Consider the following 57,671-nt stretch of genomic DNA (forward strand, 5'->3'; position numbering starts at 1 on the left):
ATGGTTTCGCCATAACAGCGGCGTGCTTCTTCGGCAAACCAACGAACAAAGGATGCGCCGTAGTCAATCTCACCTACAGCATCACCTAGTGTTTTTCCTTGCTCCATCACCATCAAATGAGCAAGATCTTGCTTTGATTCTAGAATCAGGTCGTGCCAACGCATGAGAATTTCAGCGCGCTCTTCTGCTTGCATTTTTCGCCATTGACGAAAGGCTTGGTCGGCTTCATCAATCGCTTGATAGAGTTGTTGCTGAGATAGCTTAGTGATGTAACCGATGACCGTGCCATCTGCTGGATTATCCACCGGATGAAATTGATCACCACTTACCCATTTGCCATTCACGTACGCTAAACCTCTCACCAAACGTACGTCTTTCATTATCGCCATCATGTCGTGCGAGGCTTTTAATTCTTCAGCGTGTAAGCTGTGCAGTGCTGTCATGAGTCCTTCTCCCAGCATCGTTGTCCATAATGAAACTGTAATGGAGAAGTGACCGAAATAATTTCTGATACCGAGGTTTAAAACGTCAGAACTTTCTTTTTAGTGCCGTTAAATATGGTGTTTTTTCTGTTCACGCCTGATACGCATTTTCCCTTTTATAACAAAGCGTTTTGGTTTACTTCGAATGTGCCCGCATCACGTTTGATTGTTTTTGTCACAATGTAAGTAAAGTAGCGCTCAATGCCCACATCTGAGTCTAACCAGTTGTCGATAAGCCGCTGATATTGGTCGATATCTTCTGACTGAATTTTAAGGATGTAATCGATACCACCGCCCGTGGCATAGCAATCAGTGACTTCTGGTGAATGTTGAACCAGTTGCTCGAAGCGTTTGAACGCTTGGGCGTTGTGTTCTTTGAGCGTAACTTCAACCATAACCGACGTTCGTTTGAACAAAATATCGGTATTTACTTTTGCTCCGTAACCTTCAATGATGCCTGCTTCTTCCAGTTTTTTGACGCGCTCCCAGCAAGGGCTCACGGATAGGTTGATGGCCTCGGCAAGGTGAGATTTGGTGATACGACCATTGTCATGAAGTATTTGTAGAATTTTTACGTCGTAGCGATCGAGGCGCATTATGAGTCTCCCTGTTGAATACTAATCATTTCATAAAGGCTGATGACTGGTCGCTGTTATAAGGTGCTTTCCAGTTTGCTTCTGGTATGCCATTTGTTTTGATTTCTTTAGTTGGCTTTTCAATCAGCCTATCTCGCCGCAGTCTTCGGCTATAACTGCGATAGTGTCACCGATATTCACCATAGCAGGAAAACGACGTGCCGCGAAAATACCATTGCGCTGTGACTTGTACTCAACGGGGGCGGTACCTGTGCGCTCGGTCGAGAAGATTCTCACTAATACATCTCCCTTTTTGACGGTATCGCCAAGATCAAATAAGTATTCTGTGATGCCGTGGTGCTGGCTTTGCACATAACAACTTGCATCAGGCATATCTAATAACTTAGTTGGTTGGGTTGGTTGTTCGTAGTCACCGGGCAAGTTGCCTGAGAAGCGTAAGAAGTTGCGAATGCCACGGTCGGAATAAGCGATGGTTTCTGGAGTGCTGGTTCCGCCGCCTCTTAGTTCGGTGGTAACAAAGATTTTTCCCTGAGACTCCACGGCAGTGTCATACAGGCTGGTGGCGTCCATTTCGAGCAAGATCATGGTGTAAGGTGCGCCAAACAGTTTTGCACCTAATATGCAGGCTTCTTCTTGATCGAGATTGTCGAGACGATGGGCAGCGGCGAACGGCACGATATCTAACGTTTTACCACCTGAGTGAATGTCTAACGCAAAATCGCACTTAGGAACTAGGTAACGAGTAAAATAATCCGCAATTTTCTCGGTCACTGTGCCTATGGGGTTGCCGGGAAAGCTGCGATTTAAATTCCCTTTATCGATAAACGACGTACGTGAGGTATTTTGTACCGCAGGTAAGTTCATCATGGGTACAATAATGACACGACCTTGGATTTGATCTGCCTGAAGCGAGTTCGTCAATTTTAGCAGGCTGGTGATGCCTTCGTATTCGTCTCCGTGATTACCGCCAGTAAGCAGTGCGGTTGGTCCGTGACCATTTTTGATCACGGTGATAGGTATCATAATACTGCCCCAAGCGGAGTCGTCATGTGAATAGGGCAGCGTTAAAAAGCCGTGCTGTATACCTTCTCGGTCAAAGTCTATGGTGGCTGTGATCGAGCTTTTTTGCATATCAAGTCCTTTTAGTTCTCAGACCTAGCTCAACAGAGCTTGAGGTTTGAAAAATTAGTGTTTAACAAATAAGTGGCGTGGAAAGTCACACAGCGTTTTTGCTCCATCATGGGTAATGACGATACTTTCCGTTGTTTCTAATCCCCAATCTTTGAACCACAACCCCGGCATAAAATGGAATGTCATGCCTTCTCTCAAGATGGTTTTATCGGTGTCTCGCAAACTCATGGTTCGTTCCCCCCAATCTGGCGGGTAGCTCAAACCTATTGGATAGCCACAACGGGCGCCTTCGCGTGAGAATCCCGCTTTATCGAGAACCTGGTTTAGTGCATTGGCGATGTCGGCGCAGGTATTTCCGGGCTTTGCCACTTTCAAGCCTGCTTCAAGCCCTAAAGTTAGGGCTTCGTCGGCTCGTTTAAACTTGTCGTCAGGCTCGCCAAGAAAAATAGTGCGAGAGAGTGGACAATGGTAACGGCGGTGCGCCCCTGCAATTTCAAAAAACGTCCCTTCGCCTTTCTTGAACGGTCTGTCATCCCAAGTCAGGTGAGGTGCGGAAGCATCAGAACCTGATGGCAAAAGCGGCACAATCGCGGTGTAATCGCCAAAGTGGTCTTCATGCCCGAGCACGGCTTGGCGGTTAATCTCGGCAACAAGGTGGTGTTTCGGTAATCCAGGTTCAATCATGTCGAACGCGACGCGGTGCATATTTTCAACAATGCGAGCGGCACGGTACATGTACGCCAGTTCTTGATCGGATTTAACGGCGCGGCACCAGTTGACTAGTCCAGTTGCATCGAGAAGTTGAGCATTCGGTAGGTGCGTAGTGAGTGATTCGTAAGCGGTGGCGCTAAAGTAATAGTTATCTTTTTCTACGCCGATGCGACCACGATCCCAAAGGCGCGGAGCCAGTACGGCTTCGACTAGGAAATCCATCGGGTGTAACGGCGGGTTCATTACATAATGGTCTGGATAGTAGGTAATGTTTTCTGCCGACATATACGCAGTCCTGTATGCTCCGTTGGCATCTTGGCAGCGTCCAAACCAAACAGGTTCATCAGATGGACCAACAACGACACATTGTGGCACGTAAAAAGACCACCCATCATAGCCTGTCAGCCACGCCATGTTAGAAGGGTCATGAATGATAAGGACATCCAATTCTCTTTCTTCCATCGATTGCCGAACTTTCGTTAACCGATCCTGGAACTCATCCAGTGTAAAATGCAAAGCAACGCCTCTCATATTTTCTCCTTGTTAGAAATCCGACGCCTTATGGGCCTTCGGAGACGCTGAGGTATTTCTACCTTCTACCAGCTAGCCAGATCTGCGTTAAAAATGATTGCAATTTACCTCTGGGGTTGTATTTGGATTGAACGATGCTGTTTAACATGTTTGTTTAACCCATACATTTCATGTCAATCATTACAATTGTGGTTTATTTTTGTGCATTTCACCTCATTTTGTGAGTTAAAGTTCGCTGTTTGTTAAATGGAAGTTACAATGAGCGTTAAAAATGAATCAATTAAAATATTGTGTCATGACAATTTCTTTGAACCCGATCATTCGGCCAGGCACCGCTAAATACATCTCCATTGGTAACTATCTTGTCGAATGTGTCCGCAGTGGTTATCTAAAACCGGGGACTCGATTACCCACACATCGTGAGTTTGCAGAGCAAATTGGCGTCAGCGTACAAACGGTGAGCCATGCATATGGTTATGCAGAGAAAAAAGGGGCGATCGAGTCTTGGGTTGGGAATGGTACTTTTGTCAAATCAGGTTTTGTGGATGAAAGTACGGACACGGAGTTCATGCTGACACAAGAGATGAAAGAAACGCCGGATGAAATTGATATGTCGATTGCACATCCAGTGGTGACCGATCGCCACATTACGCTTTTTAATCAGGCGTTAATGGAGATTGCTGGGCAAACAAACAATCGTGGTTTGATCAGTAAAGCAAAGCCGGTAACAGGTCAGCCTCATCATATTGAGTCAGGGGCACGATTTCTAAGTAGCCAAGGGCTGGATGTGGGTGCCGATCAGATATTACTCACAAATGGTGCATGCCATGGTTTAACGTTGGCTTTAAGCACAGTTGTTGAACACGGTGATTTAGTTGCTTGTGGTCACTTGGTTGATCATGGCTTGATCTCTCGCTCGAGAATGCTTGGATTTAAGTTGCAACCACTTGAAATGGATGAGTTTGGTATAACGCCGGATGCATTTGAATGGGCATGTAAACACAAACCAATCAAGGTATTGTGTTGCACACCTAGCATGGCTAACCCGACTAGTGCGCATATGGATCTTGCACGCCGAGAGGCGATAGCGAATATTGCGCAGCAATACGACATCTATGTCATTGAAGATGACGTGTATGGAGCACTAGAACCTAACCGTGTCCCACCCCTTGCCACATTGTTACCCGAACAAGCTTTCTATGTAACCAGTTTAACCAAAGTTGTAGCGCCAGGCATGCGCACTGGCTATCTGACGGTCCCACGTCATTTTTTGCAGCACGCGATTGGTCGTTTAGCCGCAACGAGTTGGTCTGCGACTCCATTACCATTTGAAGTTGCTCATTTGTGGATCGAGAACGGTACGTTAAATCGACTTATTCGCTTTCAAGTCAATGAGTTTGCTAAGCGACAACGAATAGCAAAAGCCGCTTTAGAAGGGCATGTTTATAGCTCGCACCCGAATGGACAGCACATTTGGTTGAGACTACCCGAGCAGTGGAATAGCGATGACCTGGTTGCTTCGGCAAAGCGTTCAGGGGTGCAGATTACGGGATATAAACCGTTTGTTCTCGATACAAATCAGCCAATGCCTTACGTGCGAATCAGTTTGGGAGCAGAAACAAACCGAGGCTACATCAAACACGGGTTATCTGTGATTGCTGAAATTCTCGATACCAACCCTCCCACCTCACACTTTTTGGTCTGAGCGATAGGTTATTTATGCTTTTATCTGATGGGCTTAAACGTTTGTAACTGAGTTTTTTCTTGTCGCCATTGTCTCGGCGATTTCCCCGTCCAACGGCGAAAGTGGCGGCTGAAGACCGCAGTTTCTGCATAGCCCAGTTGCAACGCGATATCGGTAATACTCTGAATATTCTCATGCAATCGCTGTTCGGCGAAATCCTGACGCACTTGTTGTAAAAGCTGCCGATAATTTGTGCCCTGTTGTTTCAGCTTGTTTTGCAGCATTCTCGGATGCAGGTCCAATGCTCTTGCAACGCGCTCAACGCTGCATTCTCCGGTTGAGAGCAGACGGCCAATCATGTTTGCCGCTTGGTCACTGAGATTGTTTGGGTAACGGGTTTGCAGCTCTTTGAGGTGCTGTTGAAAGTGGCGCTCTAGTGCGTCTTCATCTTGGTGGTTCTTAGCGTTAAGTAGACTCGCTTTAAGTAGGATACCGTCAAACTTATCACCAAAACGCAGTTTGTTCTGCTGGGCAAATTCGCTCTGTTCTGCCTCGAAGCTTGCGTGTTGGGTCAGGTGTAAAGAGAAATGGCTCGCTTCAATATCAAGCAGACTGGCAATAAACATCGCCAGATGCGACACACTCAACTGCATCAACTGCGCGATACCTCGTTCGCTGTGCACATCAATATTGAGCGACAACCGTACCCAATCATCTTGTGGCGTCATGTTGAGAGTTACCCCTGACGAATGTAGATAGAGAAAATCATTCACCCGCGCCAAGGCATCACCAACCGTTTCCGCGCGAGAAACCAGCATTGGTAAGTCCCCCAAGCTTTGTAGGTTTTGACGCTCAGCGAGTAACGCACCAAACAACGGTTGCTGACAACGAGCAGCCGCTTCCTCCAGCAATTCAGCCAGCCTAGGGTAGGCGAGATACGTATCGGGATTGCGAAACTGCGCCGCAGACAGCCCGACGGCAGCCATAATCTCAACCGGATTCTGCCCCAGTTCGGAAACCAAGCTATCAAATTTATCGGCAGCGCCACTTCGTACGATATACATGTCTCGATTTTTAAATGTTAACAGGTTGTAAATCGCAATGTATCAAATTTACTTCGCAAAAGGTCAAGTGAGTGTCAGTGAGTTGATCTAGGTTACATTTTGATAACAAAAACGCATGAATGAGAAGGTGTATGGAACTTATCAATAAAACGGCCATCGTGACTGGCGCTGCGGGTGGAATTGGGCAAGCTATTATTGCAAAGCTAAGAGAGCAAGGAGCCAAAGTGCTTGCTGTCGATATTTCAGAGCAATCACTGCAAATGTACGCAAGTTTTGGCCCTAAGCCGTTGGAAACCTTTGTTGCGGACGTCACCGATTACCAACAAGTCGAAGCCATGGTGAAGTACGCGGTCGAACTATTTGGCTCACTTGACATCATGGCCAACAACGCGGGCATCGGTGCACCGAAACCTCTGCTTGACCACGACCCAATTGCTGATTTTGAGCCGATCTCAAAGGTCAACCAAAATGGTGTCTACTACGGAATTCTCGCCGCTGGGCGACAATTCCAAGCGCAAGGCACGCCGGGCGTGATCCTCAATACTTCTTCTGTTTACGCACGAATGGCGTCTGAGATGACCTTTACCTACAACGTCAGTAAAGCCGCAGTCGATATGATGACCAAATGCGCCGCATTAGAACTCGCACCATTGGGTATTCGTGTTTGCGCTGTCGCTCCGGGACGCGTTGATACTCCGATGTTAAGGCAATACGAAGAGATTGGCCTGTGGGACCACATCCGCAAAGAACAGATGCGTCAAAACTTCACACAACCAGAAGAGATTGCTGATGTGGTGGCGTTTCTGGTCAGCGAGAAAGCCAACTGTATCAACGGTTGTACCATCAGCGCATCTGACGGTTTCGAGAATTTTAAGTACCCACTTATGGGATAGGCGAGTACGCCACATTACAGCAATAGCGAGGATGTAAGTTATGTCATTACCAGAAGTTATTCAGCACCAAGATTTCTTATTAACTCTTAATACCAATGAAGAGTCGATCATCAAAGACGCATTACCGGGTGTGGATGTTTATCCCCTGTTTCTTGATCCAGAAAACGGTACTTGGGTGATTCGTGCTAAATTCAAACCGGGTATCACTCTGCCTAAGCACTTCCACACTGGCGTGGTGCATTTCTATACGCTGAGTGGCGCTTGGCACTACATTGAGTACCCAGATCAAGTCCAAACTTCTGGTAGCTACTTATATGAGCCGGGCGGTTCGATTCATACCTTTCACTGCCCTGAAAGCTCAGGCGGTGCCGACGGTTTTATGGTGATCACTGGTGCAAACATTAACTTTGACGAAGAAGGTAACTTCATCAATATCATGGATGCGGGTTGGATTGAGCAGGTTGTTATTGCAACAGCGAAAGCACAAGGCTTCACCGCGCGCTACATCAAACCGGGTGCGATTGCTGGCCTGAGTGATGATCTTGCGGAGTAACCCCATGCAACAGATGAACAGTATCGTAATGCAGGATGGTAGTGTCCGCCTGAAGCAAGTCGAAATCCCCAAACCCGCTTCGGGACAAGTGTTGGTTCGCAGTCTCGCCTGTGGCATTTGTGGCTCCGACCTTCACATTACTCGACACGCGGATGAGGTATTTGATGTATTCCACCAGCTCGGGTTGATGCCTGATGAAGCCGGTGAGCACGCTCAAGTGATGTTGGGGCATGAGTTCTGCGCGGAAATTATCGAATACGGTGCCGATACGCAGCAAACGTTGTCCGTTGGTAGCCGAGTCACCTCAGTGCCGATGTTGCTCAGCCAAAATGGCGCGGGCGTTGGTGTTACTCCGGGTACTTATGGCGCTTACTCTGAGTACTTCCTGCTTGATGAAGCGTTATTGCTACCTGTCCCAGACGGAATGCCATCTGAGGCGGCGGCACTGACTGAACCACTGGCGGTCGGTTTGCACGCGGTCAATCGCAGTGAAATCGAGACGGAAGAAACAGCGCTGGTTGTCGGTTGCGGTCCTATAGGGCTGGCTGTGATTGCTGCACTGAAACAACGTGGCGTCAGCAATATTCTTGCGGTCGATCTTCAGGAAGAAAAGCTGCAACTTGCCAGCGAGTTTGGCGCAAATCGATTGATCAACCCGACCAAGGAAGACGAGATCGCCGTTGGTGAGCAGTACGCGATGAACTCACGTCTGGTCATTTATGAATGTGTGGGCAAGCATACCTTGATTGACGATTTTATGCGCCGCGCCCCTGCCCGAGCGCGAATCGTCATCTCGGGTATCCATACGACACCCGCAATCATTAACTACGCGTACGCGACGGTAAAAGAGCTCGACTTGAGATTCTCTTACTACTACCAACCGCACGAGTTTGAGCAATGCCTACAAGCGATTGCCGAACATAAGTTGCCTTGGCAGAAAATGCTCACCGCCAAAGTGGGAATCGACGGTGTCGAAGACGCATTTACACAGTTAATGACGCCAAATGACCACATCAAAGTCGTTATTGAACCTTGGCGCTGCGGCGCGTTAGAAGTGATTTAACTCTTAGCCAGATTAAGCTAGCTAAAACCAATTTTAGTTTGGTGACAGCCCCAACCGTAGCAGCTAGGTTGGGGCTTTTTTTGTTAGGCTTGTTCTGCGCATTCCCGTTGCAGAGCAGGGTAATCGGTGTAGCCTCGTTCGTTTCCGCCAAACAACGTTGAGCCATCGAGTTCTGCCAACGGATGGTGATGTTGTAAGCGAGAGACTAAGTCTGGGTTTGCTACGAATGGCCGTCCGAATGCGACAAGATCCGCGTAGCCTTTCTCTAACACTTCGTTTGCTCGTTGAGGATCGTAGCGACCTGCGACAATGATAGCGTTGCGAAAGCGCTTTCTAAGTTCGATTCGGAACGTCTCTGGAATCGTTGGTGCATCGGCCCAATCAGCCTCGGACAAGTGCAAGTAGGCGATGTCACGATCCTGCAGTTGTTTTGATGCTTCCAAGATTGTTGGCACGATATCTGGGCAGTCCATATCTTTAAACGTAATAAATGGTGCCAATCTCACTCCAACTCGATGCGCACCAACAGCGGCGATAACTGCCTCCACTACTTCGATAAGAAAACGGATACGATTTTCTCGTGAACCGCCGTAGTTGTCTGTTCGATGGTTTGAGTTGGTTCTTAAGAACTGATCGATCAGATACCCATTCCCGCCGTGGATTTCTACACCATCAAAACCCGATTCAATGGCGCGTTTGGCTGCGTTCGCGAAATCACCGACAACTCGGTTGATATCTGCTTGTGTCATGGCGCGAGGCTCAACACAATCGACCATATTGCCGTTGCCTTGTTCATCTGCAATCCAAACTTGCGTCTCTACCGGAGCGAGCGCAGATGGCGCGATAGGCTGTTCACCATTTTGGAATGTTGGGTGAGACACTCTGCCCACATGCCATAGCTGACAAAACATCGCTGCGCCTTGTGATTTGACCGCTTGGGTCACACCTTGCCAGCCCGCCACTTGCGCATCGGTGTAAACGCCAGGGGTGAACGAATAGCCTTGAGAATCGTCCGAAATTTGCGTGGCTTCGGAAATGATCAGCCCGGCAGAAGCGCGCTGTTGATAATACGTTGCCATCATCTCATTCGGGATGTTGCCCGGCTGAGTGGTGCGTGCGCGAGTCATTGGTGCCATGACAATACGGTTTTGTAGTGACAACGATTTCAGTTGAGCTGGCTCAAACAGCTTATTTGTTCTTTGTTGCATGTTGCGCTCCTTAGATAAGTACAGGCACGTTGGTCGCTTTACGAGCGATTGCCATCCAGTGAAGTACGGCTGGATCCCATTGCACTTCGGGCGCACTGAAAAAGCCGCGTAGAATGGAAAACATAATGGCTTGATCAACCAGTGACGTTTGCTTTTCTGAACTTAGGTTGAGCAAGGGTTTGGTTTGTTCTATCAAAGCGGCGACTTCTTTCGCAATCGCAGGTGTATCGTTAATCAAAGCTTCAAAATTTAACGCTTCGGTTTCTTTTTTTGCACGCCATGCTTGTTTAGCGGTTTCTGTTGCAAATTCCGGTAACGTCATGTTTGACCAACGCGGATACCCGACTTTTTGTAGCGGTAAAAACGCTTGTTTTTGCCAGTCTAAAACCGGTTTGGAGGGTTGGCTGTTTTCGCTGGAAGATGCCAATTCAAGGAAGTAGTTGATGATGTCTAAGCTTTCCGCCATGGCTTCACCATCGTCTTTGATCAAAAGAGGAACTTGTTTTGCGCCGATGAGGTTTGTGGTGGTGCTCTCGTCGTTATAAGCAATGTTGATGACATCCAGCTTAATATTCAGCATGCCTGCAACAAAACGGACGCGGGCGCTAAAGGGGCAATGTTCATAAATGTACAGTTTCATTTTTTGTTTCCTATCTCTTGGCTGGGCAGGGCGTGTTGTTGTGCGTTGTACAGCGTTACGGCGTTTAACTTTTCCCTGTCACATAACGTTCTGGGTCTAAACAATGTCGATAGGGTCAGTATATGGATTCGACTTAATTTGATAATTGGGTAATATCTAAATTGATTATTCAGTTTTTCCAAATAATAAGAGCACGAAGATGGATAAGTTTTCGGATATGACGTTGTTTGTCAGCATCGTTAAACATCAAGGTCTGGCGGCGGCGGGAAGGGAGTTAGGTTTGTCTCCGGCGACGGTAACGGCAAGGCTGCAAGCGATAGAAGAACGCTATGGCGTAAAGCTGCTCAACCGAAGCACACGCCACGTATCACTCACGGACGCAGGGGCAATGTACCATCAAGCTTGTCTTAACATCATTGATAGCGTGAAAGAGACGGAAAACTTGCTGCAAACGGGTATTTCGCAAGTGCGCGGAACGTTGAAAATTTCAGCTCCACGAGATATTGGCAAACAAATTATTTCGCCGATGGTGTCGGCTTTTTCTGAGCAATATCCGGATGTGACGCCTTATCTTTATCTTAATGACAATTTATCGAACTTGGCTGAATCGGGGCTCGATTTGGTGATTCGTTATGGCGAGTTAGCGGACAGCAATCTCATTTCGCGCAGGCTGGCGTCGAGTCAACGCGTGCTGTGCGCATCACCTGACTATTTGTCGAAGCAAGGTGTCCCAAACTGTCCACAAGATCTCGCGGACCATCGCTGCTTAGCCATGGTGCGCAGCAATGAAGAATTAAAAACGTGGCACTTTAAAGATGAAGAGTCTCACCAATCGATCACGGTCACGCCAAAGCGATTTTCTGATGATGGTGAAGTGATTCGACAATGGGCGTTGGACGGTGCGGGGATTGCGTTGAAATCGATTTTAGATATTCAGCAAGACCTCAAAAAACAACGTTTAGTAACGGTTTTGGATGGGTATATGAAAAACTTCAGCGCCTTTTCGCAAGGCGCTGAAGCGGATCTACATGTCATTTATCAAAGCCGCCAATATCAACCGAAAAGAGTTCGCCTGTTTTTGGACTTTCTAGTTGAGCAATTTAGCGCGCTGAGTGATGCCAGCAATCAGATCTAGATGCGATTCAGAGGTTTCTCGGCGGTGGCGATAAATCCCGACGGTGCCAGGGTTTGGTTCGTTTTCCATGGTTAAGCATCGTAAGCCAAAGGATTCCAAATACGGTTTGAGGTGCCCGGTATAAGACATCACCGCGACGCTTTCTTTCAGTACATCAATACTGGCGAGCAGAGAATCCACTTCGTAAGTCGGTCTGTCATCCAGTTGCTGCCTTTCGCGTTCATTTTGCTTCGGGATTGGGTTATCGATGACGTGAGCGAATTTCTTAGCATCATAAGTGACCGAAAGAGCTGGGTATTCGTGCAGCATATCTTCGGTGACGGTTTTCCCTAGAAGTGGGTGGTTTGGGGAAACAAAATAGGCATCAACCGTTTGAAATAGCGGAATAAACGTAACATCACATTTAGACGACAAGCCGACAATCTCGTGGCCGATGAAGAATTCAATCTGTTCGTTGATTAATGAATCCATCAAGCCTAAGTGGTTGCCAAATTCGACGTGCGTAGATGCCGATGGCTGCTTGGTCAGATGTTGATTGAGTGCTTGTTTGACGAACAGCGGCCACCACGCATCGCCAGTGCCCATTTTAATTTTTCCGACTTGGTACTGTTTCCGTTCATCAATGCTTTGCATCATTTGGTTGTATTCATGCTGCATCGCGTTGCTATGGCGATAGAGGATGCGTCCGTATTCGGTCAACACCATGCCATTAGGATGACGTTCAAACAGCGTCACGCCGAGATTCTCTTCCAGCTTCTTTAAATTGCTTGTTACCGTTGGCTGGCTTAACCCTGCCATTCTTGCCGCAGCGCTGATGCTTTGGCAGCGTGCAACCAGTAAAAATTGCTGCAGAGATTTGTCCATTTTCTTTCCCCTCTAAGAACGAGGGGTATTTTGCACAATTTCATTTATAAATCACAAATCTGTAATCTCATTTGATTGAAATTATGCGCATTTCATAGATCTACATCACTGTTGGGGTTTGACGTATAGATGTTATCTATAGCTCGCTCCTGACTTCCTATTTTCCCCTCAAAAAGGTGTTCTTTAGACTGTCGCCAAAACAACAATCTAAGGGATGAACATGAAACCGAGTTTTATTGCGCTTGCTGTCGCGTCTTGTATTGGTCTTGCTGGATGTGGGTCAGATTCTTCTGATGCGCCAGTGCCGGTCGACAAACCAATTATTTCAGCCGACTTATATTTACGTGGTTTAAATGGGGATTGGGGCACGGCAGAGCATGCCAAGCTAAACTATTTGGGTAATAACGAGTACGAAACCGTACTGCGCGTCGCTCGAGGTAGTAATCAGTTCAAGATTGCTGATCCGGGTTGGCAGATCCAATACACCTACTTTGAGGAGCCCGCGGCGTTCGATAAAGCTCAGGAGTACCTGCCAAAACCAGACACGAATGAAGCGTGTATGAACGATGATTGCAACTCTGAGATCACGTTTGAAGACAAAGGGTATTACAAGTTTTCTGTGAGCTTTGCCGATGAAAGTCGCGCGTCAATGACTGTGACGAAAGCAACACAAGAAGAAGCGGAAAAATACTACTCTGATGCGATTCTCGACCCTGCAATGGTGCATGAAGGGCATCAGAGCAAAGAAGTGAAACTGTTCGCCAATTACGATGACTCGAGTGATACCGTGATTTTCTCGGTGAAAGATCCTAAAGCGGAGCTGCGTGAATTTGGTATTTCAACGACGACAGAATTGCGTGATGCGCTCGACCAAGGCTTAGTGATTAATGAGCAAACAGGGCCGCGAGTGGTGTCGGGTGATGTCGCGTTTGACGCGTTGTTTGCATTGACGATGAAAGAGCTAGACCAGCTTGCCGTTTCTGAAATCAAAGACGGCAATTACAACTACAACAACCCAATCAAAGCGGAAGTTTTTGAGACGGGCGCGAAGTGGCATTACGTATGGACGCGTGATTTGGCGTACGCAGCAGACCTTTCGCTTGCATTGATGAATCCAACTCGCGTGCAAAATGGTTTGAATTTCAAATTGTCTGCTTTCCGCGACACGACCGATCAGCAATACGATGGCGAGCAGATTGTGCAAGACACGGGCACGGGCGGCAGTTGGCCAATCAGTACCGACCGTACGACTTGGGCGCTTGGTGCAGAACGCTTACTTTCGGCATTGGATGGGGAAGAGTACAACCAGTTTGCAGAGCGCGCATATAAAGCGATCAGTAATACACTTGAAGCCGATCGCCTGGCGGCTTTTGATGCGAAATCCGGTTTATACACTGGTGAGCAATCATTCCTCGATTGGCGTGAGCAAACTTACTCAACGTGGACGCCAAACGATGTCAATGCGATTGGTAGCAGCAAAGCGTTATCGACAAACGTGGTTCACTACCGCGCGATTCAGCTCGCGGCTAAGTTGGCAGAGAAGTACGACTCAACCAACGCGGTCAAATACACCGAGTGGGCTGAGCAGTTAAAAACCGCTATCAACGATCAGTTTTGGAATGCCGAACGCGGTATGTACGTAAGCTATTTGTTTGACAATGGCAAAGACATTGCGGTCGACAAATACGATATGTTGGGCGAAGCGTTGGCAATCATCAGTGGCGTGGCAAGTGATGCGCAGGCGAAACAAATCATGGCCAATTACCCACACAGTGAGTTTGGCGTGCCGGTTTACTTCCCTCAACAACCGGACGTGCCTGTGTACCATAATCGCGCAATTTGGCCATTTGTTACCGCGTACAGCTTGCGCGCCGCGCATCAAACACAAAATGTGGCAGCAGCGAACAATGCCATTCAATCGTTGGTTCGTGGTACGGCAACTAATTTATCCAACATGGAAAACTTAGAGTGGCTTTCTGGTAAGTCATTCATCATCCATAGTGATCATGGTGAAGATCCAAGCATGGATGGCCCAGTTATTAACTCTCAGCGTCAGCTTTGGTCTGTGGGTGGCTACTTGAACATGGTGGTAGAGACCCTATTCGGCATCCATACCGAAACGGGCAAGTTGGAAGTGAAGCCGTTTATCACAAGTTGGGTGCGCAATAACTTGTTGGCTCAGTCTGAACAAATCACGTTGGAAAACTTTGCCTTCAAAGGAAAGAACTACTCGGTAACGATTGACTTGCCTGAAGTAAGCAAAGATGACACAGGTTACTACCCAGTTGAAAATGTCACGATGGACGATGAGGGGCATTTCCACGTGACATTGGGCGCGCTTGTGAATGTAGATAGCAGCATTACTTTAGTTTCTGGTGTGAAACCGTACGCAAGTGAAGATAGTCGCGTTTATTCTCCGCAAGAGCCAACATTGGTGGTAAAAAGCGTTGATAATTCGGTTTCGATTGACGTGACGAGTAAGTACAACGTGAACTTGTATCGCAATGGCGAGCTGATTCAAAAGAACGTGATTGCTCAATCTTATTCCGATACGCCAACAGGTTTTGCTTGTTATTTGGCTGAAAGCATTAACGATAAAGGCTTCCGTTCTAACCCAAGCCAACCTGTTTGTGTCGGTGAAGAGATCCGCATCAAACTTGATGGCGAATATCAGCCACTCAAAGACAATGTCTCAGTGGTTACGGTGAGTAAAGACAGTGGCATCGTAAAAGGTGCAGAGTCGTTTACAGCCCCTGTAACGGGCACTTACCAGTTCGATGCTTGGTACAACAATAACCTAGGGCAACTTAATACTGGCATCACGAACACCGTGAAATTGTTAGAGGTATTGGATGATGCAGGTAAAGTGGTTGGTCAAGGTTACTTGCAGATGGGCCATATTGGTGAAAACCAAGGTATGCGTTACTCAACGCCAATTGAGGTGACGTTGGAGCAGGGAAAAACCTATCAGGTCGCGCTGAAGGACCACTTCAATATGAGTTACCTCAAATCGAATGAAACCTACATCTACGCAGGTGGTATTGAGGGTGAAAAGAACGAAGCGCAAATCGCAGATATTCGAATCACACCTTTAATGTAGGCTGTTTTAACAAAGCAGTGTTCTAGAAAACTGTGTTCTAAGAAAGACAAAGCCGCTGAGATTATCAGCGGCTTTGTTGTATTTGCTATCGGGGGCCGTTTACAGGTTAGTTTGCAGCTTGCGGACGAGGCTTACGGCGCTGACCTGACGGTTTGTTTCCTGCAGGCTTAGCATTGTTTGGCTTGCGGTTACCAGACGGTTTACCAGCGTTGCCACTCTTATTACCGTTTGGTTTATTACCATTTGGCTTGTTGCCGTTAGGTTTGCGGTCATCTGGTTTACTGTTTGCACGACTTTGGCCTTCACGGTTGCCTTTAGGCTTGCCTGCACCGCCTTGGTTGGTGCTGTTTTTGTTGCCGTTGCTACCACCGTTGAAGCGACGTTTAGGTTTGTTTGCACCATTGCCTGCTTTCTTTTCGGCTGCTGGGGCATTTTCACTTGCAGCATTTGGCGCTTTTGGTTTTTTCGGCTTCTTAGGTTTTTTCGGTTTGATTGGGCGCGTATCCAGTTTAGATTCTGGCACCACATTGGTTGGCGCAAAACCTTCCAACTCTTTACGTGGTAGTACTTCTTGAATCAAACGTTCAATCGCAAACAACTCAGATGCTTCTAGCGCACACACCAGTGAAATCGCTTTACCTACTTCGCCCGCGCGGCCAGTACGACCAATACGGTGAACGTAGTCTTCTGCCACTTTCGGTAGCTCAAAGTTCACCACTTGCGGTAATTGCGGAATATCGATACCGCGCGCAGCAATGTCCGTCGCGACCAACACACGAATTTCACCCGATTTAAAATCCGCCAGTGCTTTGGTACGCGCGCCTTGGCTCTTGTTGCCGTGGATGGCAGCAGCCGGTAGATTTTGTTCGATCAGGAACTTCGCCAGACGGTTTGCGCCGTGTTTCGTTTTCGTAAACACCAGCACTTGCTTCCAATCGCCGTCTTTGATCAATTTAACCAACATCGGTGCTTTCTTCTTCACGTCTGCTGGGTAGATGCTTTGCTCAACCGTTCTCGCCGTCGAGTTTGCCGGGTTAACGGAAATCTCAACCGGGTTGTTCACCAAGCCTTTCGCAAGGTCGCGGATTTCATCCGAGAAAGTTGCAGAGAAAAGTAGGTTCTGACGCTGTTTTGGTAGCAGAGCTAGGATCTTACGAATGTCACGGATAAAGCCCATATCTAGCATGCGGTCTGCTTCGTCCAGTACTAGTACTTCCAGTTGGTCGAACTTCACTGCATTTTGGTTGTACAAATCCATCAGGCGGCCTGGTGTCGCGACTAACACATCCGCACCTTTGCGAAGACGCTGCATTTGCGGGTTGATCTTCACACCACCAAAAACAACCGCACTGCTTAGTGGAAGATGACGGCCGTACATAAACACGTTTTCTTGCACCTGAGCTGCAAGCTCACGTGTTGGCGTTAGGATCAGTGCTCGAACTTGGTTAGCACGAACGCGAGGGCCGTTCGATAAACGCTCAAGAATCGGTAGCGTAAAGCCTGCAGTTTTACCTGTACCAGTCTGCGCTGCTGCCATTACGTCTTTCCCTTCCAAAATAGCAGGAATTGCTTTTGCCTGAATTGGCGAAGGGGTGTCGTAGCCTTTCTCTTGAATAGCTTTAAGGATTGGAGCAGATAGACCTAACGAGGTAAAACCCATATGTATGATTCTCAATTGTAGAGTTAGATAACAACGCGCCGAAAACAAATCGGTGCGAAAAGTGCGACATTCTGAGGCTTTTACGCGCAGGCTTCAACTAATTCCGTCATGGATAAATATTTGAACTGGATCTCATTTCTTTTTGGCAGGCAAAACTGATAACTGGTTTGGTCGATCGATTGAATGGTTTTACGTTGGCGATGCCCATTCTTACATCGCTATCACGGTATGCAGTTTTAGTTTATCAAATGCTGTTCGGAGTGTGGGGGAGGCTTGCTCCTTTCATTACTCCGCTTTTGCATGCGTTAAAAACGCACTCGTCAATTGCTGAAAGAGCGAATCTACCGATGGGCGGTCGGATACATGATGGAAGAGCGGTGTGTGGACATCACCACGAATATCATCGCTGTGACCGCAAAGCTGATTACACATTCGTACTGGTTCGACAATCTTCTCGACGTCGGCATCAATCAGAATGCATGCTTGTGACAATACCACTTGTCCGCCGCCTTTTTTAAGTAAAACACGCTGCGCGGTTCCCACGACTTTTTGCCCGCCAATGTTGAGGTTGTACTCGCCATCGCAGTAGGAATAAGGCGTAGCATGAACATCCACTTTCACGCCGAGCTGTTTAAAGAAAACCGTTAATATTGCACATAAATCGAGATACGCTTTTTTGATGTTGTAAGGCTCGCCTTCTGGCCAGTGGTAAATGTGGGATAGATTGATAATACCTGGCACCTGAGGGACTGGGGCACCACCGGTTTTACGAGAAAAGAGCTTCCAGCCAGACGTATTTAACGCATGTTCTAACTCATTAGACACTGGCCATTTCTTACCCGCGGGAAGCACGAGCGTTGGACTTTTTACTTGCCAAAGCAATAGCACTTGCGAGAGTTGGTTGGACTGAACTTGTTTAATGAGCTCATCTTCTTTGTCAAATGCATCAGCGACTTCCGTAGCTGTGTAGCGAATTAGCTTATTTTTAGCAACCAAACTCTATCCCTCGCGGCTATTTAATCGTTACTGTTGTATCTCAGATACAGCTTTATTGCTAGGTCTGAGTGATTAGGCTTTTGCTCGCTAGCTGCATGATCACCTTTTGGATCTTTTCCGTTGTCCATTAATTCTACTTGAACACGCGATAAAAAGTTTTTGCTAGTCATCACATCAGCCATTCATAAAATCTGCCATCTATGAAAAATTTTGGCGATATAAGTATGAAAAAGCGAGTGATGACTCTCGCGTTAGCGGCATCATTAACGGGATGAGTGACGTTCCCAACTCAAGAATCTGAGCAAGTACAGGTGCTTTGGGGCAATGTGAATGCGATTGAAAACTGTGAACTAATGGGTACCGTGATCGGCTCAGAAGGACACTTTTACGACTACTGGCTTCATGCAGATAAAGACATGGTTTGGGGGACGCTAAACCAAATGCGCATCAAGGCGGCGGATTTAGGCGCAGATACCTTGTACTTGTATCAACCGTTGAGCTTTTCTACGTCAGTGACGATGTTTGCAAATGCTTACAAGTGCAAACAGTAGCTATTGGCTTGATCATAATTGAAAGACAGGCGCTGCTCGCCTGTCTTTGATGCGTTCTACAAATACTGGCTACTTTGCGTTAATTAACGTTTGCTGTCGCCACCGCTGATGTATCAGAAAACGACAATGTAAAGTCTCGCTCAGTATTAAGCACTTTGGCTGGAAACTCTAAGCTCAACTGCGTATGTGGCGCGACTTCTGAAGCAATGCTAGTAACGAATTTTCGGGTTTCTCCAGGAGAGATCGATATGTCACTTCCACCTTGTGATGAGAGCTCAGCGATACCCATTGTTTCAAGTGTGTTACCTGCAGTATCCGCCAGGTGTAATAAAGATTCTGACTTGTAGATTAATTCTCCACTTTCTGTACGATATGCATTAAACGAGTTGAAATTTGGTTGCAATGATCCTTGTGAACCAATGTTAGTAACGGAAAATGTCACATTAGCGCCATCAAAGTTCTCGACTCTTACAAGTACGTTACTGTCTTGGTAACGAGCGGCTGCTGCCGCAGTTGCTTGCTGTTTCTGCCTCTGTTTCTCTTTTTCAATGTCGCTTAACTGTTTCTGCTCATTAGCGATTCGATTCTTTGCCATGTAGTACGACTGATCGACCATTGCTATTAAAGCGGGGATTGAATACAAAGTGAGGCCTTCCAAATGGTCAAAGTCGATTTTGGCATGTTGAGTACGTTTATGATTAGAAAATTGGCAGTAACCATCAATCAAACTGATGAAAGCCACTTCAAAAGTGCCTTGTAATCGGCTTACTTCCTGTGCTGCTTTCTCTAGATTTGAGCGGACTTTCCGAATCTCTTCCAAACTCTTTTGTGAAAGACGACCGTTTGGCGATACGTCGTTAGAAACCGAAACCAGTTCTTCGGTCACAAATGGATTGTTTTCGGCTGGAATCACCGTAGTTATACGGTTGGATTTGGTGATGTCTTCGCCCAATAAAACCATCATTTTTTGCGATGCGGCGGTTGTGTTGCCCGCTAATACGTCACTACAGTTTGGCGACGTATTGGCATACACGGCGAATGCGGTAAAAAGTGAAAGTGTAACGGACCAGCCGATGGTGACGAGTCCTGTCGTGGTTCGAGTATTCATCCTGATAACCCCTCTGTCATTTGGTGCGATTCACTGACGTAATTGCCAATCAAAAGATTGGCTCGCGACATTCAGAATGGTTCTGGTCAACCCTTCGTAGTGGGTATGCCCACAGATGCTTTTTTAGTCGTTTATCAACCGCTAAGCCACGATTGATAAAGTGTCTGAAATTGAGAGCATTAACGCTGCGAAGTTGATGTCTTTGACTGAAAGATAGACGTAACTTTTCTAACCATCAAATACGTGATTGAGTTCTCATTTTTATATGAGTGAGAGGTTCAAGAGAAAACAGGCACTTACTGTAGAGAGTTGATTTGAAGGAAAAATATAAATTTTTTTGGGGAACTTTTTTGATGCTGCCTTTGAGACTTTTTTTGAATCTCAAAGGCAGGTTCTTACACTCGCGTTCAATTACAACGTGTTGAGGACATCCGCGAGTCGAGAGACAGCTGTCGTCAGTTCTTCTGGTGTAGCATTGGTAAAGTTAAGACGCAGAGCGGCTTTTACCTTTGAACCTTCTGGATAAAAGACCGGGCTCGGCACTACGGCAACCCAGTTTGCGAGAAGGTTTTTCGCCAGTTCGAAGGTGTCGCATTCTGGAATCTCGACCCAAACGAACATCCCACCATCGACGGGTTTGAGTACGCAACTTTCTGGCAGCTGTTTTTGCAGCTCAGCAAACATGACATCGTAACGTGATTTGTAAAGCGCACAGATGGTTGAAATGTGCGTTTCGAAGTTGTCATGTTGCAGCAGACCATGCAGCAAAGCTTGCATAGGAATACTAGAGTGCAGATCGGCACCTTGTTTAATTTTGATGAGTGGCTCAAGGTAGCTGCTTTTGCCCGTAACTACACCAATACGCAAGCCTGGTGAAGCTATTTTGGAGAAAGAGCGCAATACGATGGAGTGCTGTGGGCAGAAGTCCGAAACCAGTGGAAGCGCTTCACCAGAAAAACGCAGCTCGCGGTATGGCGCGTCTTCGATGAATGCCACGTCGTATTGTATACAAAGCTCGGCAACTTTTTGGCGAGTCTCTAGCGCCCAGCATACGCCCGTTGGGTTGTGAAAATCGGGTACGGCGTAGAACATTTTTGGTTGCTGCGTGGCAAAGCATTGTTCGAGTTCTTCTAGGTTTGGGCCACACTCGGTTTGTGAAACGGTCACGATGTTGGCTTGCACTAGACCGAATACTTGCATAGCACCAAGGTAGCTCGGTGCTTCCATCACCACTTTATCGCCCGGATTTACGTACGCACGCGCAATCAAATCTAGCCCTTGCTGAGAGCCCGTTGTGATCATAGCCAAATGAGATTCCGGCAGCTGGTAATAATCGGTCAAAAAGTTAAGTAGCGGGGCGTAGCCTGCTGTTGCGCCATATTGAAACACCTCTGGCATATTAGCGAGGTTTTCGAGCGTCGGTTTCATTAAGTCGATCGGGAAGGTTTTTTCGTCCGGTAAGCCACCTGCAAGAGAAATGACGTTCTTATCGCTCGCTGCTGCGAGGATTTCTCGGATGTAGGATGACTTAGTTTGTTGTAATGACTGTGCGATTTCCATGTGCTGTGCTTCTCGTAATTGTCTTTTTTATGTCAGAAATAGTATAGGTAAATTGCCAAGCTTGGTGTGTCCATTTATGCTGTTAAACATGTCCATTTATGCTATTTAAGCGAAAATTTACTCCGTGAGCCACCAACAAGTTTCTAGGATCAATGACGTGCTGTTTTACATTCACCAGGACATTAGCAGAGATTTATCGGCTAAAGAGCTAGCAGATGTAGCAGCCTATTCTGAACAGCACTTCCATCGTATTTTTAAAGATGTGGTAGGGGAGTCTGTCCATCAATATATCCGTCGCACAAGAATGGAATACGCCGCCAATCAACTGATGTTTGATACCAGCTCGTCGGTGTTAGACATTGCTAACAAGTGCGGCTTTAGCTCGGTATCTTCTTTTAGCCGAGCATTTAAAGCAACGTTCGCTATGTCTCCTGGCGCGTGGCGAAAGCATGATTTACAAGTCGCAGAAAAGCCGTATCTAAAAGATCCGGAAGTGGCTGCGGGTTATCATCGGGTTGCTAAACGCGAGTTGCCAGAACCTAAAATTATGGAGGTTCCACAACGCTTTGCGGCTTATGTGCGACATGAGGGTTATAGCCGTTCTATTCGCAATGCGTGGCTGATTTTGAAGGCGTGGGCAAGCTCTGAGAATCGGGACTTTTCGGTTCAATACGGTTTGCATCACTCCAACCCCGCTTGGGTTGAGCTCGATAAGTGTCGCTATGTGGCTTGTATGGCGATTGATAAGCCGCTTAAAGTACGCGGTGTCGTGAATCAAATGACGATTCCGGGTGGTTTGCATGCTGTTTTTCGCTTAACAGGGGTATATGGAGAGCTTCTTCCTCAATTGAGTATGGTGTTAGAAAAGTGGTTGCCGAATTCAGGCTTTAAGCAGCGTTCTACTCCCGCTTATGTTCACTATCATAAAAACCATTTCCTCAGCCATGATGAGGCGTTTGAGCTGGACTTCTATCTGCCCATCAGCTTTTTCTAACTGGAGTATTTATTTACTATCCGTAAGGAAGAAAATGCTAAGCTCTATATGGTGATTTTTTACAAATAATTGAAAATTAAATGAACATCGATCATGTAAAGCTATTTGTCCGTTTGGCTTCGACACACAACATCAGCATGGCTGGTCAGGAGCTTGGACTTTCTCCTGCTGTCGCTAGCGCACACATCAATAAACTTGAGGACAGCTTAGGAGTTCGTTTAGTTCATCGCACCACACGCAAAGTTTCCTTAACTGAAGAGGGGTAGGCATTTTTACCTCACGCGGAGGAGGTCCTTGCAACAGTGGAGGCAGCAAGGGGAGCTGTTGGCTCAGGGCAGAGCGCGCCAACGGGAGTATTACGTATAACCGCCTCTGCAACTTTTGGTCGCTTGCATATTGTGCCCGCATTAAAAGGTTTTATGGCGCGTTACCCAGGGTTAACCGTGGACTGCCGATTTTCTGATTCCATTATGGATCTGGTTGAGGGAGGTTTTGATGTCGCCATTCGTGTCGCTGAGTTGAAAGATTCTTCATTGGTCGCAAGAAAGCTTGCGCCAGATCGTCGTATTATCGTTGCATCACCAGATTATATTGAACAATTTGGGAGACCCAACAAGCCCCAAGACTTGACGAATCATGAGTGTATTAACTTAGTTGGAATGAATAATTGGTCATTCAATACAAAAGATGGAATGTTCAATGTAAGAACTTCTGGTCGTTTTAAAACCGATAATGGTGATGCGATGAGAGACGCGACGGTAAACGGGTTAGGTATTTCTATCAACTCGGTTTGGAGTGTTTATCAAGAATTACAAAGTGGTCAGCTAGTGGAAGTACTCGAAGATCACCCTTTAGCGATGGATGCTGGGATTTGGGCTGTGTACCCAAGCTCTCGTTTAATTGCGCCTAAGGTGCGTGCCTTTATTGATTACTTTGCTGAATACTATGGCACGCCACCTTATTGGGAGTTTGCGGAAAAGTGATAACAAGTTTCACTTATCGAATACATTGTTTTTAAGGTCCGAATAAAAACGAACCTCAAGATAATTCTTAATTGTTATTAATAGAGTTTGCTTAAGATTAATTCAATAGTATCAATTATCTGCTGTGTTTTGCTTTGATCTAATGCATCAGGGTGTGGGGGCGCGAATGCTTCAATGTCATTATCGAAGTACATACCATGCGCTTGAGCAAACTCTTCTGATAGCGCAGCGCGAGTTAGAATATCTGCCCCTAAGCGGATATCACCACCAGCAACCCCATAAGCATCTTTAACCATCTTACTACCTAGGAATGATTTTGGGTTTACTGATACCAACATAGGGCCAGTGTTCTTAAGCTTTAGTCCGATTGCTCGTGACCACATCGTTAATGCCAATTTGCTTTGGGCATATGCTTCGCCATCTGACAATGGTTTGTTACCGAGTAAAGCGCTAGTGTTCACTGTTGTTTGTGCAGCTGAAGACAAATTAACCACACGACCCGTATCTCCGAGCAACGGCAATAGCTCTCTAGTGAGTAAGTAGGGAGCAATGGTGTTGACTGCGAAGCGTACATCAAGACCCTCTTTAGTTCTTGGATTTGGTGTTGCGTACACACCAGCATTGTTAATGATGACGTCTAAATGATTGAACCGTTCTGTTATCTCCATCACTATCTGTTTTACCGCATTGGGAGAGGATAAATCAGCAACAAGGCTTTCAACTTTACCACTTTTCATCTCCCTCAAACTTTGCTCAACTTGTTGAACTTTCTCTATATTCCGGCCATGGATTATTACGTGTTGTTCACGGTTAATTAACATTTTCGCGGTTTCTAAACCAATACCGTCAGTAGATCCAGTAACTAGAATTGTCTTTCGCATGATCGCTCTCATTGTTGAGGGTTATTATAGAACGATCATAGTGGCATCTATTGCATTCGACTATTGAGACTAAAAAGAAAACACTTTCTAGGAAAAATTGAAAATAACTTTGTTGTTCTTTTTGTGGGCGGTGCGACGAATTAACGTCTCATTAGATGCTACGGTTATACATGTGGTGCTCGAAAATTAGGCACTAGTTTGTACTCAAATAATAGCCAAGAGGTCTCTATGTTAGGTGAAAATCACTCATTAACTCATGAATTCCCAGAACATTTGGATACCATTACTCAGCTTACCGAAAACGATGCATCATTTGCTGAAACCGTTAAAAACTACAATGCTTTAGATAAGGAAATCCGCGTACTAGAACTTCAAGGAAGCCCGATTGATGATCACGAAATGAACGTGTTAAAACATAACCGGGCTGAGCTCAAAGACTGGCTCCACTCGCGAATAATGGGTTCTTAGTGACGAAATGATCATCGGCTCGTAAATTGCGGGCCGATTTTAGTTCCAATGGACGATGCCAGTGTGCAAACATTAGGATTGCTGAGCAGGAGCTTGGAGTGGCAGGTGGCCTGTTTTTACCCAAATGACCGTTTCTTGCTCTACAAAAGGAAAGTGCTCACTCATATGTGGACTGCGTATCCAAGAGTAGGGAGGATAGGTTCCTAGCTCGTCTTTAAATTCCCCCGATAACACAAAAATTTCTTCACCACCAAAGTGACGGTGTGGTTGAAACTTCTCGCCTTTCGGCCATTTAACCAATGCGACATGTTCATGCTCAAAATCATGCAATGGCATGACTTTCAGCCCACCGATGCCAGGTAACCAATTCGCTTCGTTCGTGTTGATGCGAACTGTTTCAAGATCATCAGAATTGAATTGATTTAGTTTAACTAAAATCACACAGCCTTCTTTGCTAAATGGTGCGTGTTGACTTCCTGGAGGGTTACGAAGGTAAGTGCCGGCAGGGTAGTCACCGTATTCGTCAGAGAACACTCCTTCGAGCACTAATATTTCTTCTCCGTGAGGATGAGGATGAGTCGAAAAGTGCGAATTTGGCTCGTATTTAACGACGCTGGTGGTGTGCCCTGATTCTTTGGCTTCTCGTTCCAAAGGTTTACGCCACACACCTTTGGAAGGGCTGGCGATCCATTCCTGTTGAGCAGTATCTATCACGATTCTTTTTGAAAAATCCATATTCAACATATTGAAATTCCGTTACTTATTTAATTACTAATTCTCATTAGTATACGTTTAAAAAACATCAATTGATTCATTTGTTGATAGCCTAATTCATGGATTGAGTACGAACAGGAAATCGGAACCTAATTTAAATTTCTGCTTGTGTAATGAGAATTGTTATATTATAACATCGCAAAATTAAATGTTATAACATAACAAAAAGGAAAAAGTAGTGAATAAGAAATTGGTGTCTCTCGTGATCGGTAGCATTTTTGCATCCCCTGTTTTTGCCGACACACTATCGAACCCACAGATTGGTGTTGTTGTTGATGGCTACTACCAAGATGGCCAACGTCATAATTCTGAGCGCGAAGAAGGCTTTGGTCTAGGCCATACGGAATTAAACTTCTCATCGAATATCGACGACAAGTTTTACGGTGCATTGACCGCGGTTCTTGAAAGTCACGGTGATGAGACAGAATTAGAGCTTGAAGAGGCATTCATCGAAACTTTGGCATTGCCATATGGTGTAAATGTGCGCGCTGGCCGATTCCTATCTGACTTTGGTTACCTGAACAACCAACACATGCACACCGATAGCTTTGTCGAGCGTCCAATTGCTTATCGTACTTTCCTTGGCTCGCACTACTACGATGATGGTGTACGTGCAAACATCGTGTTGCCAACCGACCTTTACGTAAAATTTGGTGTAGAAGCGCTTAGTGGTAGCAAAATGTCTTCTGTCGAAGATGGTTCTGAAGTTGGCGTGTACACCACGACGCTGAAGCTTGGGAATGACTTCTCCGAATCTTCAAGTTGGCAGTTTGGTTTAAGTTACCTGCGCAACGAAAACGGCAAGGTTAAAGAATTCGAAGATCACGACCACGGTCATGAAGAAGAGCATGATCACGATCACCATCATGGCGCAGCAGTGACAGGTGCGAACCTTTACGGGGCTGATTTTGTTTGGAAATGGGCACCAGACGGTAATTACAAATACAGCAACTTCACGCTATCGGCTGAATACATGCTGCTAGACGGTGTGGTAGACAGTAAATATAAAAACGATGCAGAGTCACCAGACAACTTAAGCGCCTACTATGTTTCGGGCGTTTATCGCTTCAACCCAAGCTGGTCAGCAGGTCTACGTTACGGCGAAGCAGAAAGCTACGATGGTCATGCACACGGCGACCACATGCATTTTACTGAGCTGAATGATAAAGAAATGGATGCGATGATCGCATGGGATTCTTCTCATTTCGGTACTATCCGTGCGCAATACACTCGCATTGATAACCAAGACAGTGAGACAGACAACGTGTTCACTCTGCAATACGTGATGACATTTGGAGCGCACGGTGCTCATGCGTTCTAAGCTGACATTGAATAAATGCAGCTTGGTGATGATGGCAGCAGGAGCTGCCATCATCTCTTCGCCTGCTTTGGCTCTAAACATTTTCGTTTGTGAGCCAGAATGGAAAGCCTTTCTTGAAAGCCACGCGCCAGATGCCAGTATTTATTCAGCGACAACGGCTAAGCAAGACCCACATTACGTGCAAGCTCGTCCTTCTTTGATTGCGAAGATGCGCCAAGCGGACATGGCAATGTGTTCGGGCGCAGAGCTAGAGGTGGGGTGGTTACCTATGCTGCAAGTTCGTAGCAGCAATGCGGCGGTGCAAAATGGTGCGCCGAGCATGATCTACGCGACGGACTTCGTGCGCATGTTAGATACTCATGCTCACGTTGACCGTAGCATGGGAGATATACACGCTCACGGTAACCCACATGTTCAATTTGCGGCAAATGACATGATTCCATTATCTCGTAAAGTCACGGAGCGCCTAAAAGCGATTGATCCCGACAACGCACAAAGTTACCAAGTGAATGGTATGAAGTTTCGTGCTCATTGGCGTAAAAAGCTTAAAGAATGGAATGAGAAAGGGGCTGCTTTAAAGGGTAAGCAAGTTGTCGGTTATCACGCGACGTATCGTTATTTGTACGATTGGCTCGGAATGAAGCAGATTGCCGATCTCGAACCTAAACCGGGCATTTCACCGACCACATCTCACCTGCAATCACTCACCAAGTTAAATGCCGACAGTTTTGATGCGATTGTTTACTCCTCTCATCAGGATCAGCGTCCAGCGAACTGGTTGCAAGATCATACTGACAAACCTGTGATTCAACTGCCATTGACCGTTTCTGAGGGTGAAAGCTTGGATGAGATGTACGATCAGGTCATTGATGATTTACTGGATGTGTTAGTGCCGCCCGTTCCTGTGAAGATCTAAGCCATGGCTGATTATGCATGGCTTTTACCTGCGGTTTTTTGTGGTTTAATTGCGTTGGTTGGCAACATCGTACTGGGGCAGCAAGTTCTTAATCGTCAGATCATCTTTATAGATTTGGCGGTGGCGCAAGTCGCGGCATTGGGGGCAGCACTAAGCCACTACTGGTTGAGCCAATACGCGCTGTTCTCAGGCTCATTCTTTGGCGAAATGATTGGCCCTTGGGTGATGTCTTTGATGCTTTGCGGTTTGATTGCCTTAATGGAGAAACGATACCAGCAACATTTAGAGCCTATGATTGGCAGCTTGTTTGTCGTGTCTGCATCGCTGGCGATCCTGCTGGTGAGCAAAGACCCACACGGCGGAGACTTTATTCAAGGCATTCTTAATGGGCAACTGTTATGGGCGACTTGGGCAGACGTTTGGCCTTTGGCACTCATTACCGCTGCGATGTTGCTATTAGTTTGGTTAAAACCTGCGTTTATGCGCGGTAGTGGTTTTTATCTGATCTTTGCTATTCTGATGCCCATTACGGTCAAGTTAACCGGCATTTATTTAGAATTTGCTTTGTTGGTGATTCCAGCTTTATGTGCGGCAGCATTGAAGGGAACTCGATTCTTTGTCGCCAGTATCAGCATTGGTATTGTTGGGATCTTATCGGGTATTGCCGCATCGGCTCGCTATGACTTACCGAGTGGTGCGAGTATTGTGATCACCCTGTTTATTGCTGGCATGTTGTTTAATCTCTTGCTTCAGCCTTTTCTGGTGAAAATAACAAAACCAGCTTTTGTAAGAGATTAAGAGACAAGTAATATTGGTCTGATGAAGTAGTATTTGATTAATCAGACCAATACTTTTCTATCCAAGTCCTCCAATCGCGTAACTTTGCGCCTTCCAACACACTTTCTTACGTTGATCTTGCCATAGTCATCAAGTTGCCTTGATTAGTTCACATCCGACTCCCAGACTGTTTCTATAGTTTTTATAAGATATAAAAGACCCTGCGTATGAGAAGCGCAGTTGTAACGCGACTAGGCATAAAAACAAATAACGCTAGGGATACAAGCGAATTTGTAATCTCAACATTTAAGGAAGACCAAGATGAAACCGGAAAAAGTAGCAGTAGTCACTGGTGCGGCTCGTGGTATTGGCCAAGCGATTTGTGAACAATTACTGGAGGATGGATTCCACGTAATCGGGCTAGATATATCGCCCGTGGAATGGAGCCAGTCGGCGCAGCTAAGCAGTTATCAAGTCAACTTGTGTGATGCCAAAGCCGTCAGTGAAGTAGTAGAAAGTGTTGTAGAGCAGCACGGAAGAATCGATGCTCTGGTTAACAACGCGGGCATCACTCGAGATGCACTGTTGCCAGACATGTTAGAGCAAGACTGGGACAGCGTGATCGACGTGAACCTAAAAGCGGTGTTCTTACTCACCCAGCGCGTTGCTCCTGTCATGCTAGAGCAGGGTACAGGCAGTATTGTTAGCATTTCTTCTATAGTGGGAACGGATGGTAATATCGGCCAGAGCAACTACGGCGCAAGTAAAGGCGGCGTCATCTCAATGAGCAAAGGCTGGGCGAAAGAACTTTCAAGAAAGGGTGCACAGATACGCGTCAACTGTGTCGCACCAGGCTTTATCGCCACCGACATGACCAAGAACCTGCCAGAGAAAGTCATTCAAATGATGGAAGGCAAAACCCCATTAGGGCGCATGGGCTCAGTTCAAGATATTGCCAGTGGCGTCTCTTTCCTAACCTCAGACAAGAGCGCCTACATCACAGGCCAAGTGCTCAAGATTGACGGTGGGCTGGTGTTATAGCTCGCTAATCAAAATCTAAAATAAAAATGCCTTTTACTTATGTAAAGGGCTTTTTTGTTTGAGGAACCCGACTTATGTGAGTACTACTAATAGAAAGCTTCGATTTCGCTTCGAGTTGAGTTTTTGAAGCAAAAGGCCAATACGTTTGAATAGCGTCGGGCGTCTCCTCTTAAACACTGCATTCCCTAAAGCACAGTATTCCCAAAAGAAAAGCCCACCGAAAAGCGGGCTTTGCTCTCTTTTAGTAACGAGAAGAATAACTAGTAGCTCGCTTGAATGCTGACACCGCTATAGTTTGAGTAACCTTGAATCATGACGTGATAACGTCCACTTTGTGTCGCACTGACCGTACATGTTTCATTGTTACCGTATTTGAAAGGTCGGCAGTCCCATGCATTCAGTGCTGGTTTTGCTCCAAAACGGAGATACAAATCCGCATCACCACTTCCACCATACATTTGTACGGTTAAACGCTGCCCAGCTTCTACATCAACATAGTAATACGCTACTTGACCAGTTGAACCACTTAAACCACTTACTGGCACGCCCGAGGTTAATTTGCCTTCTGGGTCCGGTGTTGGGTCTGGGCCACCGCAGTCTTGGCCACAATCTGCATCCGTTAAGCTATAAAGTAGCTTGTTCACGCTGCCTCTTGTGTCCGTCACTTTTCCGCTAGTTGCGCGGCTAACGATCAAGGCCTCTACTTGGCTTGGAGACAGTGAACTGTTTTCTTGAAGATACAATGCTGCTACACCCGCCACATGTGGCGTCGCCATCGAAGTGCCACTAATGGTTTTGTAGCCACCGTCATACCATGCAGATTTGATTTGTGAACCTGGCGCAAATACATCCACACAACTGCCCCAGTTTGAAAAACTCGAACGTGCATCCGTGCTAGTGGTCGATCCGACAGTTACTCCGGAAGCAACGCGTGCTGGAGAATAGTTACACGCATCGGCGTTGGAGTTACCTGCTGCTAGCATAAAGCTGACACCTGACTGAACCGCACTTTGCACCGCACTATCCAGAGCGACGGATTGACCGCCGCCTAAACTCATGTTGGCGACTGAAGGTCCGGAAGCGTTCGCAGCCACCCAGTCCACACCGGCAATAACACCAGAAGTAGAACCCGATCCGGTACAGCTCAATACTCTCACGCCGACAAGGTTGACGTTTTTCGCAACACCATACAAGCTGCCGCCAATGGTGCCCGCTACGTGTGTGCCGTGTCCATTACAGTCACTTGCATCTGCATCGTTATCGACAAAGTCATACCCTGAAACTGAGCGACCACCGAACTCAACATGCGCGTTATTCACACCAGTATCGATAACATAAGCCGTTACCCCAGTCCCATCAAAGTTGGCACTGTAGTTGTTATCGAGTGGCAAGTTTCGTTGGTCGATTCGGTCTAGTCCCCAAATGGCATTGGTTTGATTTGCGTCTGCCGAGACTATTGGGTCAAGCGATAGGATTCTGTCTTGCTCAATGTAGTCCACACGAGGATCAGAACGCAGATCTTTTAGTTGATCAGGACTCAAGTTAGCGACAAATCCACTGATCGAGTGGTCAAAGACCGACTCCACTTTTACCGAATACAAACCAGACATGCGGTCTACGGATTGTTGCGTGAATTGCTCGAATTCCGTTGAGTTGCTCGCCATTATTTGCGGTTGTTGAAATACCACTATGTAGCGATCTGCAATGGCGATCTCGTCCGGTGCGAGCATTAATGTGGCTGGTAATATGTCCGGAGCTTGTTGTAACTCTGTACTGTCCACAATCTCATTGGATTGCGAAAAAGCGAGAGAAGAATGAAAACAGAGCGCGGAGGTGATACAACAACTTAGTAGTTTCTTTAACATAAAATGTTCCTTGAAATCATAGTCTTGTTGATTTTTACCTAGTACCAAACTGTCAACACGAAAACACAGACAATCAGCGTAGTACGTGCTGAAGTGACGTTACACAAGTCAAACTAGACAATGAGCAATTATATGCATAACTGATAATAATTCGCATACTCAGAAACATGATCAATAACCAAGCTTTATTGAAATTGAAATGCAAAGATTCATTTAGACTTAGGGCAAAACCCCTAAAATAGAATAATTCTACACACCTGGCATATTGCCTGTTATATGACCTCATCTTACCGATAATTTACGCAATAAAAACCTAACTATCCTTTCATTGGTCACAACTCAAATCGGTTGATAGATGTTAATATAGCCACCTGATTTCTGATGTTTTTTAACTCATGGTTACTATCCAAGTTCAATGTCGTTTCTGTAATAAAACCAGAGCCCGTTCGTGAACATGGAAAGGGCATTCTGGCTTTCCTCGCTCCAGATGTATCGAGTGTCGAAAGAGCTTTAACTTGATTAAGTTTACGAAGCCCGCAAGCCAGATGTAAAAGAAAAAATTGTTGATATGTCAATGAATAGCTCTGGCGTTAGGGAAACAGTACAAGTGTTGAATGTCGCATACAACACGGTATTGAGCACTTTAAAAAATCTCGCGCCAAGGTAAGTAACCTCAATGCCTTTCGATAAAGCAAATATAAGACTAATTTGTAAACTTGAAAGGCTAGCTGTATTGGTTGAGGAATATGAGGAAAACACTTCCCCATTTAAGAACTGAAACACACCTTTGCCCCTTTATTGGTGTCGTCAAAAAGCCTACGGTCATAGTTAGCCGAGTTTTGCACAAATATTGCTAATGTGAAGAGGCAAAGATTTTTCATTAAAAGGTGGTTTTGAATTGATATCGTCTTTGTACCAAGGCTATTTAGGGATTAAAGACCATCAAACATTCTGTAAATGTGCACAGAGCTTGTCTTTTTAGTTAAAATACCTAAGAAATCAAGCATATTGCATAGCAAAACAATTCACTTGCTTACTGTGTGATCTATGCACTGTTGGTAAAATGTACTTTTGAAATGAAAGTATATGATATGCCAATAGAATTCCCTAAGCCGAAACGGTTAACAAGTGCTGGATATGCCCCAGTTAAGGAGGATACCCCTCTCGCTCCCCCAACTCCAACCCCAGCGCTCGAACCTGAGCCTGTAGCAGGGTTTGAGTGCCGTATTAAGATCTATGCACCAAAGTCCGATCTCTCTAGCCTGAAATTAGGTGTCTTCTCTCTTAGTAAATCTGATAATGAGGAGAGCATTAAACGCTGGCACTCTGAAGAGGCGTTAGACTCGGCAAAGTATACCGTGCTCACAGGAGAGTGCCATGTCGAAGAATCAAAAAAGCTGACTCATGAGTTTCATCAGAATTTTGGCATCAGCACATCCTTTGACGTTACGCCAAGATCTGTCGGCTCAGGGTACTTTAATGCTGAGTTTATCCCCTTGTTGCCATCTCTAGAGAGCGAGTCTAAATTAGGTTGGTCTTTGCATGGCTTCTATTACTACTTCTACGAAGGTAAGTTGTTGTATGAACTCGATATACTAGGAGACGGCAAGTGGGGTTGGCATATTACTCAATCTTCATCTGATGGCATATCTAACACCCTCGCAAGCAATCAGATTTTTAATTCTCTACTGGTTCCAGTGAAAATTGAAGGAAAAGAACCAGGGAAACAACACATACTCTATTCCCGTGCTAAGTTGACCAACGAACAACTGGGCGAAGTGAGTATGGCTTGGCTCGACGAAAATGCGACACTGATTGATACGGCTCTTCTTGTTTCTTCTTTACAACAGCATCTTCTACCAAGAGAAACACCTTCTGATATCAACGATACCGCTGCCAAAGAAATTCAAACCCATAAAGTGAATATGAAGGATAATGGACAGCATGAAAGTTGGAGTGACATTGCAGGGTATTACGACCTTAGCCCGAAAGAACTCCTCAAATTAAACTCATCATTCGAACAAGATCCGATGGCTTTGAGAGCTGGCGATGTTCTTATTGTTGAAAAATCGGATGTTGTCGATGAAGCTCAAGAAACCAAAGAATCTCCCTCACCGTTAACGGAGATAAAAGTTGGCGAGAGCTATGTATTAGGTAATACATGGGGGAAGTACAATCAGCCACTGCTTTCTCCGTCAATGAAACACATCTTTGAGCTTCAAGGTGTTTCTCAGACAACACCAGTCCTCAATGTAAAAAAAGTCGAAGAAAAAGTACTACGGATTGGGGTTTTCTTTGATGGAACTGGGCAAAACCATCTGAATGATCTCTACAAAGAAACACGTGGAGTAAAATCACGCACTAATGTGGCACGGCTATTTGAAATTTACCCATTAGATGATGATACCAATAAAATTTATATTGCAGGGGTCGGGACTGTGGATGGAGCGTGGCAAACCCCAGCCTTGATAGATGAAGGAAAAGATGAGGTCGATCTAGCTCAGGCGTTTGGTGTCAGCCCCAATAATTTAGAGAAAACATGGACGTTCATTGATAGGGCTTATAACCTTGTCGCTGACGATACTGGGGCATTTTATAAGTGGCAAAATTGGACAAAACAATTTTATGGAATTATCACTGATTTGATCCGCCAGCAAAAATACCAAGCTATAACACATATTGAGTTCGATGTATTTGGTTTTAGTCGCGGAGCGGCTTTAGCTCGTCACTTTGTTAATGCCGTTAAAGATGGGTTACCTGATTATAATAAGCCGCGTGATGGAGAGTCATTCGGTGAAGTTTTCCCAAACTTATTAACACACCAAAATGATATCAGTAGCCAGCTTAAACATGGTTATTATCCTGACGAGACACGTACCTGTAGTGTTCGCTTTGTTGGGTTGTTCGATACCGTAGGCTCGTTCTATCTAGCAGGAAACAACGATGAAGGCAATTTTGAACTAGGACTTGATACTAGTTGTGCGGAGCGTGTATTCCAGATAAGCGCCCATCACGAATACAGGAAAAACTTCCCTCTAACGTCACTGCTACCTAGCGATAGCATTCTACCTTCTAACTTTTATGAGGAGGTGTTTGCTGGCTGTCACACAGACATTGGTGGCGGTTATCCTTCAAAAGAGCAGTATGCAAAGCAAGGTTTACCTGAAAGGTATGGAATGCCTCTGTCTGCAACTTATAATCGTGAGTTAATAAAAACAGAATCCATAAGGGAAGATATACAAGCACAACAGAATGTTTATGGAGCCGCCGCATACAGTGAGCGCCTACACAAGCAAGCTCAAGATGCTTGGAATTTGGAATGCAGAACTAAGGGTATATATGGTGTTGTGACACTGGTGAATGGCATCCTTTATTATTACGAGTTACAGCCTATTAGCAATGCTCTTTCGGCTTTGCCATTAGAAAGAATGAAACAGCAGGCAGAGGTTGCAGGTGTTAATTGGGATGACGAAAAGCTCGCCTATCAACAAGATTTTAGTCAATTGACAGGAAATGATGTGGCTTTAAAAACCTTGAATGAAAAGTTATTAGCTCAACCGTTAGGAAGCATTGCACCAACACATTGGCAGGGTGAGATTAGCCAGTATGGAAAGGAATGGATACATCGGCCTCATGATGCACTAATCAACGCGGGGTGTGAGACTGCTATGGACAATCTTGTTAACGCGGTAACGAAAGAAGGAAACCAACTCAAACGAGTGGTATTTGATAATGAAGTATAGATTTTTAATTGCTGTAAGCATGTGCTTTTTGCTTAATGGTTGCTTTGAGAGTAAGCCAGTTTCAGTTGCGAGCATTGGCAATGCAGGGTCTTTAAGCGGTCCTCATTTTATTCGTGATATGTGGGTCAGTGATATATATGGTGGAGGTGCAAACTTTGCGTATGGGAGCGTTCAGGGCTGTTGTGCTAGCGCAAGCATTGGCATTGGTATCCCTAGCGCCATAAAAGGTAAATGGGAAAATGGAGTTGGTGGCGGCTCATCCCGTGAAAAGTGGCAAAAGCGTTGGAAGCCCGAATGGGGTAATTTCGATGAGAATTATGATACTAAATGGTTTCGAATTGATGATGCGATAGATAGTGAGCTTGCCAAGAAAAAAATTGAAACAATGAACCATTACTACAAGAACCATCATGCAAACCCAGTCATGAAGCTTCTTGTAAATAATGATAGGGTCTTACTTTTGTACGCTTACGGCTGTACTCCAGAAATAAACGATGACTGCACGGTCAGAGAGGGAGCAGACCCTAATGGATGGGTTCAAGTAGCACCGTATAGCAAGCATAAGAACTCAACTGTGGTTGTTCTTTATGAAGGCAGAGGTGAGGTCTCAGACAAACCATTTACGGATAATACACCTTAGTCATTGAAACTGCCGATTTTCCATGCCTTAACCTGTACAACCTTAGCCCACGTTCATCTAACCTAACAGTGGGCTTTTTCACTTTGTCATACATGTAGTTATTTATGGTTTGCTAATGTTTGCTTTTCCGAAACTCATTTTTGTCCAAAAAAGTGTTTCGTTAGCTTGAATTAGAACAACAAAGCGCTCTTCACAGAAAATGAAGGTCGTTTATCTCGTCTTAACAGCCTTTCAAGTTGTTTGAAATGAGGTATCGAGATCCGCTTCGCTCTTAGTTACGTTCAACCTTAGCTGCTACTTTTCATCAATAAATAGAGATGAGTTACCATCAAGTAGCATAGGGAAGCGAGGGAGTATTCTCTCAAATGAACATTAAACTCCTTCTTTGTAGCCTGTCACCTTCAAACTACTTCCTCTAGCGCTAACAATTAATTCAAATGTGCGCTGGTTAATGATTTTTCTGTAAGTAACACAATTGAACGTGATAGAAGTAACAAAATGGCCTCTTAAAGGTAACGTTCCCGAAAAGTTTATATACTATCGCCCTCATTGATATAAGTAGTAGAGACGCTCTGAGTACGAGCGCTCTGAAATTCAGGCTTTAGATGGACATTTAAAGTCACCATAAGTTTGCGATTTTTCCTTGGGAACGTTTGCAATATGCCTAAGTATAAATTTACGTGAGACTATGGAAATGAAACTACACACTTTGACGATGGCAGTAGCGCTTGGAATGGTTACTGCACCTGCATTCGCAGCAACAGATGTTGACGCTCTTGAAAAGCGAATTAATGAATTAGAACAGAGACTTGAGCAGACAGAAAAAGCATCCACAGAAGCAAATGAGAAAGCCTCAAGCTTTGAGTTTCATGGCTACGCTCGTTCCGGGCTACTGATTAATGACGATCTGAATGGTGCAGTGGGTACTGGTCCTTACATGACGGCAGCTGGTGCTATTGGCGCTCCAGTTGGGCGATTAGGGGTAGAGGATGATCATTATGTGGAAGCAAACCTTATTCACAAACGTTTTGCAGATGATGGTTCCAGCGCATTGTTCCGAATCATGTTGGCAGATAGTACGGAAACCAATAACGAATGGACGGCGAGCGAGAGTCAATTAAACGTTCGTCAGATATATGCTGAGCTAAACAAGTTGAGTATGTTCTCTGAATCAAGAGCTTTTGCTGACGCGACGTTTTGGGCTGGTAAACGATTTGACCGTGATAACTTTGACATTCACTTCTTTGACTCGGATATTGTTTTCTTATCTGGTACTGGTGCTGGTGTGTATGACGTCCAAATGAGCGATTCGTGGAAAGCAAACTTCTCGATCTATGGTCGTGATTTTGGTGAGATTGATAGCTCGTCAACAGATGTTGAAAACTATATCGCGACAATGAACAACCGCTTCGGTAATTGGCAATTGATGCTGAGCGGCATGACGTCTGCTGATAACAATGATCGCGTAGAAGGCGGAGCGGACAAAGGTTTACATGCGATGTTTGCTTACCATGGCGATAACTTCTTTGGCATGAGTGAAGGCTTCTCTAAAACCGGTATTTTGATGGGTGATGGACTGGGTGCGGAACTTAAAGGCATCGGTTCAAACGGAGATTTGTTAGAAGACGCAAAAGCCGTACGCTTGTTCAGCTATGGTGTAACACGCATCGGCGACAACTGGCGTGTAGCACCTGCGTTGCTAGCAGAACACAGCCAAGATCGCTTTGCTAAAAATGATGAATTTACGTGGGCATCGTTCAACATCCGCTTAGCGCAAGAGTTTACGCAGAACTTTGAGATGGTTTATGAAGGCTCATACCAATACATGGACCTAGACAATGCGATTGATAAAGCAAGTGGCAGTTTTTACAAAGCGACAATTGCACCAACGCTTAAGATGTCTACCGCTGCAGGTTTCTTTGACCGTCCGGAGCTACGTTTTGCAGTTAGCTACGTTGATTGGAGCGAAGACTTGAATGGCTACTCGATTAGCCAGGATGCGGGTGCTGCAACGATGGGTGATGGTGGTGAAGTTCTGTTTGCACTGCAAATGGAAACTTGGTTCTAAAGGGATCTAACCGACAAAGAGTAATAAGAAAAGCGCCAACTGATTTCAGTTGGCGCTTTTTCATTAACAGGACTGACGCTCAATTGTTTTGAATGTTAGTACCATCTTACTCATTTCAAAACTTCTGTTGGCAATTCTATCTAGTAGCAGTTTCGCACCATTTTCACCCGCTTTATCAAATGCATAGTTAAATGTTGATAAGGTTGGGGTGCACACTGATGCGAGCTCATCATCACCAACTCCTAGAACTAAAACGTCTTTACCCGGTGTTAACCCGAGCTCTTGAATCGCTCTCATCGCACCGATAGCAATACGGTCTGTCGCACAGAACAAGCCATCTAGCTTAGGGTTCTTTGTTAAGTGTTGTTTTGCCAATGAATAGCCAGAATCGATGGTAAAGTCACCACGAGCATGGAAGGCGATCTCAAAACCATGATGCTGTAGCGCTTGAACAAATCCTTCAGAGCGTTGCTTATCTACCGCGATATCGTCACCTTGCACACCAATAAAACCAATGGTTTGGCAACCTTTTGCAACCAGTCTATTTCCCGCTTCAAACCCTACTCGTGCGTCATCATGAATGATGCTTGGAATATTAAACATGGAACCATCTTGACCGACGAGCACAACTGGAACGGCTGAGTTTTGAATTGCTTTTACCAGTTTGGAATCGAGGTGGGTGGCGTAAAGAATGATCCCTTCAACCCGTTTTTGGTTAAAGATCTGAATGTACTCCAGTTCTTTTTCGTGGGCTTGGTGAGTGCTAGCAAGTAAGACATGTTTCCCGGCTTTTTCAAGGACATCGGTTAATCCATCGACACCTTGGGATGTGGCATGAGAGGAAACCCGAGGAACAATGACACCAACCAGATTGGTCTTTTGAGATTTTAGATCTTTAGCGACTTGGTTCGGCACATAGCCACACTCCGCTACTGCTTGGCGGACCTTCTGTTTTGTCGCTTCTTTTACGCCATACTCATCGTTTATAACCCGTGACACTGTTGATTTTGATACGCCAGCCAGACGGGCGACATCATGCAGACTCGCCATTGTTCCTATCCATTCTGTTTTTCGTTTTTGGGATTGTTTGCAAAGAGAAGATGAAAAGCTCTTTGATAAGTAGCGATTCTAACCTCCTATACTGCTCTTAGGGAGAGAATTTGACGATCATTCTCACATTCTCTCTGCTTTATCTTTGATCATTTGGTTTTATTGAGCAAAAATCTTTTTTGCAAACGTTCCCGAAAATATCGCAAGCTCAGATAATAATCCAATGGGGTATGAAATGAATTATCCGGCAGTAGCAAAAGAGTTGTTAACTCTATTAGGTGGTAAAAGCAACATCACCGCACTTGCGCATTGTGCGACACGCTTACGCCTTGCCGTTGCAGATGAGCAAAAAATAGATGAACAAGCGATTGATAACCTTGAAGGGGTCAAAGGGCAGTTCAAAGTTGCGGGTCAGTACCAAATCATTTTTGGATCAGGCATCGTAAACCAAGTTTATGCAGAAATGGCGAAGTTGACGGGTATGAGTGAAATGTCCACCAACGACGTTGCGTCTGCTGGCGCAGAGAAACAAAACATCGTTCAGCGCGCGGTGAAAGGGCTGTCTGATATTTTCGTCCCAATCATTCCCGCAATCGTCGCTGGCGGTTTGTTGATGGGTATCTATAACCTATTGACTGCTCAAGGTTTGTTTATTGATGGCAAATCTTTGATTGATGCCAACCCAGGACTGACAGACTTGGCGAACATGATCAACACGTTTGCGAACGCTCCGTTTGTTTACCTGCCTATTTTACTGGCATTTTCAGCCAGTAAGAAGTTTGGCGGCAACCCATATTTAGGGGCAGCGCTAGGTATGTTGATGGTTCACCCTGACTTGCTGAATGGTTGGGGATTCGGCGGCGCATCTGTGTCTGGCAACATTCCGGTTTGGAATATTCTTGGTTTTGAAATCCAAAAAGTGGGTTACCAAGGTTCAGTGTTACCAGTTTTGGTATCGGCATTCATTCTTGCGAAGGTTGAGCTAGGCTTACGTAAAGTCATACCTTCTGTTTTAGACAACCTTTTAACGCCATTACTGGCGATTTTCATAGCGGGTTTGCTGACGTTTACTGTCGTCGGTCCGTTCACGCGTGATATCGGTTTCCTATTGGGTGATGGTCTGAACTGGCTATACAACACTGCTGGCTTTGTTGGTGGTGCGGTATTTGGTCTTATTTATGCTCCGTTTGTTATTACTGGTATGCATCACAGCTTCATTGCGATTGAAACTCAACTTCTTGCGGATATTGCGACGACGGGCGGCACCTTTATCTTTCCTATTGCGGCGATGTCTAACGTTTCTCAAGGAGCGGCAGCGTTGGCGGTGGGCGTGATGAGCAAAGATAAGAAGATGAAAGGTATTGCGATTCCATCGGGTGTTACGGGTTTGCTGGGTATTACAGAACCGGCTATGTTTGGTGTTAACTTAAAACTACGTTACCCATTTATTGCGGCAGTTTGCGCTGCGGCGTTATCAAGTGCGTTCATCACAATGTTTAATGTGAAAGCTCAGGCATTGGGCGCAGCTGGTCTTCCAGGCATCATTTCCATTACGCCAGAGAAGATTGGGTACTACATCGCGGGTATGGTGATCGCGTTCTTGACCGCATTTGTTCTCACCATTGTTCTAGGTATGCGTGACCGCGCTAAAGCCGGTAGAAAAGCAGCGGCTTAATCTGAACTCCTTAGGGGTGGAGTCCCCCAAAATCCACTTCTTTTCCTAAATGTTTGGGGTGCTAGCCAAGCACTAATGGCTTGGCTAGCCTTTTTCAATTTTTACTTGGTAGTGAAGGTGTTCAACACGTTGGACTATCAGGGCTTTAATTTCAAGGTAAGCAAGATGAATCAAGTGTGGGTAACTGGTGATGCTGTTGTCGATCTAATACCGGAATCTGAGACTTCTTTACTCAAATGTCCCGGTGGTGCACCAGCGAATGTCGCTGTAGCTATTGCTCGTCTATCTGGTAAGAGTGCGTTTTTTGGACGTGTAGGTGATGACCCATTTGGTCGCTTCATGCAATCAACGCTCGATCAAGAGGGCGTGAGCACGGAGTTTCTCGTTAAAGATCCTGAGCAAAGAACATCAACAGTGGTGGTGGATTTAGACGAGCAAGGTGAGCGCAGCTTTACGTTTATGGTAAAACCGAGCGCTGATCAGTTTATGTCTGTTGAAGACATCCCAAACTTTAAGCAAGGTGACTGGCTACACGTTTGCTCAATTTCACTGGCAAATGAGCCAAGTAGAAGCAGCACATTTGAGGCGATCAAAAGAGCAAAAGCCGCTGGTGGTTTCATTAGCTTTGACCCTAACTTGCGTGATGAAGTGTGGCAAGATCAATCAGAAATCCAAGCTGTCGTGAAGAAGGCTGTAGCGATGGCCGATGTGGTTAAGTTCTCTGAAGAAGAGCTTTTGTTCTTAACTGACTCAACATCGATGGCGCAAGGTTTACAACAAATAGCCGCTTTGAATATTGCTTTGGTCTTGGTGACACAAGGTGCGAAAGGTGTTTGGCGCGTCTTTGAAAGTCAGAGTGAGCTGATCACAGGTCAAGTCGTTAGTCCGATTGATACCACAGGTGCGGGTGATGCTTTTGTCGGAGGGCTACTGGCATGTCTGTCTCAGCATGACGATTGGAAAAATCATCCTGTTGTTAGCTCTGCGATTCAATGGGCAAATGGCTGTGGTGCATTAGCGACGACGCAAAAAGGCGCAATGACCGCACTTCCGACCCAGACAGAATTGCTGCAATTTATTGGGCAATGATCTCCAGATCCAATTTCAGTTGAGAAAAATTATGAGCTTAAACAACCGTTGGACTGTAGAGCAAAGATATCGCCGACTTGAGCAAATCCCTCAGTGTGATATCGAAGAAATGACACTTTCACGTCAGCAAGATAAAGGCTTTCCTAGTTTTCATATCGCCCCTAGATTTGGGCTGTTAAATGACCCAAATGGGTTGTGCTATTTCAATGGTGAGCACCACATCTTTTACCAGTGGACGCCTGTGGGACCAGTCCATGGAATGAAGTATTGGTACCACCTTTCTACTAAAGACTTCATCCATTTTACTGATCATGATGTGGGTCTTCATCCCGACCAAGACTACGATTCACATGGTGTCTATTCGGGCGGTGCTTTGGTGGAAAACAACAAGGCTTTGCTGTTTTTTACTGGTAATAAGCGTGACCAAAACTGGAATCGAATCCCAACACAATGTTTTGCCACCATGGATTCAGACGGCAACATTGAAAAGCACGGTGTGGTCATTGAGAACGAACATTACACGGAGCACTTTCGTGATCCAAAAGTTTGGAAGAAAGGCGACGACTATTTGATGGTGGTGGGTGCTCAAACCAAAACCGAGCATGGTTCAATGGCGCTCTATCAAAGTAAAGATTTGAAAACGTGGCTGCATAAAGGTCCAATTAAGACCAAGTTTTCTGACCTTGGGTACATGTGGGAGTGTCCTGATTTCTTTGAGATTAATGGCCAATCGGTGATGCTGTTTTCTCCACAGGGCGTGAGCAGTAATAATCCTTATGATTTCAAAAACATCTATTCTGTTGCGTATATCGTGGGTGAGCAGTTGAACCTAGAGTCGATGATTTTAGAAAACCACCAAGATATTTTGCAGCCAGATTATGGGTTTGATTTCTACGCCCCACAAACCTATTTAGATGAGAATGGGCGTCGCATTCTTATTGCATGGATAGGGTTGCCAGAAATCGATACACCATCGGTCACACACCAGTGGGCAGGAATGTTGTCTCTTCCTAGAGAACTAACGTTGAAAGATGGTTTTCTTGTTCAAACTCCACTCCTTGAACTGGAGAGTTTAAGAAAAGAAGAGGTGGTCTTTGCACAATCCCATACACTGGAAAGCACAAGTTGTTTGATCCAATTAGACCTTGAGGGCGATGGCTTTGAACTTGAGCTGAGTAACCTCAAAGGTGACAACATCGTCTTTAGTGCGACAGAGCACGAGTTTATGTTGGACCGTCGTCACATGTCTCATTTGTACGCAGAAGAATTTGGTGGTATTCGAAAAGCACCAAGATTGGACGCTAAGCAGACGATTGATATATATATCGACAATTCTGTCATCGAGATTTTCATTAATGGTGGCAAACACACGATGACCAGTCGTTTCTTTATTGATGACCTTAGTAAAGTAACGTTGATAGGGTTGGAACAAGCAAGGCTTTTCCCTTTGAAAGGTATAACTGGTTTGTTTGAATCAGCTAAGTAACGGTTTCGAATACATTAAAACGCCCTTCATTGATTTAGTGAAGGGCGTTTTTCTTTCTAACTATCTAACTTAACTGCCTATCACGTACGTAAGTGGTTTGAACTAGGGTATCCAAAACAACGTCACTCTTGGTGACTTTGAAGTTCAACGGTTGCTCCAAATCCCCAAACAGAGGTGCGCAGCCGAGTGTCGCTTACTCATCGTTGGCATCTCGAACCTAGTTCACATTATCGCGACGTTTTTACTTATAGCGTGAAAGAAAATCCCATAACCAAAGGTTCTAACTAAAAGAGATTGCAGGACTTTTATTTAGCGAATTCGACCTAATATCTTGAGTATGCCTAATCGCAGTTGGCGAAGAGGTGATGTTAATAATGCTTGCTGGCGCGTAAGACCCGTCAGTTTGAAGATGCATTCAAACACAATAAGGGAAAACAATGGCTAACGAATACATTCCACCAAAAGTTTGGACAAACGATAATGAAAACGGCGGTCAGTGGGCGAGCATCAACCGTCCGGATTCTGGCGCACGTCATGAGCAAGAGCTTCCAGTTGGTGAGCACCCATTCCAACTTTACTCAATGGGTACCCCAAATGGTCAGAAAGTGACGATCATGTTTGAAGAGCTTTTAGCGGCAGGCGTAACGGCAGCAGAATACGATGCGTACCTGATTAAGATTGGCGATGGTGACCAGTTTGGCTCTGGCTTTGTGGCTGTTAACCCAAACTCTAAAATTCCGGCATTGGTTGACCGTTCGGGTTCTGAGCCAGTGAACGTGTTTGAATCTGGCAACATCTTGTTTTATCTAGCAGAGAAGTTTGATCATTTCTTACCAAAAGAAGGCGCTAAGCGTGCTGAGGTAATGAACTGGTTATTCTGGCTGCAAGGTTCTGCGCCATATCTAGGCGGTGGTTTTGGTCACTTCTACGCGTACGCACCAGAGAAGTTCGAGTACCCAATCAACCGCTTTACAATGGAAGCAAAACGTCAGTTAGATGTATTAGACAAGCGTCTTGCGAACAATGAATTCCTAGGTGGCGATGAGTACAGCATCGCTGATATCGCAACATGGCCATGGTACGGCAACCTTGTGTTGGGTCGTGCTTACGATGCGGCTGAATTCTTAGACGTAGAAAGCTACAAAAACGTTGTGCGTTGGGCAAAAGTAATTGATGAGCGTGAAGCGGTAAAACGTGGTCGAATTGTGAACCGTTCATGGGGTGAAGAATGGGAGCAGTTACCTGAGCGCCACAGCGCAGAAGATATTGATAAAGTATTGAAACTTAAACCATAAGCAATCTTGGCCTAGCTACGTCAAATGAGTTTAGTTTTATTTATGCTTATACAGTGACCTTAATCAAATCTATAGCGCACCATATACGGTGCGCTATTTTTATTCTCATTTAGTCTCGAAATTCTAATTTATATCACCTATTGAAGAGCATTTAGTTCGTAGATGAATCTTTAATGTATTTATATGTTATGATGCAAAACAAAGCTCATATTTCCATGTTAAATATGGACTGGTTATACTTCTTTCTAATAATTAAATTATTTAAAAATTATAAACCGATTTTATATCCATTATAAATGAAATTAATGATAATTAATATTTGACATAACCACTAAATTTATGTGGAATATGCGGGTTGATTTGTTTTGAAGAAATAAAATTAATTTCTAGTACTTTTATTTAAGACAAGCTTAGCTTTTAGCGATGTTTAATTATTAATGCTTATATCATGAAAGAGGATATGTATGATGTCGTCGTTTGAGTCGTATTGGGTTGGGGTACGTCAAAGAATAGCTACACAAACCCAAGGTAACCGCAGTTTAAAGTCTCTAGTCATTAAAAAGCAGCGTGTGAACTTAAATAACAGTGGGTTATCCTTTCGCGCTAAGTCCGGATGCCTTATCCCTCACTGTTATACCAAGTTCTCTGATGAGATAAACCTAAAAACATCGAAAAAATCGTCTCTTAGTTTTAAAAAAGGAAAGCTGTATTTTTCTCCGATTTAATAATAAATAAAATTTACATAAATTATAATCTGAGGTTTTTAAATTTATCGATAATTAATTGCGATTTTATGATGCGTTTTCAGTATGTTTTCTTGGTAAGTAATTAGCTGGGCTTATTGTTGATTGTTTTTGTTGTTTCCTATTTAGATATGGATAAAAGCTCAACTACTTTTCCTATACCAACTTACTCCCTGAATTGACTTGCGCGCTTTTTCTCCCCTCTCAAAAAACATAGCGTTACGGAATTATTTTCGCTCCTGTTTCATTCTTCAAGACGAAAGCTCTACCTACCTCTCATTATTTTCGACAAACATTGAGTAAAAGTAACCAATCGTAACAAGGTGGCTGTAACTGAGCGCCGTTTCAATATACTCGTTTTTTAACTAGGTAATCCCGCGCTTTGAATTCATTCGGGTACCGTTTGTAAGCCTTAAATGCTACTAAGATAAGATGTCATGATGAGAAAAAGTACTATATTACACACAGTGTTAATTACAGGGTTCGCTGCTGTATCCTCGTTGGCTTATGCTGCGCCTTCAGTTGTGCCAAATGCGCCGGAACTCAGTTCTCGTGGTTATGTTTTGATGGACTTCCATACGGGGAAAGTACTGGTTGAACGTGATGCCCACAAACGTTTAAACCCCGCGAGTTTAACGAAGTTGATGACTGCTTATGTAGCTGGTCAAGAAATTAATACAGGCAATATTACGTTGAATGATGAGGTTGTCATCAGCCGAAATGCTTGGGCAAAAAATTTCCCAGATTCTTCAAAAATGTTTATTGAAGTCAATACTTCCGTTTCTTTGTCTGACTTATACCGTGGTCTGATTGTTCAATCTGGTAACGATGCCAGTGTTGCTATTGCTGAGTATGTTGCGGGAAGTGAATCAGGGTTTGTGAGTTTGATGAATAGTTGGGCCGCCAAGCTTGAATTGTCTAACACGGCATTCACCAACCCTCACGGCCTAGACAGTGACGGTTTATATTCGACACCTTATGATATTGCCAAGTTGGGCCAAGCGATTATTCGTGACTTACCTGATATCTATCCGCTGTATAGCGAAACCTCGTTTACTTACAATGGCATCACTCAATACAACCGTAATGGCTTGCTTCGTGATCGTAGTATGAATGTCGATGGCATGAAAACTGGATATACAAGCGGTGCGGGTTATAGTCTAGCGACTTCTGCAATACAAGGTGATATGCGTCTGATTGCTGTAGTGATGGGAGCGAAGAGCGAGAATGTTCGTGAATCAGAAAGCAAGCAGCTGTTAAGTTATGGCTTCCGCTTTTACGATACGGTAATGCCGACTGAGGCGGGTGCGGAACTTGCGAAAGCTCGAGTTTGGATGGGCGAAAAAGACGAGCTTACTGTTGGCGTAGCTAACGATGTTTATCTCACTTTGCCAAAAGGAGATGTAAAAAATCTGCAAGCGGAAGTTGAATACAACGGTGATTTAGTTGCGCCAATTTCTGAGCAACAAGTGGTTGGTAAAGTGCTTTACAAAGTCGAAGGTAAGGTCGTAAATGAAGCCGAGCTCGTTGCATTGGAGTCCGTGGAGGAAGGCAGTTTATTCAAGCGAATTTTAGACTGGTTTAAGCAATTGGTCGCTAGCTGGTTCTAAACAGTAGCGAACTTCTGTCTATATCACTCTATCTTGTTAATGTTCTATTAAATCAATTTACTAAGGCGGCCAACGTGGTCGCCTTACGTTTTTGGAATACTCGTTGCGTTAAAACGCAGGCCTTCTTGTAAGGGTGTGTTTTACCTGACCAAGAGCGTTTTGTGTTTTTGGGTGCGAGAGAAAAGAAACTAGAACAAGAATGGAGTGACACGTGCACAAGATTTTATCTTTGACATTGATTTTATCGCTCATGGGCTGCGCTATGCCTTACCAGCAGGAGGTCGATAGCGGCCAATGTGTTGGAGTCATGACCTCTCAGGATGCATATGGTTATTTAAACCCAAACCATTACACGATGCAGGTACTCGCGCTAAAGCAAGAAAAAGATGTGAAAGATTATATTCGCTATATCGATCCTAAGCATCCGGTTTGGGTTAACTGGAAAAACAGCCGAGGCACGCGTTGGTATACGGTAACTGTTGGTGATTTTAAAACGAAACAGGATGCCTACAATGCGCTTTCTTCATTACCAAGCCGTGTAAAGCAGTCATCCCCGTTTGTGCTGACTTTTGCGGAAATGCAGCGTAAGCAACAAACGAGTGTTGTGAGAATGCGTTAGCCAACAAAAAACGGAAGCGATGGCTTCCGTTTTTGTATTTAGGAGTAAGCTTAAAGCGCCGCTAAAATCGTTTCTGCTTTGCTTGCTTCAAACTCTTTTGGCTCTTCAACGTTAAGCTTAGTCACTGTGCCGTTTTCAATGATCATCGCGTAACGTTGTGAGCGAATACCACCAAAGCCGCCTGTATCCATTTCAAGACCTAATGCTTTAGTAAAGCTAGCGTCGCCATCACCCAACATCAGAATCTCAGAAGCGTTTTGAGCTTCGCCCCACGCTTGCATCACAAATGCATCGTTTACAGAAACGCAAGCAATTAAATCAACACCTTTTGCCTTTAGCTCATCAGCTAATACCACATAGCCTGGTAGATGAGCTTCTGAACAGGTAGGGGTGAATGCGCCAGGTACAGCAAAGAGTACGACTTTCTTGTTCACAAACAGTTCTGTAACGTCGTGGTTAACCATACCATCGGCAGTCAACTCACTAAGAGTTGCAACTGGTAGAGCTTGGCCTTGTTGAATCATGATTCTATTCCTTTTTGTGTGCTAGTTTAGCTTTCTCAGTCTAGCGTTTATAAATGCGGTTAACCACAGAGTCTTTGTAGGGTTTTAATACCTACGCGTTTGACCTAAGGCGTGGCACTGATGCCTTTATTGCAACGCTTCGTGCTGGTTTACGTATTGGCTAACAAGGTGACGATATTTCGCCTTTAACTCGTTATCGATAAAGCTGGCATCAATCGCGTTCATTGTAAATTGGGCAAGTTCACTCTTACTCATTGGATGTGCGTTGTTGACGGCCAGAAAGTTATCCGTCATGTAGCCACCAAAGTACACAGGATCGTCTGAGTTAATCGTTACGGCGACACCTTTTCGTAGCAAATCCACAATATTGTGATCTTTCATATCGTCGAATACACATAGCTTAAGATTCGATAACGGACACACTGTCAGTGGCATTTGGCTTTCGATTAAGGATTCAACTAATGCTTCATCATCAACACAGCGAACACCGTGATCCACACGGCTCACGTAAAGCATTTCAATTGCATCGCTAATATTTTGTGCGGGGCCTTCTTCACCTGCGTGAGCAACGGTAAGTAAGCCTTCTTCTACTGCTTGTTTAAATACGCGCTTGAATTTAGCTGGCGGATGACCTTGTTCTGAAGAATCTAGCCCAACACCAATGATCTTATCACGGTGTTTCAGAATAGCCTGTAGGGTCTCTATGGCGCTCTCTTCTGAAAGGTGACGGAGAAAACACGCAATAATTTGCGAGGTAATGCCAAGTTTTTCGTGACCATCTTTTAGCGCGCGAGCGATTCCATTGATAACAGTGTCAAAGTCTATGCCGCGTTCTGTGTGTGTTTGAGGGTCAAAAAAGATTTCGGTATGAACAACGTTGTCTTCTTTACAGTGCAGTAAGTATTCCCAAGTGAGATCGTAAAAATCTTGCTCCGTACGCAGAACTCCCGCTCCTTGGTAATAGAGGTCGAGAAATGATTGTAAGTCTGTGAACTGATATGCGCTGCGTAGTTCACTCGGAGAAGAGTAAGGGATCTCGATGCCGTTTCGTTTTGCTAATTTGAATAAGAGTTCCGGCTCAAGTGAACCTTCGATATGTAAGTGCAGCTCTACTTTTGGAAGACCTTGAATAAATGCGTTCATATTCCACCTTATGTGTATTGTGGATGCAGTTACTCTAAGAATAGGTATAGATAGAAATAAATCGAACGCTATCACAAAGAGTAAGACCCACGATGATCTCAACTCTTCGTAATCAGCACTTTGCGGGAACTGGTAGAGACCCCCAAACCATATCATTGGGGTTATACGAAGCAAACGAGAGGGATTATACGCAAAAATATCGCTTTGGCTATACGCAAATAACCTAGCTGTCATTAGTCACGGGGTTTCCTGTGAGCGAAACGACTATTTGCAAGTCACTTGAGTATAGAGGAGCCAGTTGTTTTTGCGTGTGTGAGAGGCACGTGTAATTAGAAGAGTAGTCTAAAAGAGTGGAGATTCGTTTGAGCACAGGTAGGTGGCGGTACCTTGCACAACGATAAAGGCAGAGAAAGCACTAGAGAGCATTTATAGATCGAATAACTTATCAAATTCTCTTTGTTCCATAATGTCTTCTATGCGGCGTCGAGTTTTCTGCTTTATCGCCGCCGCGTTTTGTTCAGACTCTTTTTTGTCTTTTTCTGACTGCTTCTTACTTTTTCTAGCCATTGGATACCTTCCAAATTAGTTGCATTATCCATTAATGCATGAAAACTGAATCAGTTAACAGTAAAACTTCCTAACTTTGAACCTGAATCACAGAGAATAGTTCCAGATTGCGTTTTCTCACAATATTCAAAATCGATCATGAAGCTATGAGAAAGAAGTTTCGGTAATACGTGCCTTCGTAAAATATCACCATTTAATTGATGTATTTTAGCGTTCCAAGAGGTTTGAGGTTGTTCTAAATTAAATTCAATTTCTAACATTTATTCTCCTGTTTTTTAGTGATTTTCTCTTTGTTAAGTAATTGATACCAATGCCTTTGACGGCCAGTTCTTTTTGAGGACATGATTTTTCCTATAAATAATAAATTAAGCAGTACTATTCAGTTTATTTTAGATAGCACAAAGCAATGCCTAAAATTAGGCTGAGTGATTGATGAAAGAATATTTTTGAAGGAGAGAGGTTTGGTGCAGCATGGGCATGCTACACCAAGAAAAGCAGTCTTATAGAGGAGTTACTTCAGTCGCTTGAGGACCTTTTTTACCTTGCTCTACATTGAAGCTTACTTTCTGACCTTCAGTCAGTGTTTTGAAACCGTCAGAAACGATAGCGTTAAAGTGTACGAATACATCTTGGCCGCCGTTGTCTTGAGATAGAAAACCGAAGCCTTTAGTTTCGTTAAACCATTTTACTGAACCAGTTACTTTAGACATAAAAATACCTTTGAATTAAACATTAAAATTATGATTTGTTTTGTGGATCTTTTCTAAGCTATTGAATGTTCAATCAAGAGGAAGTTGTACGCAGGTGTCTGAATTGGGGATTCAAGATTTTACTGAGAGGAAACTTAAACTAAATGTTGCATTAACAGCTCTCTTCTAAGAGCCAAGGCACACTATACACCTTGTTTAGAAAATAGCTACATTTATTTTAGATAAATTAAATGTGCTCATTATTAACTCGATAAATTGTATTGTTCGAAAAAGTTGAATAAGTAGAACGAATAGTATGGCTCATAATTTTAGCTCATCAACCTAAAATAGAACCTTATAGATAGCCATAGATTAAACATGCGATTTGCAAGCGGTCACAAAGATAAACTAGGAGAACTAGTATGAGTACATTCAGAGAAATTCGTCAGCTTATTCCTGCGCAACCTACTGCTGATGGTGATGGAGTGAAAATTCGCCGAGTAGCGGGTTTCAATCATGCTAGTTTTTCTCCATTTTTGATGATGGATGAACTCAAATCAGAAGACCGCGCTGACTATATCGGCGGTTTCCCTCCGCATCCGCACCGAGGTATTGAGACGCTTACTTATATGTTGAAAGGTCATTTCCAGCATCGTGATCATATGGATAATGTTGGTGAGCTTCGTTCCGGTGGTGCACAGTGGATGGCGGCAGGAAGAGGCGTCATCCATAGCGAAATGCCTATTATGAAGGAAGGCGAATTGCATGGTTTCCAAATTTGGATTAACCAGCCTGCGAAAAATAAGATGCAGCCAGCTCAATATCATGACTTTCAACCTGAAACGATCACTGAGTTTGATACTCCGAATACGGGGGTTGTACGTTTGGTTGCGGGTCATATGACTATAAACAACGAACGAATTCAGGGGCCGCTAACAGAGACAGGTGTTGCTGCCACGGTAGCCGATTGGAGAGCGATGGGGGGGCAAGCTTTGAATTTGAACACGGATCAAGACAACAACATGATGCTCTATGTCTATAAAGGTCGTATTCAATTAAAAGGTCGTGAGATCAATCAAGGCGAAATGGCCATTTTATCGAAAGGTGAATGGGTTGAATTGCAGGCCGAAAAAGAGAGTGGTGCACTGATCTTTATTGGTGAGCCAATTAATGAACCCGTGGTGCATTATGGCCCTTTTGTCATGAATAGCATGGAAGAGATAGAACAAGCCATCCAAGATTACAACTCTGGGTTGTTTGAAACTTACTAGTTTGGACTGCCTACTCGCTTTTTCAGTTAGCGAGCAAATTAAAACAGTTTTGAGCCTGAATATTGGGCTCGACCAGAAGCAAATACGATAATCCACTGCCATCGAATTTGCGTTAGCCACGTTTAATCCACGTGGCTTTTTTCTACTTCTGACTCCATCGTATGATGGCTTCCTTTCCTGCTTCAATTCCTAACTCATAAGCATGACGCAGTGGTGCTGGCGATCGACTCAGCCGTTTCAACTTGAATGTTTCAGGAGGACACACTTGAATGATTTCGATACCAGGTGGTGGGTTGTTGATCAGCGCTAAGGTCTGATTGTAGCGAACTTCACGTGTCAACATCGGTTCAATTAATCCGGGCGTTTCTTTCAACATCCTCTTAGTTAGGGCGCTGAATCTTCCTCTTGGCTTTTGATAGCTTGCGGGCTGACTGCGTAAAACCATAATCTTTTTGGCTCCTCGCTTTATTGCTTCTGCAACAGGAAGTGCGTCTGAGACGCCACCATCAACGTATTGAATTCCGTTCAGTGATACGCCATTTCGGTAAAGTACAGGCAGTGCGCTGCTGGCTTTCATTGTTTCTGCCAAGTCGTCGACATCAGGAAGGTGGTACTCCGCTTGCCCATTGTCTTGACGCGTCACGCCTAAAAAGAAAGGTCGTGAATCAGCTTTGAGCGCAGATTTATCGATGCCAAGTTCTTCGAGGGTGACATTCCACATCCAGTCTAAGTTCATCATATCACCACCACGTAGAAGTTGAGATGGAGAGATAAATTCTTTTCTTAAGCTGTAATCGAGGTAGATTTTTAAGTTACGTCCGGGCATTTTAGCTAAGTAGGCAGCCAAGTTGCTAGCACCCGCAGACACTCCCCAAAAGCTATCAAATGGAGAGAACTCGCTAGCAAGAAAATGATCGAGTATGCCGCATGAAAATACGCCTCGCATGGCTCCACCTTCGACAATCAATGCTCGAGAGCCTACTTTTTCCATCACTTCGCTCCACTCTTTATCAATCGGATAATCGCTTGCAGCTTAACGCATAATGGTTTTATACCCAAGTGGGCCAAAGGTCTAGGTTGCGTTCCTTTGAATAAAAAGGGCATCAACGGATGCCCTTGTCACTTTTAGCCTATGGAATTGCGGGTAATTGAGTCGCTAATTTAGTGAAGGAGACCGAGCCAACTAACCCCCTTACATAGAGCCATACCTGTAGTCCCATACTGATCGTTGTTGGAATAGTTTGATGATCACTTGTTAAATAGGCATACAAACCCTATCCAGAGCGTTGTAAGCAAAAGTAATGGGGTGAATACTTTCTGGATAGAAGCGCCATCAGTTAAATTGTAAATTTTGATGGATTCATTATAAAACGCTCGTTTGAACTCTTTGAAGCTAATGTCGCTCTTTGCATGCGACTGTTCATAGTGCTGGTGCGCAGCGTCCGATAGCTGGTATTCCAAGTCTTGGAGCTCGTACTCCTTGTTAAAAAACGCATCCCAAGCCGAAAGGCGGGCTATCGTTTTAGGAGATGGATCCCCATTTAGTTTCTCTAGACGTTTAGCATAAGCTGCTTGATATTTATCCACGGTATATTCCTGTCTGAATAGACGTTGAGTTAGAACATATGTAAAAAAGAAAAATAAGTAATAAAAGGTTTTTTACGTTCTATAACTGTGATAAATGCTAAAAATTTCAATGCTCTAGCACTCCGATGTCGCAAATGATATTGATGGAATTGCTCTGCGACAAATAAAATAATTACTCTAGATAACAACGAATTTTTGTTGTTTTTTTTAAAAACTGATCATGAGATTGAGTGGGGATTTTTACCGAGAAGAATTTCGCTACTGTAACTGTCTATATTTACTCAAAAAGAGAAAATCTTAGAAGCTTTCTTTGATTGATGTGAGATATTTTAGGTCGAAAAGCATTAATTTTGGCTATGCTTATAGTTCGTCTTTTTTGTTGTTGAACTCTACTTCGAGGGGGAAAGAACCCATATTTCGAGCATAGGATAGCTCGCTTTTTCGTTACGTCGTTCTTGGAGTTTGAATCAGTGACGACGCTATGAGTCTAGCATCTTGAACTCACTTGGGTGTATTGATTAATTATAAAAGTAAAGCAGTGCTGAGCTAGGATAAACTTCAACGTAAAGGTGACGGTATGAATATACAATCAGCCATTATTGAATATGCGATAGCGATTATAGGCTTACTTTTGACGGGCGTTACCCTCTGAGCATGACTGCCCAGAGGATAGAAAGCGCATTAGCTTTTTGCTAACGATTGATGTTGTATCGAGCCATTGCAGCTTCTTCTGACGATACAACCGTTTTACCAATTGGTGCGAGTGAAATAACCGCTAGCTTGAGGTGTTGGAGCGCAAACGGAATGCCGATTATGGTGACAAAGCATGCTGCTGCAGAAAGTACGTGACCGATAGCTAACCAAAGGCCTGCAAATACAAACCAAAGGACGTTACCAATAACGCCGAGCGGACTCGTGCCAATGTCCATTTCATTGGTCAATTCATCGCGTGAGATGGCCTCTTTACCGAATGGGAAAAAGGAAAAATTACCCATAACGATACACGCACGCCCCCAAGGTATTCCGATGATGCTAATAAAGGCCAAAATACCAAAAAACCACCATAGCAACCCCATAAATACGCCACCAAATACAAACCAAATGATGTTACCAAGTGTTCTCATTCTATTTCCTTTATTCTTGAATGTGATGATTCAGATACCTGAGAGCAGCGTAAAACAAATCTAAACCGTCTGTTTTGTCGATGTGTGCTTTTGTGCCCTCATTCACCTGATTGATAGAATAATCGCTATAGTCTTAACAGAGAATGAATGCCTTCCCTAAGGCAAGTCTTTTTAGTATAGAGCGTAATACTCAATCAAGCATATAGCCAAGAATCGCATTATCTAGAGACAACTTTCTCGATATATTGACAAATTTGCTCTGCCAATCGATGGCTGGCAATGTTGCGTTTTACTACTTCATTAGCAATATTTCCAGACTCAACGACGCCAAACCAGTCGAGCAACATCGAATGGAAACCTTTACTCGTCAGCATTGGCGTCCAGTCTTTCAAATTGATTTTTTGCTCTTGGTTAGCTTGCCATAGTTTGCCTTCAACGAAGGAGTCGAACTCAACTGCCTTGTTTGCATAACAAGCTTGAACGCGCTCTGTAGTGATACCGAAGTGGCGATTCATCGAGGCGTGGAGCAAAGTATCTCCATGTTGCCACTGAATATCTAAACGCGCCAACTGACTACCTTCAAGTTGATGAGTTACATAAGCATCTTTTAGATCGGCTTTGGCTGTGACGTTAACGCTGTCTAATGGGTGAATAAAATCATCAAATATAAAGGTACGAACATCCCCCGGTAGTTGGTGACGGTTCTTTTCCCAGCGTAGCGACTTTAAGTCAGATATGTTGCCTTGCTGCACTTGTGGCATATGTTGGTTGTAAAGTGGAATGTGACGACGGTTAAAGCCCACATAGAGTGGCTGTCTCTCTTTTGCGGCAATGTCGTACAGCTTTTCCACGTCATCAGCACTGTTCGCTAATGGTTTGTCGACAAAGGTTGGAATTCCATGCTGCAGAAAAAATGCCGCTATTTGAGGGTGTACGCTTGTTGCCGCATGAATCATGACGGCATCGACGCCAAAGTGCAGAAGTTGTTGGTAGTCCTGGCAGATCTCTGAGATTCGATACTGCTTAGCCAGGCTCTCAAGTGTGTTTGGGTTGCGGGTACAAAATACAAGTTCGATATTTGGAAGCTGAGTGATAACAGGAAGGTATGCTTTCTGAGCGATATCCCCTAGACCAATAATACCAATTTTCATCCTAGTCCTTATCTCGATGTATGGAGCGCGGACTGTCAGTATAACGCTTGGCGCGGCGATGAGTTTAAATACCTTGTTAGAAAAAGCCTGATTCACACTTTGAGCCAGGCTATATTGAATGATTTAGGAAACGGCTCGGCAGGCTTTGAATATATCTAACTTGCTATCGTAGGCTTGAGTTTGTACATCCATAATGCCTAATAAAGAGTGGAACACGTTATCATGTGAGTATTGGCCTGCATTCTGTGCTTGTTTATACAAACAGTCGGTATTGATCTGCTTCGCTTGTTTAAAGCCCGAAGACAGCCACATAATCAAAGGAACGCGTTTTTGGAAATCTGGTGCAAGGCCATAAGGCATACCATGTAAGAACAATCCGTTTTCGCCTAGTGACTCACCGTGATCCGATATGTAAATTAGCGCGGTATTATACTCAGACTCTAACGCTTTAAGTTTTTTGATGGTTTCTGCCAATACAAGATCGGTGTAGCGTATTGTATTGTCATATGTGTTCACTATTTGTTCGATGCTACAGTTTTCGATATCTGCACGTGGACAGTCTGGTTTAAAGAAGGCGTTGTCTCTTGGGTAACGCTGAAAGTAGGTCGGACCGTGGCTTCCTATAAGGTGCATGGCGACCACTCGGTTACCGTGCATATCCGCGACTTCCTGATCAAAATGATCTAATAGCGCCATGTCGTAACAAGTTTGGCCATTACACATAGGGCTTACTTGCTTTCGATCCACTTCGATTTTCTTGATCTTGTGGGCTACTTCTTTATCCCCACCGTCATTTTCTTTCCAAATGAGGTCAACCCCGGCGCGCTGCATTATATCGAGAGCATTGTCCTGGTTATCCGCTTTGGTGCGTTCAAACTCGTTTCGCGTGAGCTGTGAAAACATACAAGGCACAGATACAGCAGTCGCGGTGCCACAAGATGCGACGTCTTGAAATGAGATAACATCCAATTTACTAGTATAAGGGTTTGTCTCTCGTGTATAGCCATTGAGTTGGTAGTTCTGCGTTCGAGCGGTTTCTCCTACGACAAAAACCAGTAGTGTTGGTTTGCGCTGTGCTTGCTGTACGGCGCTATCTGACTGCTTTGCATCTGTGCCGATTTCTCGATATGGCTCTGGCGTGGTGAAATATTTCTCCTTCACATACCCGGTCGCGCTGTAAACGAACTGGGTGGGTATGATGATTTTTTTTAGGTGGCTATTGTTGCGCCCTACAGATGCGTAGTCTTGATAGTACACGCTGGCAATGACGGCGATGACAGCTAGCGACGACAGCATCGATACTAATTTGGTAACAGAGAAGTACAGTAATTGGTGACGTTGAGATTGCAGCTTGACCTTAAAGACAATTATCGCTGGGATAACTCCCATAATCAGCGTCCAAATTACAGAGTGAGCACTCAGGTAAGAACTCGCCTCGCTCGAATCGGTTTCAACAATATTGGCAATCATTCCAGAATCGAAAAGTGTGCCATAGTTATAGCTTGCGTAGCTCACCATACTTGAAACAATGATTAAAATTATAAAGAACGGCTTGCCGATCCAAGGCCAACTAAATAAATTAAAAAGGAAATTGAGCGCGGCAAGAAAGAAAATTGGTATTGTGATAATAAATCCAATCTTGACATTATCTAAGTGTGTAAAGATGCCGATCAGTTCTTTATAAATAGGGATATTTACGACGAGAGCGAAATACAGCGCCAACAGGAAAGTAAAGGTAACGTAAGAGATACCTCTCTGTTGTAAATCATGTGTCTTCATAATGAGTGTCTTGAATAAAAATTAGAGCAAGAACGAAGCCCAAATAAAAAGGGCAAGAGTTAACGCAACAAATACTGCTGCTGAGCCAATATCTTTGGCTCTACCACTGAGCTCGTGCCAGTCATCGCTAACACGGTCGACAACCGCTTCTACGGCGGAATTAATGAGTTCTACGATCAATACCAAGAACAGGCTACTGATCATCAGCACTCTTTCGTATGTGGTGACAGGAAGGAAAAAAGCACAGACGGAAAGCACCAAGGCGAGA

General features: G+C 44.7%; 50 protein-coding genes, 4 pseudogenes and 1 riboswitch (2 of these 55 running past the window's edge). Of the genes and pseudogenes, 26 read left to right on the top strand and 28 right to left on the bottom strand.

What is annotated here, in order from left to right; genetic code table 11:
- From R8269_RS01090 to doeA, 4 genes are all read right to left on the bottom strand, one after another.
- A protein-coding gene (locus R8269_RS01090) for an NAD-dependent succinate-semialdehyde dehydrogenase (RefSeq protein ID WP_318222425.1) crosses the window boundary here: on the bottom strand, positions 1-443 show its 5' end (the start). Its footprint begins 1,078 nt before the window's first position; only the first 443 of its 1,521 coding nucleotides appear in the window; it begins with the start codon at positions 441-443; its stop codon lies beyond the left edge, outside the window.
- Between the two features lie 155 nt (positions 444-598).
- Positions 599-1,078, bottom strand: coding sequence for an Lrp/AsnC family transcriptional regulator (locus R8269_RS01095; protein WP_005387046.1), 480 nt, complete (start codon positions 1,076-1,078; stop codon positions 599-601).
- A gap of 123 nt (positions 1,079-1,201) precedes the next feature.
- Entirely contained in the window at positions 1,202-2,209 is a 1,008-nt protein-coding gene (gene doeB / locus R8269_RS01100) for a N(2)-acetyl-L-2,4-diaminobutanoate deacetylase DoeB (protein WP_318222426.1), read from the bottom strand.
- A 54-nt stretch (positions 2,210-2,263) separates the two neighbouring features.
- Positions 2,264-3,451, bottom strand: coding sequence for an ectoine hydrolase DoeA (gene doeA / locus R8269_RS01105; RefSeq protein ID WP_005373780.1), 1,188 nt, complete (start codon positions 3,449-3,451; stop codon positions 2,264-2,266).
- A gap of 271 nt (positions 3,452-3,722) precedes the next feature.
- Between doeA and R8269_RS01110 the strand changes: the two genes are divergently transcribed.
- Positions 3,723-5,156, top strand: a complete 1,434-nt coding sequence (locus tag R8269_RS01110) for a PLP-dependent aminotransferase family protein (protein WP_080996812.1) — start codon at positions 3,723-3,725, stop codon at positions 5,154-5,156.
- Between the two features lie 20 nt (positions 5,157-5,176).
- On the opposite strand, the gene R8269_RS01115 is transcribed toward R8269_RS01110, so the two are convergent.
- The gene (locus R8269_RS01115) at positions 5,177-6,199 is read right to left on the bottom strand and encodes a helix-turn-helix domain-containing protein (protein WP_318222427.1); all 1,023 of its coding nucleotides are present in this window, start codon (positions 6,197-6,199) and stop codon (positions 5,177-5,179) included.
- A gap of 131 nt (positions 6,200-6,330) precedes the next feature.
- Between R8269_RS01115 and R8269_RS01120 the strand changes: the two genes are divergently transcribed.
- From R8269_RS01120 to R8269_RS01130, 3 genes are read left to right on the top strand one after another with little or no spacing between them, the layout of a single operon-like run.
- Entirely contained in the window at positions 6,331-7,092 is a 762-nt protein-coding gene (locus R8269_RS01120) for an SDR family NAD(P)-dependent oxidoreductase (RefSeq protein WP_258487871.1), read from the top strand.
- 40 nt (positions 7,093-7,132) lie between these two features.
- Positions 7,133-7,645, top strand: coding sequence for a 2,4'-dihydroxyacetophenone dioxygenase family protein (locus R8269_RS01125; RefSeq protein ID WP_318222428.1), 513 nt, complete (start codon positions 7,133-7,135; stop codon positions 7,643-7,645).
- Between the two features lie 4 nt (positions 7,646-7,649).
- Complete coding sequence (locus R8269_RS01130) at positions 7,650-8,708, top strand: zinc-binding dehydrogenase (protein WP_318222429.1); 1,059 nt, start codon at positions 7,650-7,652, stop codon at positions 8,706-8,708.
- An 83-nt stretch (positions 8,709-8,791) separates the two neighbouring features.
- Here R8269_RS01130 and R8269_RS01135 read toward each other — a convergent pair whose 3' ends face one another.
- On the bottom strand, positions 8,792-9,916 hold the full coding sequence (locus tag R8269_RS01135) for an alkene reductase (RefSeq protein WP_262636367.1): 1,125 nt from the start codon (positions 9,914-9,916) through the stop codon (positions 8,792-8,794).
- Between the two features lie 10 nt (positions 9,917-9,926).
- Positions 9,927-10,556: a glutaredoxin 2 gene (gene grxB / locus R8269_RS01140; protein ID WP_054729335.1), complete on the bottom strand. Its 630-nt coding sequence runs from the start codon at positions 10,554-10,556 to the stop codon at positions 9,927-9,929.
- Positions 10,557-10,755: 199 nt separating this feature from the next.
- Here grxB and R8269_RS01145 point away from each other — a divergent pair, with 199 nt between their 5' ends.
- Positions 10,756-11,691 carry a LysR family transcriptional regulator gene (locus tag R8269_RS01145; RefSeq protein WP_053304585.1) on the top strand — a complete coding sequence of 312 codons (936 nt, stop codon included), beginning with the start codon at positions 10,756-10,758 and terminating at the stop codon, positions 11,689-11,691.
- Here R8269_RS01145 and R8269_RS01150 read toward each other — a convergent pair.
- Positions 11,644-12,555: a LysR family transcriptional regulator gene (locus R8269_RS01150; protein WP_158173387.1), complete on the bottom strand. Its 912-nt coding sequence runs from the start codon at positions 12,553-12,555 to the stop codon at positions 11,644-11,646. The genes R8269_RS01145 and R8269_RS01150 overlap by 48 nt on opposite strands.
- Before the next feature lie 220 nt (positions 12,556-12,775).
- Between R8269_RS01150 and R8269_RS01155 the strand changes: the two genes are divergently transcribed.
- On the top strand, positions 12,776-15,655 hold the full coding sequence (locus R8269_RS01155; protein WP_205461092.1) for an MGH1-like glycoside hydrolase domain-containing protein: 2,880 nt from the start codon (positions 12,776-12,778) through the stop codon (positions 15,653-15,655).
- A gap of 106 nt (positions 15,656-15,761) precedes the next feature.
- Here R8269_RS01155 and R8269_RS01160 read toward each other — a convergent pair whose 3' ends face one another.
- On the bottom strand, positions 15,762-17,315 hold the full coding sequence (locus R8269_RS01160) for a DEAD/DEAH box helicase (RefSeq protein WP_318222430.1): 1,554 nt from the start codon (positions 17,313-17,315) through the stop codon (positions 15,762-15,764).
- Between the two features lie 148 nt (positions 17,316-17,463).
- Between R8269_RS01160 and R8269_RS26660 the strand changes: the two are divergent.
- Positions 17,464-17,541, top strand: a pseudogene (locus R8269_RS26660) (VOC family protein); the annotation flags it as partial.
- 59 nt (positions 17,542-17,600) lie between these two features.
- Here R8269_RS26660 and R8269_RS01165 read toward each other — a convergent pair.
- Positions 17,601-18,311: a biotin/lipoate A/B protein ligase family protein gene (locus R8269_RS01165; RefSeq protein WP_005373753.1), complete on the bottom strand. Its 711-nt coding sequence runs from the start codon at positions 18,309-18,311 to the stop codon at positions 17,601-17,603.
- 275 nt (positions 18,312-18,586) lie between these two features.
- Here R8269_RS01165 and R8269_RS01170 point away from each other — a divergent pair, with 275 nt between their 5' ends.
- Positions 18,587-18,862, top strand: a complete 276-nt coding sequence (locus R8269_RS01170; protein ID WP_238970527.1) for a DUF4156 domain-containing protein — start codon at positions 18,587-18,589, stop codon at positions 18,860-18,862.
- Between the two features lie 79 nt (positions 18,863-18,941).
- Here the strand turns inward: R8269_RS01170 and R8269_RS01175 are convergent, their stop codons facing one another.
- Together R8269_RS01175 and R8269_RS01180 are read right to left on the bottom strand one after the other, a co-directional pair.
- Complete coding sequence (locus tag R8269_RS01175) at positions 18,942-19,970, bottom strand: hypothetical protein (protein ID WP_054574562.1); 1,029 nt, start codon at positions 19,968-19,970, stop codon at positions 18,942-18,944.
- Between the two features lie 411 nt (positions 19,971-20,381).
- Complete coding sequence (locus R8269_RS01180) at positions 20,382-21,530, bottom strand: PLP-dependent aminotransferase family protein (protein ID WP_017819834.1); 1,149 nt, start codon at positions 21,528-21,530, stop codon at positions 20,382-20,384.
- 124 nt (positions 21,531-21,654) lie between these two features.
- Here R8269_RS01180 and R8269_RS01185 point away from each other — a divergent pair, with 124 nt between their 5' ends.
- Together R8269_RS01185 and R8269_RS01190 are read left to right on the top strand one after the other, a co-directional pair.
- Positions 21,655-22,524, top strand: a complete 870-nt coding sequence (locus tag R8269_RS01185; protein ID WP_005387011.1) for an AraC family transcriptional regulator — start codon at positions 21,655-21,657, stop codon at positions 22,522-22,524.
- Between the two features lie 80 nt (positions 22,525-22,604).
- Positions 22,605-23,507: pseudogene (locus tag R8269_RS01190) on the top strand (LysR family transcriptional regulator).
- Positions 23,508-23,584: 77 nt separating this feature from the next.
- On the opposite strand, the gene R8269_RS01195 reads toward R8269_RS01190, so the two are convergent.
- Positions 23,585-24,388: an SDR family NAD(P)-dependent oxidoreductase gene (locus tag R8269_RS01195; RefSeq protein WP_025767963.1), complete on the bottom strand. Its 804-nt coding sequence runs from the start codon at positions 24,386-24,388 to the stop codon at positions 23,585-23,587.
- 228 nt (positions 24,389-24,616) lie between these two features.
- Between R8269_RS01195 and R8269_RS01200 the strand changes: the two genes are divergently transcribed.
- A complete protein-coding gene (locus tag R8269_RS01200) occupies positions 24,617-24,856 on the top strand; it encodes a YdcH family protein (RefSeq protein WP_005373737.1) in 240 nt (79 codons plus the stop codon).
- Between the two features lie 72 nt (positions 24,857-24,928).
- Here the strand turns inward: R8269_RS01200 and R8269_RS01205 are convergent, their stop codons facing one another.
- A complete protein-coding gene (locus R8269_RS01205) occupies positions 24,929-25,600 on the bottom strand; it encodes a cupin domain-containing protein (RefSeq protein ID WP_213910126.1) in 672 nt (223 codons plus the stop codon).
- A gap of 208 nt (positions 25,601-25,808) precedes the next feature.
- Between R8269_RS01205 and R8269_RS01210 the strand changes: the two genes are divergently transcribed.
- From R8269_RS01210 to fabG, 4 genes are all read left to right on the top strand, one after another.
- Positions 25,809-26,951, top strand: coding sequence for a hypothetical protein (locus R8269_RS01210; RefSeq protein ID WP_054577734.1), 1,143 nt, complete (start codon positions 25,809-25,811; stop codon positions 26,949-26,951).
- Positions 26,941-27,867, top strand: coding sequence for a metal ABC transporter solute-binding protein, Zn/Mn family (locus R8269_RS01215; RefSeq protein WP_269665180.1), 927 nt, complete (start codon positions 26,941-26,943; stop codon positions 27,865-27,867). The genes R8269_RS01210 and R8269_RS01215 overlap by 11 nt, the downstream gene beginning before the upstream one ends.
- Before the next feature lie 3 nt (positions 27,868-27,870).
- On the top strand, positions 27,871-28,665 hold the full coding sequence (locus R8269_RS01220) for a metal ABC transporter permease (protein WP_130546403.1): 795 nt from the start codon (positions 27,871-27,873) through the stop codon (positions 28,663-28,665).
- Between the two features lie 300 nt (positions 28,666-28,965).
- Positions 28,966-29,685 carry a 3-oxoacyl-ACP reductase FabG gene (gene fabG / locus R8269_RS01225; protein ID WP_005373724.1) on the top strand — a complete coding sequence of 240 codons (720 nt, stop codon included), beginning with the start codon at positions 28,966-28,968 and terminating at the stop codon, positions 29,683-29,685.
- Positions 29,686-29,945: 260 nt separating this feature from the next.
- On the opposite strand, the gene R8269_RS01230 is transcribed toward fabG, so the two are convergent.
- Positions 29,946-31,550 carry a S8 family peptidase gene (locus tag R8269_RS01230; protein ID WP_005373722.1) on the bottom strand — a complete coding sequence of 535 codons (1,605 nt, stop codon included), beginning with the start codon at positions 31,548-31,550 and terminating at the stop codon, positions 29,946-29,948.
- A gap of 395 nt (positions 31,551-31,945) precedes the next feature.
- On the opposite strand from R8269_RS01230, the pseudogene R8269_RS01235 reads away from it, so the two are divergent.
- The 4 genes and pseudogenes from R8269_RS01235 to R8269_RS01250 all read left to right on the top strand — a co-directional run.
- Positions 31,946-32,214 (top strand): annotated as a pseudogene (locus R8269_RS01235) (transposase); the annotation flags it as partial.
- A gap of 412 nt (positions 32,215-32,626) precedes the next feature.
- Entirely contained in the window at positions 32,627-35,293 is a 2,667-nt protein-coding gene (locus R8269_RS01240) for a DUF2235 domain-containing protein (protein WP_318222431.1), read from the top strand.
- Positions 35,283-35,933 carry a hypothetical protein gene (locus R8269_RS01245; RefSeq protein ID WP_005373718.1) on the top strand — a complete coding sequence of 217 codons (651 nt, stop codon included), beginning with the start codon at positions 35,283-35,285 and terminating at the stop codon, positions 35,931-35,933. Before R8269_RS01240 ends, R8269_RS01245 begins: the two co-directional genes overlap by 11 nt.
- A 694-nt stretch (positions 35,934-36,627) precedes the next feature.
- Positions 36,628-38,001 (top strand): carbohydrate porin, encoded by a 1,374-nt coding sequence (locus tag R8269_RS01250; protein ID WP_031777226.1) that lies wholly within the window; start codon positions 36,628-36,630, stop codon positions 37,999-38,001.
- A gap of 63 nt (positions 38,002-38,064) precedes the next feature.
- Here the strand turns inward: R8269_RS01250 and R8269_RS01255 are convergent, their stop codons facing one another.
- Positions 38,065-39,051: a LacI family DNA-binding transcriptional regulator gene (locus R8269_RS01255; protein WP_318222432.1), complete on the bottom strand. Its 987-nt coding sequence runs from the start codon at positions 39,049-39,051 to the stop codon at positions 38,065-38,067.
- A 235-nt stretch (positions 39,052-39,286) separates the two neighbouring features.
- Here R8269_RS01255 and R8269_RS01260 point away from each other — a divergent pair, with 235 nt between their 5' ends.
- The 3 genes from R8269_RS01260 (at position 39,287) to R8269_RS01270 (ending at position 43,301) form a co-directional block, all read left to right on the top strand.
- Positions 39,287-40,726 (top strand): sucrose-specific PTS transporter subunit IIBC, encoded by a 1,440-nt coding sequence (locus tag R8269_RS01260; RefSeq protein ID WP_031778838.1) that lies wholly within the window; start codon positions 39,287-39,289, stop codon positions 40,724-40,726.
- A 165-nt stretch (positions 40,727-40,891) separates the two neighbouring features.
- Positions 40,892-41,815 (top strand): aminoimidazole riboside kinase, encoded by a 924-nt coding sequence (locus tag R8269_RS01265; RefSeq protein ID WP_158155800.1) that lies wholly within the window; start codon positions 40,892-40,894, stop codon positions 41,813-41,815.
- Positions 41,816-41,846: 31 nt separating this feature from the next.
- Complete coding sequence (locus R8269_RS01270) at positions 41,847-43,301, top strand: sucrose-6-phosphate hydrolase (protein WP_005373707.1); 1,455 nt, start codon at positions 41,847-41,849, stop codon at positions 43,299-43,301.
- 64 nt (positions 43,302-43,365) lie between these two features.
- Here R8269_RS01270 and R8269_RS01275 read toward each other — a convergent pair.
- A pseudogene (locus tag R8269_RS01275) lies at positions 43,366-43,485 on the bottom strand (dihydrofolate reductase); the annotation flags it as partial.
- 253 nt (positions 43,486-43,738) lie between these two features.
- Between R8269_RS01275 and yghU the strand changes: the two are divergent.
- The 3 genes from yghU to R8269_RS01290 all read left to right on the top strand — a co-directional run bounded on the left by yghU (position 43,739) and on the right by R8269_RS01290 (position 47,568).
- A complete protein-coding gene (gene yghU, locus R8269_RS01280) occupies positions 43,739-44,596 on the top strand; it encodes a glutathione-dependent disulfide-bond oxidoreductase (protein ID WP_005373705.1) in 858 nt (285 codons plus the stop codon).
- Positions 44,597-45,779: 1,183 nt separating this feature from the next.
- Complete coding sequence (locus R8269_RS01285) at positions 45,780-46,949, top strand: D-alanyl-D-alanine carboxypeptidase family protein (protein WP_031778835.1); 1,170 nt, start codon at positions 45,780-45,782, stop codon at positions 46,947-46,949.
- Between the two features lie 211 nt (positions 46,950-47,160).
- Positions 47,161-47,568, top strand: a complete 408-nt coding sequence (locus R8269_RS01290) for an SPOR domain-containing protein (protein ID WP_005373701.1) — start codon at positions 47,161-47,163, stop codon at positions 47,566-47,568.
- 50 nt (positions 47,569-47,618) lie between these two features.
- Here R8269_RS01290 and R8269_RS01295 read toward each other — a convergent pair whose 3' ends face one another.
- The 5 genes from R8269_RS01295 to R8269_RS01315 all read right to left on the bottom strand — a co-directional run bounded on the left by R8269_RS01295 (position 47,619) and on the right by R8269_RS01315 (position 50,512).
- Entirely contained in the window at positions 47,619-48,092 is a 474-nt protein-coding gene (locus R8269_RS01295) for a peroxiredoxin (RefSeq protein WP_248475686.1), read from the bottom strand.
- A 126-nt stretch (positions 48,093-48,218) separates the two neighbouring features.
- The gene (locus R8269_RS01300; RefSeq protein WP_005373696.1) at positions 48,219-49,235 is read right to left on the bottom strand and encodes an adenosine deaminase; all 1,017 of its coding nucleotides are present in this window, start codon (positions 49,233-49,235) and stop codon (positions 48,219-48,221) included.
- A gap of 89 nt (positions 49,236-49,324) precedes the next feature.
- Positions 49,325-49,424, bottom strand: a riboswitch (purine riboswitch).
- A gap of 237 nt (positions 49,425-49,661) precedes the next feature.
- Positions 49,662-49,802 carry a PA3496 family putative envelope integrity protein gene (locus R8269_RS01305; RefSeq protein ID WP_005373694.1) on the bottom strand — a complete coding sequence of 47 codons (141 nt, stop codon included), beginning with the start codon at positions 49,800-49,802 and terminating at the stop codon, positions 49,662-49,664.
- Between the two features lie 50 nt (positions 49,803-49,852).
- Positions 49,853-50,062 (bottom strand): hypothetical protein, encoded by a 210-nt coding sequence (locus tag R8269_RS01310; protein ID WP_005373692.1) that lies wholly within the window; start codon positions 50,060-50,062, stop codon positions 49,853-49,855.
- 240 nt (positions 50,063-50,302) lie between these two features.
- Positions 50,303-50,512 (bottom strand): cold-shock protein, encoded by a 210-nt coding sequence (locus tag R8269_RS01315; RefSeq protein WP_005373691.1) that lies wholly within the window; start codon positions 50,510-50,512, stop codon positions 50,303-50,305.
- Positions 50,513-50,913: 401 nt separating this feature from the next.
- On the opposite strand from R8269_RS01315, the gene R8269_RS01320 reads away from it, so the two are divergent.
- Positions 50,914-51,762, top strand: a complete 849-nt coding sequence (locus R8269_RS01320; RefSeq protein ID WP_318222433.1) for a pirin family protein — start codon at positions 50,914-50,916, stop codon at positions 51,760-51,762.
- Positions 51,763-51,904: 142 nt separating this feature from the next.
- Here R8269_RS01320 and R8269_RS01325 read toward each other — a convergent pair whose 3' ends face one another.
- The 6 genes from R8269_RS01325 to R8269_RS01350 all read right to left on the bottom strand — a co-directional run.
- Positions 51,905-52,753: a patatin family protein gene (locus R8269_RS01325; RefSeq protein WP_054577745.1), complete on the bottom strand. Its 849-nt coding sequence runs from the start codon at positions 52,751-52,753 to the stop codon at positions 51,905-51,907.
- Between the two features lie 257 nt (positions 52,754-53,010).
- Positions 53,011-53,349, bottom strand: a complete 339-nt coding sequence (locus R8269_RS01330) for a hypothetical protein (protein ID WP_193843604.1) — start codon at positions 53,347-53,349, stop codon at positions 53,011-53,013.
- A 692-nt stretch (positions 53,350-54,041) separates the two neighbouring features.
- Entirely contained in the window at positions 54,042-54,473 is a 432-nt protein-coding gene (locus tag R8269_RS01335; RefSeq protein WP_005373685.1) for a YccF domain-containing protein, read from the bottom strand.
- 218 nt (positions 54,474-54,691) lie between these two features.
- The gene (locus tag R8269_RS01340) at positions 54,692-55,624 is read right to left on the bottom strand and encodes a Gfo/Idh/MocA family protein (protein ID WP_033906353.1); all 933 of its coding nucleotides are present in this window, start codon (positions 55,622-55,624) and stop codon (positions 54,692-54,694) included.
- A gap of 123 nt (positions 55,625-55,747) precedes the next feature.
- Positions 55,748-57,403, bottom strand: coding sequence for a phosphoethanolamine transferase (locus R8269_RS01345; protein ID WP_170893114.1), 1,656 nt, complete (start codon positions 57,401-57,403; stop codon positions 55,748-55,750).
- Between the two features lie 21 nt (positions 57,404-57,424).
- Positions 57,425-57,671 carry the 3' portion of a diacylglycerol kinase gene (locus R8269_RS01350; protein ID WP_017635149.1) on the bottom strand. The gene runs 110 nt beyond the window's last position, so 247 of the gene's 357 nt are visible here — the last part of the coding sequence; its start codon lies beyond the right edge, outside the window — the gene reads right to left on this strand; its stop codon occupies positions 57,425-57,427.

The organism is Vibrio sp. Vb0667 (assembly GCF_033391095.1).

What these genes read in the sequence shown, in the direction of transcription:
- R8269_RS01095 (WP_005387046.1), bottom strand. Translation starts at nt 1,078, where the DNA reads ATGCGCCTCGATCGCTACGACGTAAAAATTCTACAAATACTTCATGAC.
- doeB (WP_318222426.1), bottom strand. Translation starts at nt 2,209, where the DNA reads ATGCAAAAAAGCTCGATCACAGCCACCATAGACTTTGACCGAGAAGGT.
- doeA (WP_005373780.1), bottom strand. Translation starts at nt 3,451, where the DNA reads ATGAGAGGCGTTGCTTTGCATTTTACACTGGATGAGTTCCAGGATCGG.
- R8269_RS01110 (WP_080996812.1), top strand. Translation starts at nt 3,723, where the DNA reads ATGAATCAATTAAAATATTGTGTCATGACAATTTCTTTGAACCCGATC.
- R8269_RS01115 (WP_318222427.1), bottom strand. Translation starts at nt 6,199, where the DNA reads ATGTATATCGTACGAAGTGGCGCTGCCGATAAATTTGATAGCTTGGTT.
- R8269_RS01120 (WP_258487871.1), top strand. Translation starts at nt 6,331, where the DNA reads ATGGAACTTATCAATAAAACGGCCATCGTGACTGGCGCTGCGGGTGGA.
- R8269_RS01125 (WP_318222428.1), top strand. Translation starts at nt 7,133, where the DNA reads ATGTCATTACCAGAAGTTATTCAGCACCAAGATTTCTTATTAACTCTT.
- R8269_RS01130 (WP_318222429.1), top strand. Translation starts at nt 7,650, where the DNA reads ATGCAACAGATGAACAGTATCGTAATGCAGGATGGTAGTGTCCGCCTG.
- R8269_RS01135 (WP_262636367.1), bottom strand. Translation starts at nt 9,916, where the DNA reads ATGCAACAAAGAACAAATAAGCTGTTTGAGCCAGCTCAACTGAAATCG.
- grxB (WP_054729335.1), bottom strand. Translation starts at nt 10,556, where the DNA reads ATGAAACTGTACATTTATGAACATTGCCCCTTTAGCGCCCGCGTCCGT.
- R8269_RS01145 (WP_053304585.1), top strand. Translation starts at nt 10,756, where the DNA reads ATGGATAAGTTTTCGGATATGACGTTGTTTGTCAGCATCGTTAAACAT.
- R8269_RS01150 (WP_158173387.1), bottom strand. Translation starts at nt 12,555, where the DNA reads ATGGACAAATCTCTGCAGCAATTTTTACTGGTTGCACGCTGCCAAAGC.
- R8269_RS01155 (WP_205461092.1), top strand. Translation starts at nt 12,776, where the DNA reads ATGAAACCGAGTTTTATTGCGCTTGCTGTCGCGTCTTGTATTGGTCTT.
- R8269_RS01160 (WP_318222430.1), bottom strand. Translation starts at nt 17,315, where the DNA reads ATGGGTTTTACCTCGTTAGGTCTATCTGCTCCAATCCTTAAAGCTATT.
- R8269_RS01175 (WP_054574562.1), bottom strand. Translation starts at nt 19,970, where the DNA reads ATGAATACTCGAACCACGACAGGACTCGTCACCATCGGCTGGTCCGTT.
- R8269_RS01180 (WP_017819834.1), bottom strand. Translation starts at nt 21,530, where the DNA reads ATGGAAATCGCACAGTCATTACAACAAACTAAGTCATCCTACATCCGA.
- R8269_RS01195 (WP_025767963.1), bottom strand. Translation starts at nt 24,388, where the DNA reads ATGCGAAAGACAATTCTAGTTACTGGATCTACTGACGGTATTGGTTTA.
- R8269_RS01200 (WP_005373737.1), top strand. Translation starts at nt 24,617, where the DNA reads ATGTTAGGTGAAAATCACTCATTAACTCATGAATTCCCAGAACATTTG.
- R8269_RS01205 (WP_213910126.1), bottom strand. Translation starts at nt 25,600, where the DNA reads ATGTTGAATATGGATTTTTCAAAAAGAATCGTGATAGATACTGCTCAA.
- R8269_RS01215 (WP_269665180.1), top strand. Translation starts at nt 26,941, where the DNA reads ATGCGTTCTAAGCTGACATTGAATAAATGCAGCTTGGTGATGATGGCA.
- R8269_RS01220 (WP_130546403.1), top strand. Translation starts at nt 27,871, where the DNA reads ATGGCTGATTATGCATGGCTTTTACCTGCGGTTTTTTGTGGTTTAATT.
- fabG (WP_005373724.1), top strand. Translation starts at nt 28,966, where the DNA reads ATGAAACCGGAAAAAGTAGCAGTAGTCACTGGTGCGGCTCGTGGTATT.
- R8269_RS01230 (WP_005373722.1), bottom strand. Translation starts at nt 31,550, where the DNA reads ATGTTAAAGAAACTACTAAGTTGTTGTATCACCTCCGCGCTCTGTTTT.
- R8269_RS01240 (WP_318222431.1), top strand. Translation starts at nt 32,627, where the DNA reads ATGAAAGTATATGATATGCCAATAGAATTCCCTAAGCCGAAACGGTTA.
- R8269_RS01245 (WP_005373718.1), top strand. Translation starts at nt 35,283, where the DNA reads ATGAAGTATAGATTTTTAATTGCTGTAAGCATGTGCTTTTTGCTTAAT.
- R8269_RS01250 (WP_031777226.1), top strand. Translation starts at nt 36,628, where the DNA reads ATGAAACTACACACTTTGACGATGGCAGTAGCGCTTGGAATGGTTACT.
- R8269_RS01255 (WP_318222432.1), bottom strand. Translation starts at nt 39,051, where the DNA reads ATGGCGAGTCTGCATGATGTCGCCCGTCTGGCTGGCGTATCAAAATCA.
- R8269_RS01260 (WP_031778838.1), top strand. Translation starts at nt 39,287, where the DNA reads ATGAATTATCCGGCAGTAGCAAAAGAGTTGTTAACTCTATTAGGTGGT.
- R8269_RS01265 (WP_158155800.1), top strand. Translation starts at nt 40,892, where the DNA reads ATGAATCAAGTGTGGGTAACTGGTGATGCTGTTGTCGATCTAATACCG.
- R8269_RS01270 (WP_005373707.1), top strand. Translation starts at nt 41,847, where the DNA reads ATGAGCTTAAACAACCGTTGGACTGTAGAGCAAAGATATCGCCGACTT.
- yghU (WP_005373705.1), top strand. Translation starts at nt 43,739, where the DNA reads ATGGCTAACGAATACATTCCACCAAAAGTTTGGACAAACGATAATGAA.
- R8269_RS01285 (WP_031778835.1), top strand. Translation starts at nt 45,780, where the DNA reads ATGAGAAAAAGTACTATATTACACACAGTGTTAATTACAGGGTTCGCT.
- R8269_RS01295 (WP_248475686.1), bottom strand. Translation starts at nt 48,092, where the DNA reads ATGATTCAACAAGGCCAAGCTCTACCAGTTGCAACTCTTAGTGAGTTG.
- R8269_RS01300 (WP_005373696.1), bottom strand. Translation starts at nt 49,235, where the DNA reads ATGAACGCATTTATTCAAGGTCTTCCAAAAGTAGAGCTGCACTTACAT.
- R8269_RS01305 (WP_005373694.1), bottom strand. Translation starts at nt 49,802, where the DNA reads ATGGCTAGAAAAAGTAAGAAGCAGTCAGAAAAAGACAAAAAAGAGTCT.
- R8269_RS01310 (WP_005373692.1), bottom strand. Translation starts at nt 50,062, where the DNA reads ATGTTAGAAATTGAATTTAATTTAGAACAACCTCAAACCTCTTGGAAC.
- R8269_RS01315 (WP_005373691.1), bottom strand. Translation starts at nt 50,512, where the DNA reads ATGTCTAAAGTAACTGGTTCAGTAAAATGGTTTAACGAAACTAAAGGC.
- R8269_RS01320 (WP_318222433.1), top strand. Translation starts at nt 50,914, where the DNA reads ATGAGTACATTCAGAGAAATTCGTCAGCTTATTCCTGCGCAACCTACT.
- R8269_RS01325 (WP_054577745.1), bottom strand. Translation starts at nt 52,753, where the DNA reads ATGGAAAAAGTAGGCTCTCGAGCATTGATTGTCGAAGGTGGAGCCATG.
- R8269_RS01335 (WP_005373685.1), bottom strand. Translation starts at nt 54,473, where the DNA reads ATGAGAACACTTGGTAACATCATTTGGTTTGTATTTGGTGGCGTATTT.
- R8269_RS01340 (WP_033906353.1), bottom strand. Translation starts at nt 55,624, where the DNA reads ATGAAAATTGGTATTATTGGTCTAGGGGATATCGCTCAGAAAGCATAC.
- R8269_RS01345 (WP_170893114.1), bottom strand. Translation starts at nt 57,403, where the DNA reads ATGAAGACACATGATTTACAACAGAGAGGTATCTCTTACGTTACCTTT.